At 33.2% G+C, this 57,671-nt stretch carries 53 protein-coding genes, 2 tRNA genes, 1 pseudogene and 1 CRISPR repeat array (2 of these 57 only partly in view); of the genes and pseudogenes, 22 read left to right on the top strand and 34 right to left on the bottom strand.

All coding sequences use genetic code 11. The annotated features are described in order from the left end of the window. Window positions 1-893 carry the 3' end of a DUF5686 and carboxypeptidase regulatory-like domain-containing protein gene (locus K1I41_RS12355; protein WP_309508861.1) on the top strand. Its footprint begins 1,597 nt before the window's first position, so only the last 893 of its 2,490 coding nucleotides appear in the window; its start codon lies beyond the left edge, outside the window; its stop codon occupies window positions 891-893. A 68-nt stretch (window positions 894-961) separates the two neighbouring features. Here the strand turns inward: K1I41_RS12355 and murA are convergent, their stop codons facing one another. The 4 genes from murA to K1I41_RS12335 form a co-directional block, all read right to left on the bottom strand. Beyond that, entirely contained in the window at window positions 962-2,272 is a 1,311-nt protein-coding gene (murA, locus tag K1I41_RS12350; RefSeq protein WP_220640639.1) for a UDP-N-acetylglucosamine 1-carboxyvinyltransferase, read from the bottom strand. A 14-nt stretch (window positions 2,273-2,286) separates the two neighbouring features. Beyond that, window positions 2,287-2,979, bottom strand: a complete 693-nt coding sequence (locus K1I41_RS12345; RefSeq protein ID WP_220640638.1) for a DUF4290 domain-containing protein — start codon at window positions 2,977-2,979, stop codon at window positions 2,287-2,289. A 14-nt stretch (window positions 2,980-2,993) separates the two neighbouring features. After that, window positions 2,994-3,278 carry a DUF493 family protein gene (locus K1I41_RS12340; RefSeq protein ID WP_220640637.1) on the bottom strand — a complete coding sequence of 95 codons (285 nt, stop codon included), beginning with the start codon at window positions 3,276-3,278 and terminating at the stop codon, window positions 2,994-2,996. A gap of 119 nt (window positions 3,279-3,397) precedes the next feature. After that, the gene (locus tag K1I41_RS12335; protein WP_220640636.1) at window positions 3,398-3,706 is read right to left on the bottom strand and encodes a hypothetical protein; all 309 of its coding nucleotides are present in this window, start codon (window positions 3,704-3,706) and stop codon (window positions 3,398-3,400) included. Between the two features lie 248 nt (window positions 3,707-3,954). On the opposite strand from K1I41_RS12335, the gene K1I41_RS12330 reads away from it, so the two are divergent. After that, window positions 3,955-4,254 carry a hypothetical protein gene (locus tag K1I41_RS12330; RefSeq protein ID WP_220640635.1) on the top strand — a complete coding sequence of 100 codons (300 nt, stop codon included), beginning with the start codon at window positions 3,955-3,957 and terminating at the stop codon, window positions 4,252-4,254. An 81-nt stretch (window positions 4,255-4,335) separates the two neighbouring features. Here the strand turns inward: K1I41_RS12330 and K1I41_RS12325 are convergent, their stop codons facing one another. Then, window positions 4,336-4,569 carry an Fjoh_0651 family PID-CTERM protein gene (locus K1I41_RS12325; RefSeq protein ID WP_220640634.1) on the bottom strand — a complete coding sequence of 78 codons (234 nt, stop codon included), beginning with the start codon at window positions 4,567-4,569 and terminating at the stop codon, window positions 4,336-4,338. A gap of 268 nt (window positions 4,570-4,837) precedes the next feature. Between K1I41_RS12325 and K1I41_RS12320 the strand changes: the two genes are divergently transcribed. The 5 genes from K1I41_RS12320 (at window position 4,838) to K1I41_RS12300 (ending at window position 9,364) form a co-directional block, all read left to right on the top strand. Beyond that, the gene (locus tag K1I41_RS12320; protein WP_220640633.1) at window positions 4,838-5,374 is read left to right on the top strand and encodes an AAA family ATPase; all 537 of its coding nucleotides are present in this window, start codon (window positions 4,838-4,840) and stop codon (window positions 5,372-5,374) included. Between the two features lie 6 nt (window positions 5,375-5,380). Then, entirely contained in the window at window positions 5,381-7,273 is a 1,893-nt protein-coding gene (locus K1I41_RS12315) for a RecQ family ATP-dependent DNA helicase (RefSeq protein WP_220640632.1), read from the top strand. Next, window positions 7,273-8,220 carry a methionyl-tRNA formyltransferase gene (gene fmt / locus K1I41_RS12310; RefSeq protein ID WP_220640631.1) on the top strand — a complete coding sequence of 316 codons (948 nt, stop codon included), beginning with the start codon at window positions 7,273-7,275 and terminating at the stop codon, window positions 8,218-8,220. Before K1I41_RS12315 ends, fmt begins: the two co-directional genes overlap by 1 nt. 187 nt (window positions 8,221-8,407) lie before the next feature. Next, entirely contained in the window at window positions 8,408-8,683 is a 276-nt protein-coding gene (locus tag K1I41_RS12305; RefSeq protein WP_220640630.1) for an HU family DNA-binding protein, read from the top strand. A gap of 120 nt (window positions 8,684-8,803) precedes the next feature. Continuing rightward, window positions 8,804-9,364 carry a YqgE/AlgH family protein gene (locus tag K1I41_RS12300; protein WP_220640629.1) on the top strand — a complete coding sequence of 187 codons (561 nt, stop codon included), beginning with the start codon at window positions 8,804-8,806 and terminating at the stop codon, window positions 9,362-9,364. Here K1I41_RS12300 and K1I41_RS12295 read toward each other — a convergent pair. After that, complete coding sequence (locus K1I41_RS12295) at window positions 9,356-10,201, bottom strand: aminotransferase class IV (protein ID WP_220640628.1); 846 nt, start codon at window positions 10,199-10,201, stop codon at window positions 9,356-9,358. The two genes, K1I41_RS12300 and K1I41_RS12295, sit on opposite strands and share 9 nt — an antisense overlap. Before the next feature lie 52 nt (window positions 10,202-10,253). Then, complete coding sequence (locus K1I41_RS12290; protein WP_220640627.1) at window positions 10,254-10,646, bottom strand: START-like domain-containing protein; 393 nt, start codon at window positions 10,644-10,646, stop codon at window positions 10,254-10,256. Window positions 10,647-10,800: 154 nt separating this feature from the next. Here K1I41_RS12290 and K1I41_RS12285 point away from each other — a divergent pair. The 4 genes from K1I41_RS12285 to K1I41_RS12270 all read left to right on the top strand — a co-directional run bounded on the left by K1I41_RS12285 (window position 10,801) and on the right by K1I41_RS12270 (window position 14,027). Next, window positions 10,801-10,874 (top strand) — tRNA-Met (locus K1I41_RS12285). 54 nt (window positions 10,875-10,928) lie between these two features. Further along, a complete protein-coding gene (locus K1I41_RS12280) occupies window positions 10,929-12,302 on the top strand; it encodes a tyrosine-type recombinase/integrase (RefSeq protein ID WP_220640626.1) in 1,374 nt (457 codons plus the stop codon). Window positions 12,303-12,864: 562 nt separating this feature from the next. Further along, window positions 12,865-13,740, top strand: a complete 876-nt coding sequence (locus tag K1I41_RS12275; RefSeq protein ID WP_220640625.1) for a hypothetical protein — start codon at window positions 12,865-12,867, stop codon at window positions 13,738-13,740. 92 nt (window positions 13,741-13,832) lie between these two features. Further along, window positions 13,833-14,027, top strand: coding sequence for a hypothetical protein (locus K1I41_RS12270; RefSeq protein ID WP_220640624.1), 195 nt, complete (start codon window positions 13,833-13,835; stop codon window positions 14,025-14,027). 128 nt (window positions 14,028-14,155) lie between these two features. On the opposite strand, the gene K1I41_RS12265 is transcribed toward K1I41_RS12270, so the two are convergent. Then, a complete protein-coding gene (locus K1I41_RS12265; RefSeq protein ID WP_255566939.1) occupies window positions 14,156-14,401 on the bottom strand; it encodes a type II secretion system F family protein in 246 nt (81 codons plus the stop codon). A 108-nt stretch (window positions 14,402-14,509) separates the two neighbouring features. On the opposite strand from K1I41_RS12265, the gene K1I41_RS12260 reads away from it, so the two are divergent. The 5 genes from K1I41_RS12260 to K1I41_RS12240 all read left to right on the top strand — a co-directional run bounded on the left by K1I41_RS12260 (window position 14,510) and on the right by K1I41_RS12240 (window position 23,608). Beyond that, on the top strand, window positions 14,510-17,248 hold the full coding sequence (locus K1I41_RS12260) for an RHS repeat domain-containing protein (RefSeq protein WP_220640623.1): 2,739 nt from the start codon (window positions 14,510-14,512) through the stop codon (window positions 17,246-17,248). Window positions 17,249-17,254: 6 nt separating this feature from the next. After that, window positions 17,255-22,117: a DUF6443 domain-containing protein gene (locus K1I41_RS12255; RefSeq protein WP_220640622.1), complete on the top strand. Its 4,863-nt coding sequence runs from the start codon at window positions 17,255-17,257 to the stop codon at window positions 22,115-22,117. Between the two features lies 1 nt (window position 22,118). Beyond that, window positions 22,119-22,502, top strand: coding sequence for a hypothetical protein (locus K1I41_RS12250; RefSeq protein WP_220640621.1), 384 nt, complete (start codon window positions 22,119-22,121; stop codon window positions 22,500-22,502). 112 nt (window positions 22,503-22,614) lie between these two features. Continuing rightward, on the top strand, window positions 22,615-22,833 hold the full coding sequence (locus K1I41_RS12245; RefSeq protein ID WP_220640620.1) for a hypothetical protein: 219 nt from the start codon (window positions 22,615-22,617) through the stop codon (window positions 22,831-22,833). Window positions 22,834-22,930: 97 nt separating this feature from the next. Then, window positions 22,931-23,608, top strand: coding sequence for an IS1 family transposase (locus K1I41_RS12240; protein ID WP_220640619.1), 678 nt, complete (start codon window positions 22,931-22,933; stop codon window positions 23,606-23,608). A 192-nt stretch (window positions 23,609-23,800) separates the two neighbouring features. Here K1I41_RS12240 and K1I41_RS12235 read toward each other — a convergent pair whose 3' ends face one another. The 13 genes from K1I41_RS12235 to K1I41_RS12175 form a co-directional block, all read right to left on the bottom strand. Beyond that, complete coding sequence (locus tag K1I41_RS12235; RefSeq protein WP_220640618.1) at window positions 23,801-24,934, bottom strand: type II secretion system F family protein; 1,134 nt, start codon at window positions 24,932-24,934, stop codon at window positions 23,801-23,803. Then, complete coding sequence (locus K1I41_RS12230; protein WP_220640617.1) at window positions 24,924-25,394, bottom strand: PulJ/GspJ family protein; 471 nt, start codon at window positions 25,392-25,394, stop codon at window positions 24,924-24,926. Before K1I41_RS12230 ends, K1I41_RS12235 begins: the two co-directional genes overlap by 11 nt. Then, complete coding sequence (locus K1I41_RS12225) at window positions 25,378-25,719, bottom strand: hypothetical protein (RefSeq protein ID WP_220640616.1); 342 nt, start codon at window positions 25,717-25,719, stop codon at window positions 25,378-25,380. The genes K1I41_RS12230 and K1I41_RS12225 overlap by 17 nt, the downstream gene beginning before the upstream one ends. Next, entirely contained in the window at window positions 25,707-26,951 is a 1,245-nt protein-coding gene (locus K1I41_RS12220) for a bactofilin family protein (RefSeq protein WP_220640615.1), read from the bottom strand. Before K1I41_RS12220 ends, K1I41_RS12225 begins: the two co-directional genes overlap by 13 nt. Window positions 26,952-26,986: 35 nt before the next feature. Next, window positions 26,987-27,457 carry a hypothetical protein gene (locus K1I41_RS12215; RefSeq protein WP_220640614.1) on the bottom strand — a complete coding sequence of 157 codons (471 nt, stop codon included), beginning with the start codon at window positions 27,455-27,457 and terminating at the stop codon, window positions 26,987-26,989. After that, the gene (locus K1I41_RS12210) at window positions 27,457-28,401 is read right to left on the bottom strand and encodes a hypothetical protein (RefSeq protein WP_220640613.1); all 945 of its coding nucleotides are present in this window, start codon (window positions 28,399-28,401) and stop codon (window positions 27,457-27,459) included. Before K1I41_RS12210 ends, K1I41_RS12215 begins: the two co-directional genes overlap by 1 nt. Window positions 28,402-28,406: 5 nt before the next feature. Continuing rightward, on the bottom strand, window positions 28,407-29,144 hold the full coding sequence (locus tag K1I41_RS12205) for a hypothetical protein (protein ID WP_220640612.1): 738 nt from the start codon (window positions 29,142-29,144) through the stop codon (window positions 28,407-28,409). 33 nt (window positions 29,145-29,177) lie between these two features. Continuing rightward, the gene (locus K1I41_RS12200; protein WP_220640611.1) at window positions 29,178-29,714 is read right to left on the bottom strand and encodes a general secretion pathway protein; all 537 of its coding nucleotides are present in this window, start codon (window positions 29,712-29,714) and stop codon (window positions 29,178-29,180) included. Then, entirely contained in the window at window positions 29,711-30,892 is a 1,182-nt protein-coding gene (locus tag K1I41_RS12195) for a PilN family protein (protein WP_220640610.1), read from the bottom strand. The genes K1I41_RS12200 and K1I41_RS12195 overlap by 4 nt, the downstream gene beginning before the upstream one ends. Then, window positions 30,892-32,997, bottom strand: coding sequence for a type II secretion system protein GspD (locus tag K1I41_RS12190; RefSeq protein WP_255566938.1), 2,106 nt, complete (start codon window positions 32,995-32,997; stop codon window positions 30,892-30,894). The genes K1I41_RS12195 and K1I41_RS12190 overlap by 1 nt, the downstream gene beginning before the upstream one ends. A gap of 73 nt (window positions 32,998-33,070) precedes the next feature. Next, window positions 33,071-34,480: a GspE/PulE family protein gene (locus K1I41_RS12185; protein WP_220640609.1), complete on the bottom strand. Its 1,410-nt coding sequence runs from the start codon at window positions 34,478-34,480 to the stop codon at window positions 33,071-33,073. Window positions 34,481-34,483: 3 nt separating this feature from the next. Continuing rightward, a complete protein-coding gene (locus K1I41_RS12180; RefSeq protein WP_220640608.1) occupies window positions 34,484-34,972 on the bottom strand; it encodes a general secretion pathway protein in 489 nt (162 codons plus the stop codon). Beyond that, window positions 34,965-35,372 carry a prepilin-type N-terminal cleavage/methylation domain-containing protein gene (locus K1I41_RS12175; RefSeq protein ID WP_220640607.1) on the bottom strand — a complete coding sequence of 136 codons (408 nt, stop codon included), beginning with the start codon at window positions 35,370-35,372 and terminating at the stop codon, window positions 34,965-34,967. The genes K1I41_RS12180 and K1I41_RS12175 overlap by 8 nt, the downstream gene beginning before the upstream one ends. A gap of 377 nt (window positions 35,373-35,749) precedes the next feature. Between K1I41_RS12175 and K1I41_RS12530 the strand changes: the two are divergent. Continuing rightward, window positions 35,750-36,405: pseudogene (locus K1I41_RS12530) on the top strand (IS1 family transposase). A 273-nt stretch (window positions 36,406-36,678) separates the two neighbouring features. Here K1I41_RS12530 and K1I41_RS12160 read toward each other — a convergent pair. From K1I41_RS12160 to K1I41_RS12125, 8 genes are all read right to left on the bottom strand, one after another. Next, window positions 36,679-37,590 (bottom strand): hypothetical protein, encoded by a 912-nt coding sequence (locus tag K1I41_RS12160; RefSeq protein WP_220640605.1) that lies wholly within the window; start codon window positions 37,588-37,590, stop codon window positions 36,679-36,681. Between the two features lie 4 nt (window positions 37,591-37,594). After that, the gene (locus K1I41_RS12155) at window positions 37,595-38,863 is read right to left on the bottom strand and encodes a DUF4153 domain-containing protein (protein WP_220640604.1); all 1,269 of its coding nucleotides are present in this window, start codon (window positions 38,861-38,863) and stop codon (window positions 37,595-37,597) included. Window positions 38,864-38,867: 4 nt separating this feature from the next. Next, the gene (locus K1I41_RS12150; protein ID WP_255566937.1) at window positions 38,868-39,215 is read right to left on the bottom strand and encodes a hypothetical protein; all 348 of its coding nucleotides are present in this window, start codon (window positions 39,213-39,215) and stop codon (window positions 38,868-38,870) included. Window positions 39,216-39,665: 450 nt separating this feature from the next. Continuing rightward, window positions 39,666-40,061 (bottom strand): SH3 domain-containing protein, encoded by a 396-nt coding sequence (locus tag K1I41_RS12145; protein WP_220640602.1) that lies wholly within the window; start codon window positions 40,059-40,061, stop codon window positions 39,666-39,668. A 90-nt stretch (window positions 40,062-40,151) separates the two neighbouring features. Next, window positions 40,152-40,322 (bottom strand): hypothetical protein, encoded by a 171-nt coding sequence (locus tag K1I41_RS12140; RefSeq protein WP_220640601.1) that lies wholly within the window; start codon window positions 40,320-40,322, stop codon window positions 40,152-40,154. Between the two features lie 166 nt (window positions 40,323-40,488). After that, window positions 40,489-41,154, bottom strand: a complete 666-nt coding sequence (locus K1I41_RS12135; RefSeq protein ID WP_220640600.1) for a response regulator — start codon at window positions 41,152-41,154, stop codon at window positions 40,489-40,491. 3 nt (window positions 41,155-41,157) lie between these two features. Further along, window positions 41,158-42,810 (bottom strand): tetratricopeptide repeat-containing sensor histidine kinase, encoded by a 1,653-nt coding sequence (locus K1I41_RS12130; protein ID WP_220640599.1) that lies wholly within the window; start codon window positions 42,808-42,810, stop codon window positions 41,158-41,160. A 33-nt stretch (window positions 42,811-42,843) separates the two neighbouring features. Further along, complete coding sequence (locus tag K1I41_RS12125; RefSeq protein ID WP_220640598.1) at window positions 42,844-43,035, bottom strand: hypothetical protein; 192 nt, start codon at window positions 43,033-43,035, stop codon at window positions 42,844-42,846. A 348-nt stretch (window positions 43,036-43,383) separates the two neighbouring features. Between K1I41_RS12125 and K1I41_RS12120 the strand changes: the two genes are divergently transcribed. Together K1I41_RS12120 and K1I41_RS12115 are read left to right on the top strand one after the other, a co-directional pair. Then, window positions 43,384-44,106, top strand: coding sequence for a hypothetical protein (locus K1I41_RS12120; RefSeq protein WP_220640597.1), 723 nt, complete (start codon window positions 43,384-43,386; stop codon window positions 44,104-44,106). Window positions 44,107-44,297: 191 nt separating this feature from the next. Then, a tRNA-Met gene (locus tag K1I41_RS12115) sits at window positions 44,298-44,364 on the top strand. A 284-nt stretch (window positions 44,365-44,648) separates the two neighbouring features. Continuing rightward, window positions 44,649-46,057: a CRISPR direct-repeat array (repeat unit 46 nt; unit sequence GTTGTGAATTGCTTTCAAAATTGTATTTTTACTCATGATTCCCAAC). A 114-nt stretch (window positions 46,058-46,171) separates the two neighbouring features. On the opposite strand, the gene cas2 is transcribed toward K1I41_RS12115, so the two are convergent. From cas2 to cas9, 3 genes are read right to left on the bottom strand one after another with little or no spacing between them, the layout of a single operon-like run. Beyond that, a complete protein-coding gene (gene cas2 / locus K1I41_RS12110) occupies window positions 46,172-46,522 on the bottom strand; it encodes a CRISPR-associated endonuclease Cas2 (protein ID WP_220640596.1) in 351 nt (116 codons plus the stop codon). Then, on the bottom strand, window positions 46,515-47,408 hold the full coding sequence (cas1, locus tag K1I41_RS12105) for a type II CRISPR-associated endonuclease Cas1 (protein WP_220640595.1): 894 nt from the start codon (window positions 47,406-47,408) through the stop codon (window positions 46,515-46,517). The genes cas2 and cas1 overlap by 8 nt, the downstream gene beginning before the upstream one ends. Before the next feature lie 11 nt (window positions 47,409-47,419). After that, entirely contained in the window at window positions 47,420-51,469 is a 4,050-nt protein-coding gene (gene cas9, locus K1I41_RS12100) for a type II CRISPR RNA-guided endonuclease Cas9 (protein ID WP_220640594.1), read from the bottom strand. A gap of 850 nt (window positions 51,470-52,319) precedes the next feature. Between cas9 and K1I41_RS12095 the strand changes: the two genes are divergently transcribed. From K1I41_RS12095 to K1I41_RS12085, 3 genes are all read left to right on the top strand, one after another. After that, window positions 52,320-53,327: a helix-turn-helix domain-containing protein gene (locus tag K1I41_RS12095; RefSeq protein ID WP_220640593.1), complete on the top strand. Its 1,008-nt coding sequence runs from the start codon at window positions 52,320-52,322 to the stop codon at window positions 53,325-53,327. 432 nt (window positions 53,328-53,759) lie between these two features. Further along, complete coding sequence (locus K1I41_RS12090; RefSeq protein ID WP_220640592.1) at window positions 53,760-54,776, top strand: glycosyltransferase; 1,017 nt, start codon at window positions 53,760-53,762, stop codon at window positions 54,774-54,776. Window positions 54,777-55,175: 399 nt separating this feature from the next. Next, window positions 55,176-55,442 (top strand): SemiSWEET family sugar transporter, encoded by a 267-nt coding sequence (locus K1I41_RS12085; RefSeq protein ID WP_255566936.1) that lies wholly within the window; start codon window positions 55,176-55,178, stop codon window positions 55,440-55,442. Between the two features lie 18 nt (window positions 55,443-55,460). Here K1I41_RS12085 and K1I41_RS12080 read toward each other — a convergent pair whose 3' ends face one another. Next, entirely contained in the window at window positions 55,461-55,979 is a 519-nt protein-coding gene (locus K1I41_RS12080; protein ID WP_220640591.1) for a DUF421 domain-containing protein, read from the bottom strand. A gap of 85 nt (window positions 55,980-56,064) precedes the next feature. Continuing rightward, window positions 56,065-57,671, bottom strand: the 3' portion of a protein-coding gene (locus K1I41_RS12075; protein ID WP_220640590.1) for an FAD/NAD(P)-binding protein. It continues 172 nt past the right edge of the window; only the last 1,607 of its 1,779 coding nucleotides appear in the window; its start codon lies beyond the right edge, outside the window — the gene reads right to left on this strand; its stop codon occupies window positions 56,065-56,067.

Here is a 57,671-nt window from a genome sequence, read left to right as displayed (position 1 = left end):
CAAAGCTGCAAAATATGGTAAGCTCATTGTTTTTTAAAGATAATTATATGAAGCTGTACGATAATACATTTGCATCGGCACAGTACCAACAACGCGTAGCAACAGGGCTATTTATGATGGGTAATGTACAATATACCCGCCGACGTGCTTTACAAAATAATACCGATTACGTACTTATTAAAAACAAAGATGCTTACCTTTCCAACAACCCGCTGGACCCAACGAATGATGCACTTGCTTTTGAAACCCACAATTTAATGAAAGCAAGTGTTTACGCTCGTATTAATTTTGGTCAGAAATACATAACACGCCCCTATAGTAGGGTTATGGTAAGCGATGCCAACTACCCCACAATACACTTGCAATACCAAAAAGGTTTTGCAGCAAGTGAAAGCGAATATGAATATGATTTTGTTGCTGCACGTGTTTATTATGGTACTACGTTGGGTAACAAGGGTGATTTTGATATTAATTTAAAAGGTGGTAAATTTTTTAATGCCGATGGTATTTCGTTTATCGATTACAAACACTTTAACGGTAATCAAACCCATGTAGGCAGCGGGCAAAGTTATTTAAATGTATTTAACTTACTACCGTATTATACCCATAGTACTAACGACCAGTATTTTGAAATGCATACCGAGCATAACTTTAAAGGGTATATAATGAACAAAGTACCTTTGTTAAATAAGCTGCAGTGGAATTTAGTGCTGGGATATCACCAAATTTCCACACCCGACTACAAGCCGTACAGCGAGTTTACCGCAGGTTTTGATAATATTGGAATTGGCAAATTCAGGATGTTGCGTATAGACTATGTGCGCTCGTATCAGAGTGGTTTTAAAACCGATGGTATTATTTTTGGTCTGAAATTTTTAGATGTTATTGATTAACGGCAATTTTAACCATAACAAAAAAGCACCACTACTAGTGGTGCTTTTTTGTTGTATATAAATAAAACTTAATCTAACCGTTCAATTTTAGCACCTAGTGCCTGTAGCCTTTCGTCAATTCTTTCATACCCACGATCTATCTGTTCGCTATTTTGTATAATACTAGTGCCTTTGGCAGAAAGTGCAGCAATAAGTAACGAAACTCCTGCGCGTATATCGGGTGATGACATCTGGATGCCTTTTAATTGCGATTTAAAGTCGTGACCAATAACAGTAGCCCTGTGTGGGTCGCATAATATTATTTTTGCACCCATATCAATAAGCCTATCGGTAAAGAAAAGGCGGCTTTCAAACATTTTTTGGTGGATGAGTACACTACCTCTAGCTTGTGTAGCTACCACCAATACAATACTCAAAAGGTCGGGCGTAAAGCCTGGCCATGGCGCATCGGATATTGTGAGTATTGAGCCATCTATATAGTTTTGTATCTCATAACCATCGGGGTGTTTGGGTATGTAAATATCATCGCCACGTCTTTCTAACGTAATGCCTAATTTTTTAAACGTATTGGGTATAAGCCCTAAGCTATCCCAGCTAACATCTTTAATAGTTATCTCGCTTTGGGTCATGGCAGCAAGCCCTATCCAGCTTCCTATTTCAATCATATCAGGTAGTATACGGTGCTCACATCCACCTAGCTTGTCTACACCTTCAATTGTTAACAGGTTAGATCCTATACCTGTAATTTTTGCCCCCATGCTATTTAGCATTTTACACAATTGTTGTAGGTAAGGTTCGCAGGCGGCATTGTATATGGTAGTTTTACCTTCGGCAAGTACAGCCGCCATAACAATATTGGCAGTACCCGTTACCGATGCTTCATCTAATAACATATACGTACCCGTTAGTTTTTTGGCTTCTACGCCATAAAAATACTCCTCTCTGTTATAACGAAATTTTGCTCCAAGGCTAATAAAGCCCTCAAAGTGTGTATCTAGCCTACGGCGCCCTATTTTATCGCCTCCAGGTTTTGGTATATACCCTTTACCAAAGCGGGCTAATAGTGGTCCTACTAACATTATAGAGCCTCTTAAAGCTTTTCCTTCTTCCTTAAATGCTTCCGATTCTAGGTAACTCAGGTTTACTTCATCTGCCTGAAAACTGTAAGCACCATGTGCTAACTTCTCTACTTTTACACCAAGATTTTTAAGTAAATTAATGAGTTTATTTACATCAATAATATCGGGTATATTAGTAATAGTTACCTTTTCTGGGGTAAGTAATACGGTACATAAAACCTGTAAAGCTTCGTTTTTTGCACCCTGTGGGGTAATTTCTCCTTTTAGCTGTATTCCTCCTTCAATTTTAAATGTTCCCATGCTGCCGTAAAGAATTAGGATTTTCGGTTTTTGTTATTTTTTCCACCAGAATTAGAGCGGTGCGACTTTTGTTTTGAGTTGTTGTTAAACTGGTGTTTATTACTCATTTTCTTGTTTACCTTCATTAAATCGGATGAGGTAGAGAGTTCTTCCTCTGTTGTAAGTAAGTTTATTTTACCTTCAGATAATTCTAGTAAATGCGAAAAAATAACATCATCCTTAACAGTATCTTTATTCCAACTCAGATACGATTTTTTCATGTGGTTGGCAATTACCATAATTAAGGCATCTTTAAGCTCACCGTCTTCCCATTTGTTCGCAACATCTATCATGTATTTAATATTGTTACCGTAAAAACGATATTTAGGGAAGTTTTGCGGGTAGGCGAGCCTATCAGGCTTTTGCTCCAATAATTCTTTAGAAGGGATAGGGTAAGGAGAGTCGACATCCAAATTGAAGTCCGACATTATAAATAATTGATCCCATAGCTTATGCTGAAAATCGGGTACATCACGCAAGTGCGGGTTTAAGTTACCCATAACCGCTATTATATATTTAGCTGCCTTGTTACGTTCCTCTCTATCCTCTATTGCAGCGGCTTGGTCTATTAGCTTCTGTAAATGCCTTCCGTATTCAGGTATTATTAAGTGAGTTCTTTCAGAGTTATATTCTAATGAATTGACGCCTTCTTGTGAATTATATTGCATATTTTGTTTAAAAATTATAGTGAAATAATACCTTCAACATCAGATAATTCTATGTACTTATCTATTACTGCTTGCGAGCTTTTCATTCGTACATCTATAGATACACTGGTATATTTTCCGTTTTTAGATTTTGTAGTTTTTATTACAGCTCCCATTCCATTAAAAGCATTCTCTATATGCAATATCTTTTCTGTATCCGTTGGTACTATAAATTTAAATAAATATCCTGCTGGCCATATTGTCGATTCCGATAATTTTTGCTTTAACCTATCGTAAAATTCTTTACTTTTCTTGTCCATGACTGTAATTAACTGTAATTATAAGCAAATATACGTTTTACCAGCATAAGTTGCCTAAAAAACCACTTTGCATATTGGTATTGCTTTGCTATAATTGCTATTAGGTTTGTTTGAGAGAATTAAAATGACTTTATTTTTATTATTGCAACTGCGGTTAACGATACTACAGATATGAACCCGAAACTATACTTTACCACTTTATTTAGCACGGATTTATTTCGGAATAGTTTAAATACCAAATATAAGGCTGTACCCATAAATAGGTTTAATACTATCATGGTTGTTAGCATGTTGTTTAATGTGGTATCCATTATACTAAAAAAGTTAACTAACGTTAGTACAACCAATGCTATAAAAACAAGTAGCCATATAAAATAAAAGGCTACAATAATATGAAATGCGATATGCTTGTAATCTAATCTTCCCATAATCTATAGTTGTATCCTACAAAATTAATGCCGTAGGCAAATATTACAAATAATTGTTTTTGTATTATTTTTCTGAATTACGACTTGCATTATAACAATCAAAAAAAAGTTATATATCTACTAAATAAATATTGATAAACAATAAGTTATAAGTTTTTTTTGATAAATAATTATATTAACTATATTTATCCCTTATTATAATGTTAGCTCCCCAGCTACCTATAAAAATTAACTTTATTTATTAGCAGATGAAATTAAAAGATCTCAAATCTTGGGTAAACAAGCTGTCTGAAGATGAGCTTGAAAAAGAATTGCGTTACAACGTAATGGATTACGGAATTTCGGGTAGTATATCTGAAATTATACGTTCTGATGAAAATTTATACTATGTAGGCGATCAGCCTGTGTTAGTACATACCAGCAACGAGTTGAAGCAACGAGGGTACTCTGCTTCTCAAATAGCAGCTCTAGATGTGGAAGTACCGCAAGACTGTTATTATGTTGAACTGAGTAATGAGTACAGTATTTTACAACGTTTTGCCGACTAAGCAAAACCTCCACCATAACCAATAAAAAAGAGAAGTTTATTAAACTTCTCTTTTTTATTACTACTTATTACAAACCAGTTATTAGTTTGACATAAGTTGTTTCTCTTCTTTCTTTTTAGCAAAATAGTAATAAGCAAATGCTACTGCAGCAACAGCAAGTAGTATTATTTTACCATTAATTGGTGCTACGGGGTCATCACCCTCTACACCACCAGGTCCACTACCATCTTCGTCACCAGGTGATTGTGCAAGCATTACATAATCGCTGGCAATCAGGAAAATAAAAACATACAGATTTAAAAATAATTTTCTCATACTTTTGGGATTTAATTCTGGAAGCAAAAATATATATTATTTCCAAAATAAAAAATAAACAAATATTTTTTTTGAGTTAACAATATGTAAACTAATTCATTGGGTGTAAATGCCTGATTATATATACGATACAATGTAATTTTAGGTTTTATTTAATAACAAATAATTGTTAGTATTTACAAAATGAATCATCTTCTGGATGAATCCGCTGCGTATAATGCTTTTATTATAGCACGTCTTTAAGTAAATTTGCACTTTATAAAAAATTGTGGCTAAAGAAATAGTAGTAATTATAGGTGGACCAGGCTCTGGAAAAACGAGCTTAATTGAGCAACTACAGCATAGGGGATATACTTGTTATCCTGAAATTTCTCGTGAGGTTACTTTAGAGGCACGCAAACAAGGTATAGAACAGCTTTTTTTAGAAAAACCACTACTGTTTAGTGAGTTACTATTAGAAGGCAGAAAAAAACAACATGCAGCTGCTGTAGCAGATGATAGTGAAGTTGTTTTTATTGATAGGGGATTGCCCGATGTACTAGCGTACATGCACTATATAGGCGACTCGTACCCTGCTGTTTTTGATGCTGTTTGCAAAGCACACCAATATACCAAAATATTTTTTTTACCACCTTGGAGGGAGATATATACTGCTGATGAAGCACGGTATGAAAGTTACGAGCAGGCAACTTTAATTGCAGACCACTTGCAAGAAACCTACAAAGCTTATGGTTACGATTTGATAGAAGTACCTAAAGATACTGTTGATAACAGAATTCTTTTTATATTGGGTCATCTTTCATAATACCACATGCAACAACCGCTAGAAATCCTCAAAAAATATTGGCAATACGATAATTTTCGTGATCCTCAGGATAAAATAATCCAATCGGTACTGGACGGTAAAGATACTTTTGGATTAATGCCTACAGGAGGAGGAAAGTCAGTATGCTTCCAGATATCTGCTATGCTTTTACCAGGAATTTGTTTGGTAGTGTCACCGCTAATTGCATTAATGAAAGATCAGGTTGCAAATTTAGCCTCAAGAGACATTAAAGCTATTGCATTAGCAGGAGGATTATCTGCTGAAGCTATAAGCGACCAGTTGGACAATTGTAAATTTGGAGATTATAAATTTTTATACATTTCGCCAGAACGATTACAGGCTGATTGGATTGTAGACCGTATAAAAGAATTACCTATAAATAGTATAGCTATTGACGAAGCACATTGTGTATCGCAATGGGGGCACGATTTCAGGCCTGCCTATTTAAAAATAGCCTATTTAAAACAACATTTTCCATCAGTACCATTTTTAGCATTAACAGCATCGGCAACCAAACGCGTACAGGACGACGTTATAAAACAACTTGGATTAGAAAACCCCGCTGTATACAAAAAATCGTTTGCTAGGGAGAATATAGCTTATATGGTTTTTGAAACGGAAGATAAGCTACATAAAATTCAGCAGATACTTACCAAAAATCCAGAACCCTCTATTATATATGTACGCAATCGTAAATCCTGTCATAACGTTTCGCAACAGTTAAATGCGCTTGGTTATAAAGCAACGTATTACCACGGAGGGCTTAAGGAAGGGGAGAAGGCAACCAACATGAAAAATTGGTTGCACGAAAAAGTACAGGTAATAGTAGCCACCAATGCATTTGGAATGGGTATAGACAAACCCAATGTAAAAACAGTACTGCACATACAATTGCCCGAGAATATTGAAAGCTACTATCAGGAAGCGGGTAGGGCAGGGCGAAATGGCGAAAAATCGTTTGCCCTACTCTTACTCAACAAATCTGATATTACTGCTACCGAAAACCAATTTATAGCCGTACTACCCGATAAGAAGTTTTTAAAAAATGTATACGTTCGTTTAAATAACTACCTTCAAATAGCCTACGGCGAGGGGATAGGGCAAACCTTCCCATTTAATATTAATGCATTTTGCAATCAATACAATTTTAATGTTGTTAAAACATACCATGCATTACAGTTTTTAGATAGGCAAGGTATTGTAACACTATCCAAACAATTTTCGGAGCAAATTACGCTCCAGTTCTTAGTTCCTAGTAAAGAGGTACTACGTTATATTAGTTTGAACCCTGCCGATGAAGCGATGCTATTAGCAATACTAAGAAACTATCCTGGGATATTCGATATGGAATCGTCAATTAATTCCGACCTGATTATTAGAAAAACAAAAGCTACCGAAAAAGAGTTATTGGCATTAATGCAACGATTAAAGGAAAAACAGATTATTAACTATACAAGTAAAGGCACAGACAGTACACTTACATTTAACGAAGTTAGAGAGGACGACCATACCATAAACCGTATAGCTGCTTTTTTAGAGCAACAAAATAAAATTAAAGTGCAGCAGTTTAGTGCTATTGAGCACTATGCAACAAACACCGATAGATGTAAGAGCAGACTATTACTCGATTATTTTGGCGAAACAGATAGTACCAATTGTGGTATCTGTTCCTATTGTATACGTAAAAATAACAAACCCAAGAATATAGTTGATGTAGCAAACGATGTACTCAAATTAATATCAGAAGCCCCCTGCACATCACGTAAAATAGAAAGTGAATTAGCACTTACAGCACAAGAAACTATTACTACATTGCGACTACTTTTGGATAACGAAAAAATTAAAATAAATACCAACAACCAATACACACTAAAGTAATGGAACGTTTACGAATTGTTTTTATGGGTACCCCTGAGTTTGCAGTGGGTATTCTGGATGCTATATACCAAAATAACTACGATATAGTAGGAGTTATAACAGCTCCTGACCGACCTGCAGGTAGAGGGCAAAAAGTAAAATACTCTGCCGTTAAGGAATATGCGCTAAAGAAAGACTTACACTTACTGCAACCCACAAACTTAAAAGACGAAACTTTTTTAAAGGAATTAGCAGCATTAAACGCCAATTTGCAAGTAGTAGTAGCTTTTAGGATGTTACCAACGCAGGTATGGCAAATGCCAAAATTGGGTACGTTTAACCTCCATGCATCACTATTACCAAAATACAGAGGAGCAGCACCTATAAATTGGGCTATTATTAATGGAGAACAGGAAACAGGCGTAACAACGTTTTTTATTGACGAAAAAATAGATACAGGTGCTATTATTTTAAAACAACAAATAGCAATAAAACCAGAGGAAACGGCTGGAGAACTCCACGATAGATTAATGTTATTGGGTGTAGATGCTGTTTTACTAACGCTATCTCAAATAGCAAACGGAAGTGCTGAAACAACAATACAACCAACAACTGGTGCTATAAAAACGGCTTACAAGCTGGATAAAGATAATTGTAAGATAGATTGGACAAAATCGGGGAAAACGATTTACAATTTAATACGTGGACTAAGCCCTTACCCTGCTGCTTGGACATTTATTACAGATAAGGACCAAAAGTGGAACGTAAAAATATATAAGGCGCAGTTTATAGAGGAAAATCATGATTTTCCTATAGGTAAAATTATAGCCAATAAAAAAGAAATTAAGGTATGTGTTACTGATGGCTGCTTAGAGTTATTGGAGCTACAATTTCCAGGAAAGAAAAAAATGGAAGCAAGCCAATTACTTAACGGAATGAAGTTCTCGGATAATGCACTTGCAAAATAACCAGTAAATACGCATTGTTACAAGGAATTATAAATTCCAAGCACTATTGTTAACATTTTAGGTAAAGTTATTAACAATTAAATTGAAATAGTTAAAAAACACTTGCATAGTATGTATTTCCTGCTAAATTTGTAGGACGGGATATATAAAAGCATTAATTTTAACAAAACAATTAATAACAATTATTATGAACAAATCAGAATTAATCGACGCAATGGCTGCAGACGCAGGAATTTCTAAAGGTGCAGCAAAAAAAGCATTAGAGTCTTTTATTAGCAATGTGGGCGACTCACTAAACAAAGGTAACAGAGTATCTTTGGTAGGTTTCGGTTCATGGTCTGTAACCAACAGAGCAGCAAGAGAAGGAAGAAACCCACAGACAGGAGCTCCTATACAAATAGCTGCAAAAAATGTTGTTAAATTCAAGCCAGGTGCTGAACTTGACGGTGCGGTTAATAAATAATAGCATAATCATACTACGTATATAAAGCCTTTCATTTGAGAGGCTTTTTTTTGTAAAACTTTCTAAATTTATTTTGGATGTCTGTTTTTTTTAACTAAATTTAGTTCAAATTGCTTATGTATGATTTCACTAAAACCCAAAAAAGGACACCTGCTTATAGCAGAGCCTTCTACCATAGGAGATCTATCTTTTAATAGGTCTGTGGTTTTATTAGCCGATCATAATACAGAAGGTTCCGTAGGGTTTATTTTAAACAAACCACTTGGGTTTACAATACAAGATCTTATGCCAGAAATAAACGGTTCGTTTAAAGTGTATAACGGTGGTCCTGTAGAACAAGACAATTTGTACTTTATTCACAACGTACCCGATTTGATACCGAACAGTATAGAAATATCAAATGGTATTTATTGGGGAGGCGACTTTGAGTCGACCAAAGACCTTATCAACCGAGGTATGATAAAAGCAAACAACATCCGTTTCTTTTTAGGTTATACAGGTTGGGATGCCAATCAGCTTGATGATGAGCTTGAAGAAGACTCTTGGATAGTATCTGAAAACAGTTATGAAAACAAGATTATAGGTAAGCCAAGTGACTCTTTTTGGAAAGAGAAGATAATGGAACTTGGAGGAACTTATTTAATCTGGTCTAACGCTCCCGAAAACCCTACACTAAACTAACCCTAGTCGTAATTGTGTATTCAGCTTTTTAAGTAGGTTTGATGACAAATCGTTACCGTACGTTTTCTTTCTATATTTTGTTATAGGTTGTATACCCATAATTACGTTGGTAATAAACAACTCATCAGCTTTCTGGAGGTCAAACGGCGATATTGAAGCCTCTTCAACCATAATATCTTCATCTTTACCTGTAATTGCTAACAGTTGCTTTCTCATAATACCATTTAAACACCCATCTGATATTGGAGGGGTTGTTAATTTGCCGTCTTTCAGCATAAACAGGTTACCCTGTAGTACTTCTATTACATTTTTATCATCATTTAATAGCAAACAATTATGTAAGCCATTTTCGTTTGCAAAAATACTACCTGTAATTTGTACCATTTTATTGGTCGATTTTAGCGTAGAAAGCAATTGTTTAGTTACGTAAAAATCTTTAAAAAGGTCTACCTCATAAGCATCATCCATAAATTGATATATCGTATTCTCAAGGGCACTAGCTGTTATTATAAATTCAGTAGTATTGTCAGTAGGTAAATAAAAGCCACCAGATTTTCTAAAAAACGTAATTCGCGCACGAGCAGATGCGTTAATCTCTAAACTACTAACGAGTTCCAGTACTTTTTGCTCCATGTATTCCATAGTAAAATCCATGGGAATTTCCATTCGTACAATACGCATAGATGCCATTAATCTAAAATAATGGTCTTCTAAAAATAGTACTCTGCTATCCAGAATTTTAAGTGTTTCAAAAATAGCATCGCCATATAAAAAACCTCTATTTTCCTGTATGGTAATACCCGATTGTGCTACTAAATTTCCGTTATAACTAATCATAAAAAAGCCCTATTATTAATAGGGCAAATATAGTTGTAATAGGTCTTATATCCTAAACTGAGCCTATAACATGTTTAAGGTCGGATATTTGGTTTTCCCAAAGTTGTTTTGCCTCCTCTATATCATCTTCTGGAGCAAAATCAGTTACTACTAACGATACGTCTTTAGTAATTTCATCTACCACTATTTTTAATTCAAAATAGTAATCCCCGTCATTATTATCCTCGTCAACCCATCTAAACTTTATCCGTTCTCCACTTTTTTTAGAGGACATTCTGGCTTTTTCTTCAGAATCGTCCCAGATAAAGGTGTAAAACTCGCCTCTAGAGTTAACGTTATCTGCAAACCATTCTGATAATCCCGATGGTGTAGAAATGTATTGATATAAAAGTTGTGGTGATGAGGTTATAGGGAATTCGAGTTCATATTTCGTTTTTTCGTCCATCGGTCTATAATATTTTCGCGAAATATAGAATAATATACAGTTAAAAAAAAGTATTTTGGTAAAATAATTTTTTGAAAAAAATATATTTGCAGTCGTTAAATAAAGTTATATATTTGCACCCGCATTGCAGGAATAACGATGCATAACCACAAATGGCGAGGTAGCTCAGTTGGTTAGAGCGCAGGATTCATAACCCTGAGGTCACGGGTTCAAATCCCGTCTTCGCTACAAGATAGAAAAATTAGAAAGTCAACGGTTTAGTGTACACTAAACCGTTTTTTTATGTCTAAAATTTTTTTACATTTACTAAAAGTACACGATTTAGTACACGATTCTGACATTAATTCCCCCAAAACTTTGTTACAAAAGAAAAATTTTTCGGTTCCAAAAATCTTTACTGGTGGCGTAAATATATTGTTATGGAGTAAGCTTAGCGAAGCAGAAAAAAGAAAAGCATTATCAAAAAGCTGGTACATATATTATAGTTTTAGAGATATAGAAACGGGTAAACTTAAAAGAATGCCTAATATTAAGGGTAATGCAAATAGGCTGAAAACGAAAAGTGAAAGAATAGCTTATCTAGTTGCAATGCGCGATGCACTTGAATTTTTGTTAGAAAAAGGTTTCAATCCTAATACGGACAACAATATTGAGGAATTATTAAATAATAATAAGGATTCCAATGCTTTAAAAGCGGATGAAAATACCATTGCAATGGTAAAACCAGATACTATTGCAATTTCCAAAAATACCATTGCAACCCCTAAAATACTATCAATTAAAGAAGCTTTTGATTTTGGGTTAAACATAAAAAAGAATACCATTAAAGCCATCTCATATAAAAATTTTGAGTTGCGAATTAGAAAATTTAGAAAATCGTTAGATGAAAGTAAACCCATTACCCATATAACTAAAAAAGTTATAAATGATTATCTAAATGAAATACTTTCAAAATCCAGTGCTAGAAATAGAAACAATACAAGAGCTGACATCAGTACTCTATTTCAAGTTTTAGAAGACAACGAAAAAATTCCAGATAATATCGTCAAACGAATAAATATTTTAAAGTCCAAGCCAGAGCGAAATAAAACCTACACCTCTGAAATGCAGAAAGATATTTACTCTCATTTAGAGAAAAAAGATCCATTACTTTTATTATTCATTAAGTTTGTATCTTACAATTTTTTGCGACCAGTTGAAGTTTGTGAGTTAAAGATTAAAGACATCGACACGGTAGAAAAGAAACTTTATTTGAGAACTAAAAATAAAGCCATAAAAATTAAAATTCTACCTGATATATTGATGTATGATTTGCCCGATCTTTCCCAGTTTGATTCTGATAGTTTTCTCTTTACTCCTGATGGTTTAGGTCAAGCATGGGCAACTGAACCCAACAATAAGAGAGACTATTTTTCTAAGCGATTTAATAGAGTTGTTAAAAAATATTTTAACCTTAGTAAAGATTATGGAATGTATAGCTTTAGACATACTTTCATAACGAAATTGTACAAGGAAATGCGTAAAACGACTTCTCAATTTGAAACTAAGAGCAAGTTAATGCTCATTACAGGACATACTACCATATCTGCATTAGAAAAGTATCTAAGGGATATTGATGCAGAATTGCCAGAAGATTACTCAGATTTGTTACGATAAATCACTTACATATCATATAAAATTAAATTTTTTTGCTATTTTTTTGAATCTCGCTGAGTTTGCAATTGTTGAGACTAAAGTATTGCAATATTAATGCAATGTGCTAAAAGCATATAAATTCAAGAAAACTAAGTGTTATCAGTTAAATTAGTACTATTAATCATACGTTCGATTTAAGTGATCAAGACAGTTTTGTAAACTATCATTGTAAAGGTTGGGTTCAAATTGCAATACATTATGAAAAATATTCATTACTCATCATAGTATTTAAAATAGTCAACTATAACAAATCTAATATTATTGTAAAAATACTTTGCTTGCAATTTTTTTTAACGATAATTCATAAAAATATAGACGAAAAAGATTAATAACGGCAGCATAATGTATTTTGAAAAACTCAAATAAATGTCTAAATTAGATAGCTTACTTTGTTTGATGAAAAAAGCTATCATATATTGCATGAATAGCGCCTTCTACTCACTTTGTTTTTAACAGCTACACAACCATGCCTATGTAGAAGAGATTAACTATAATTATTAATAAATATGATTTTGTAATTAAAATGCCTATTGATTTAAATTCAAAATATCAAAAATTAACCAATGAGATATTTAAAAATTTTGTATTCTATATCCCCCTTTCAATCTTCGATAAAGAAGTTTTCAAAAATTTATCTATTGATCCAAAATTAGTTGAAGACTGGTTTAATCAAATAATTTATATTGATGATAGTTTAAATTTTATTAATGGTAATAATATCACATTTGCAATATGTTTACTAAAATCGGGTGCGTTGCAAAACAATTGTTTTCAATTAATGGAGTATAAAGAAACTTTAAGCGAAAATAGTTTTAATTATTTGGCTGAAAACTATCTAAAACAAGTTGAGACTTACACTTACATATCAAATCAGTTATTGCTTCACTTTGAGAAAAATTCACCTAATAAGGATCTAAATACTAAAGCCATATTTCATTATCAAAATTTCTATTTCAACAATCATTTAGATGAAATTAATAGGATTACAGGTTTGAAACCCCAAATTTTCAATCAAGAAACCATAGTTGAAGAAGTAACAAACAGTAAAATTTACAAAAAATTTTCACCTACTTTTTTTAAAAAAGAAAAATCTTTCAAAGATTTTATTTCTCATGACAGAAACTTAGAAATCGAAACTATTATTTTAAAAAAATATCCAATTATCAAGGGCAAAAAATTGAGATATATTATTGAATTTTTTGTAAAGAAGGGAATCTTGACCATAACTTATGGTACGCAGACTGAACTATATCATGCTATGAAAAAAACATTTGACTGCAATATCGGAACCTATCCATCAATTTTTGGATATAAAGTAAACGAAAGTAAAGATTCTGATTATTTAAGAATAGCAAATGAATTAGAAATAATTCTAAGCGATTACTTCAAAACATTGTAAACTATTTTAAAGTACTTTAATTATACCATTTTCAAACAGTAAGATTGAATTTTTATTTTATAGCACGATAGATTTGTAATAAATCTAAGTAAATGAATGCTAATACAGTATATGAAGTTTTCCTAGCACTTTCTGAAGAAGAAAAGGAAAAATTCTTTGTATTAGTAAAAGCACAAAATACTGGAGCTTTTTCCAAAATGAATAGACAAAAGAGTAAAAAGATTAGGTTTACAAAACAGGATGCAATAGAGTATTTGCTTGCAACAGTTTTTAAGCCTAAAAATTGACACTTAACGTGTAAACTTATAAAATACAAGTAAAATAGCCATTAGGATTTTATCAAAAACTATGTCGCATTTTTATTACTATTCTGAGATTAGAATGATAAGGAAGTTCGGGGTTTCATCTTCTATAACTAAATTTTCCCTATAGCACTACTTAACTGGAACATTGGTAAGTATATTGCCACTAATAAAACAGCAACCAATACACCTACAAACAATATAATAAACGGCTCTAAAACAGTTAATAACACTTTAGATTGTTGCATAGCCTCATTATTATACTGTTCATTCAATTGATTGAATATGTACTCCGTTTGGTTGGTTTCCTCGGCTACCTTTACTAGCGAAATAATTCGATTATCGAAAAGTCTATTCACTAAAATACAATTATTAATATACAGTTAACGTTAGTTAATTATCAAATAGTATTAATTGAGATACTTTTGTGCCGCATAAAAAAAGTTTTCCAAATCAATTATATTTTTATGAAAAAACCAATTTTCACGTTTCTTCTTCAGTGTCTCTTACTTTGCGGATTCACTCTTTATTCTCAAACAGAGGCTCCACAAAGTCCTTCGGTATCAGGCTTGATGGTTTATGGCAGTAATCCTGTAGATTTATATACAGGTATCCCCAATATATCATTTCCACTATATAGTATGCCGACAAGATCCAAAGATATCTCAATTAACTTAAGTCTTAGTTACCATCCATTAAGTGTTGCTGTATTTAGAGAGAAGGAAGGAAATTGTGGTCGTGGCTGGACACTTTCTAAAGGTGGTACAGTATCTTTTGACGATGGTAAGAGTCGTAAATGGAAATCTCTTTACGATTCTCTTCATGATGATGATACAAATGCACCAGTAAACCCTTCAGGACTTCCTGTATCTGGAAACTTTAACTTTATGGGTTATTCGGGGGGATTTACAGTTGAAATGGATTTAACAAATTATGAATTAAAAGGTAAAGTCAGTGAAAATGACAGTGAAATAGTTGAAATGAAGGTTGTTTATATTCCGAGTACTTATAAAATACGAGCCTTTATTTTTTACGATATAAAAGGTTATGCTTATGTTTTTTCTATAAAAGATACTTATGTAAATGTTTTTACAGAAGAGTTAGATGAAATAAATCCGTATACTGGTGAACCTGAAGAAATAGAAAGACGTATTAATACACCTTCTGCTTATCATATGAGTCACATATACGATACTAATGCACTAAATTTTGATCCTTTTCTCAACTTTACTGTATCATCACCTACACCAGGTGAGCCTTTAGCAGTTTTTAATTATACCGACCTCCCAAATCAGCTTAGTTATCATGATACAGATGAGGGTGAAGCCAATCATATAAAAATGTTATCTAGTATAAATGTCCCTGGTGTAGGCTCAGTTACTTTTTCAGGTAACCATGTTGGGCAAAATACTCCAGTAATGACATATACGTACTCCTCTATGTATGTTACAAATGCTTTTGGGCAATACATTAAAGGATACGCTTTTACTACAGAGCTTTTAACTGATCAATTAGCGGGTTCTACTCCCAATATTAGGTTAAAAAGTTTTACAGAAGGTCCTTCAGGAGATAAATATACTTTCTCTTATCATTATACGGGACCTTCTCTTGATGGTTATAGTTGGAATAATTACGGTTATGTAAATGCATCACTTATAAGTGATTTTTCACAGTTCAAATCTAACAATTTAGCAAAGCAAGGCGTATTACAAAAAGTAACATTGCCTACAGGTGGTTGCGTTATTTATGATTATGAACTTAATACTTATTCTTTCAAAAATGGAAAAAGAATTGATTGTGTAGGAGGGGACTCTAATACAAGAGGAAATATTGATGAGAACTTTTTTGAAAACGATAGTTCTGATTTTAATGATCATAATCAAAATCAGGATCCTTTTAATCCTACTCCGATAAAGAAGTGGTATAAGGGTCCAGGTATCCGCATAAAAAGTATAGCTCACTTTGTTACCGATGATGTACCGAAAGAGTATTACGACGATGACCTTTCATCACAATATATTCCTATTAAAGAAATAAATTATGACTATACACTACCTGATGAGCCTGACATGAGTAGTGGATCATTAACAATGAACCATTGGCCTAGTCGCTCAAACTATAACTATAGCCTTTCAAGTTTAGTTAAAAGTTCTAATTCACCTGTGGTTTACAGTAATGTTCGTGTAACTTCTACGGCTGATAACGGGGGGTATATTGATCATTCATTTATTACGAATAACGAAGTGGAAGATTGTCTAACGCCTCATGAAGCTGCAGATGCCAGAAAACCTTCATATAAAATAGGAAAGTTACTAAATAAAAAAGTCTATAATTCAGAAGATGTTTTGCAGCAAGAAACTACATATACTTATGATTTTAATGAGATAGGTACCATTGGTGATGGTCAGTCGTCATTTGGTTACGAGTTGGGATGGGCAGGCATAACCAAAGTAGATAAAAAGTTTTATCATCCTTCGGGTATGGTAAACACAATCGATAACTATACTTATTATCCGAATAGAAAGATAAAAACGCATACTTTTACTGATAGTAAAGGTGATGAGCTAACCACGAAATATTACTATCATGAACTAAATAGTGATAGTAATTTTAAAAATCGTATCCAGCCTGAAAGCGTGGAGGAATACCGAAATAGTGAGTTGTTGAGTATTAGTAGAATCAACCATAATAATAATTGGATAAATTCACAAGGAAATCTAATAAATAATTCCTACCTACCTTCTTCTACGCAAGTAGCAAAAGGTAATGATGCCTTTACCATTACCGTACATTTTGACCGTTATGACGAATACGGGCACCTGCTTGAATTTACGCAAGAAGACGGATTAAAAGTGGCTTACATTTGGGGGTATCAAGACAGTCAAATCATCGCCAAAATAGAGGGAATAAATTCTTACAGTGATATTGATTCGACTTTACTCAGCACAATTAAATCAGAATCTGATACAGGTACAGAAGCACAATTACTTACTGAGCTAGATAATTTGAGAAATCTTCCTGCATTGGCAGATACTGTAATTACCACTTATACTCATATTCCTTTAGTAGGTGTTTCTACTATTACTGATGCTAGAAAACGCCGTACCACTTACATTTACGATACCGAAAATAGGCTTAAACAAGTAGTAGACCACGAAGGAAATATCCTTTCAGAAAACGAGTACCATAACAAAATGCAAAATTAATCAGCTATGAAGAAGCTACTATATATATTACTATTACTACCTGTTTTAGTAATCGCGCAAAGTCAGGATCAAAACTACGTAAAAACTATAACCTACATTAAACCTACTACCGCTGGTATTCTTACAGAAGATGATACTTTAGTTACCGTACAATACTACGATGGTTTGGGTAGACCAATACAAACCATAGCTGCAAGAGCAGGTGGCGACAAACAAGATATTGTAACCCCTATAGTATACGATGCTACAACAGGTAAACAAACTCGCAGCTATCTGCCTTTTGCCCATCAAACGCCGCCTCGTAACAGTGGAACCTTGCCCGATTCGTCGCTTGATTATCGTGATAACAATAGCCTTATCCCTGCGGTTAATACCTTATACCTCAATAAATATCCCGAAGATATTACTACCACTTCACTCAACCCCTATAGCGAAACTTTTTACGAAGCTTCACCATTAAACAGGGTATTAAAGCAAGCAGCACCTGGCGAAGCTTGGAAGGGAAGTACTGTTAATGATAAAGACCACACCATACGTTTTGGTTATGATACTAACCAAACTAACGAGGTACGCAATTTTACTGTTACTTTTCCTGATACTAGTACCGAAAAACCAAAATTAGGAATTGATGGTTATTACGAACCTTGGTCGTTAATAAAAAACACAACTAAAGATGAAAACTGGACTGCTGCTGACGGCAACAATAAAACCACACAAGAGTTTACCGATTTACAAGGGAAAACCATTCTAAAGCGAACTTTTGATGATAATCAAGCTCACGATACGTATTACGTATACGATAAATATGATAACCTAACCTACGTTATCCCGCCACTAGCTTCAGACCAAATTGTTATTGGGAACGACCCTGTAATCTACGCGGGTAGGAATTACCCATGGACGGATTTGGCGGTAGTAGATAGTAAATTAGCAACAGACTATGAAAGGGACTTACAGGCATATGATAACGCTGCTATACTAAATGTCGATTTAATAGATCAATATGGCGGTCAGGGTGGATTCTCACTAATCCCAAACGGTACAGATAGTGTCATCTTAAATCTCAATATGAGTTTTACGAATGATATGGAATTAAAAAACGGTATAATAGCTGATTTGAGAGATTTTGGACAGTTACAAGATAAAGAACTAGGTAGACTGCAAGGTACTGGATATAGTTATATATTTTCTATTCAAAGTAATAGCCTTATGGTAACGGGTAGTGGAAAAATACCATCAACAAACACTAGCTTTATGGGCGATGCAAGACTTGAGTACAACCAAAATTACCCTTGGACATCGCTATGCGATATAGCTCCAGAGGTAGCAGCACTGTATGAAAAAGATATTGCAACATTAGATAACGCCGACATACTTACTACTTATACACCAAATAGCTATGGCGCATCGGGCGGTATAGCCGTAAGCGTAGATACCGATAATGCGCTAACCTTATCGTTAAGTATATCAGCAACACAAGCACTATCGTTACAGCAAGGTATGACTTTTCCGTTAGGTATACAACGCCGATTAACCAATCGTTCCCTAGGAATTATAGAAGGTAACGGTTACAAATACTACGCAGAATTACGCGATAATTACATTTACATTACAGGTAATGGTACTTTTGAGACCATTAACTTTACGGGGGTATTTAACGAAGCACAACCTGACTTAGAAATTGAACAAGCAGCGCTGGAAGGACTCTGTTATATTTACCATTACGATTATCGTAATCGCGTTATCGAAAAAAAGATACCTGGTAAAGGCTGGGAGTACATGGTATACGACAAGTTAAACCGACTGGTTATGGCGCAGGACCAAAACCTGGCACCCGACTCCAAATGGCTATTTACCAAATACGATAAATTCAATCGTCCCGTATACACAGGTCAGGTAACAGAAACCCTTACACGAGCCGATATACAAAACAACATTAACACAGCAACAAACCCCGTACTCAACGAAAGCCGTACCCAAAGTTATTTTTCAGACGGAAGCAGAAAAGTTTGGTACACCGATAACGCTTACCCACAACGCCTACCCAATAACGCTAATAATGTTGAGGTACTTACCATAAATTATTATGATGATTACAATTACGATTCCGTAAGTCAAGGCTCGCTTTTACCCACTACCGTGTTTGATGAAACGGTTACCACCAATACCAAAATGCTACCTACAGGCTCGTACGTACGCGTACTCGATACTAACGACTGGGTATTCTCGTTAGCAGCGTATAACGATAGGGCAGAACCTATATTCAACTACACCAAAGACGATTATTTGGAGTATAACCAATACCTAAGGATGGATCTGGATTTTACAGGAGCACCCGTACAAACCCGAACAGCACACCGCAAAAAAATAGTTACCAATGTAGGCGGTAACAGTTCTACCTTTTGGGAAGTAACTACAATTGACGATTTTTATACCTACGACCATATGCACCGCCTGCTGGCCCATACCCAGCAGGAAGTAAACATGCCCCATGTAGAAATGATAGTATACAATAAGTACGACGAACTAGGGCAACTCATACAAAAAAAGGTAGGTGGCGTAATGGGAGCCAGTTACTATGCTACCCAAGGGCTACAAACCGTAGATTACAGTTTTAACATACGTGGCTGGCTAAAAGGCATAAACGACACTACAACCGATTTAAGCACAAGCGACGACCTGTTTACCTTTGGTATAAATTACAATACCACTGCATTAACAACATCAAAATCTTTATACAATGGCAACATAGCCGAAACCCACTGGAAAACCAAAACCGATAATAAACTACGGAGTTACAGGTACGATTACGATGATATGAACCGCCTAACCGATGCCAATTATACCACCCCTAATGATTATGGTTTGGTAACTAACCCTACAGTATTTGAAAGTTACAACGAAGCAGGTATTAATTACGATAAAAATGGTAACATATTGCATTTAGAACGTTACGGACTAAAAGGAACCGACCAAATAGATATTATTGATGTTTTAACATACAGTTACGAACCTTACAGTAACAAGCTAGAAAGTGTTACAGACAACGGCTATAGCGAGGGCTTTACAGACGGAAATACAAATGGCATCGATTACGAGTACGATGCCAATGGTAACCTAACGTTAGACAGAAACAAAGGCATAGCCAACATACGCTACAACTACCTTAACCTCCCTACCGAGGTAACTATAGATGCCACCCACTACATAAATTACATATACACCGCTACAGGAACCAAACTACAAAAAACAGTAACCGATGGCAGTACCATAACCACTACCCAATACAATAGTGGTTTTGTATACCAACAAGTAAACGATGGTGACACTAACCTACAATTTTTCCCCACCGAAGAGGGTTATGTAACCAACAACCAAGGCAAATTTGCCTACGTGTACCAGTACAAAGACCACTTGGGTAACGTAAGGCTAAGCTACCTCGAAAACCCAACCGAAGTAGCAAGCAGCACCTTTGATACCAGTTATGGCGGATTTGTAGCCAAAGGCGGAGCAACCAAACAACTGCAAAACAGTGCTATGGTAATAACAGGAGGCGTTTTAGCAGGCGTACGTAAAGATATTGCTACCAATGCCATGCCTGGTGATAAATACGAAATAAGTATATTAGTAGACAGAGGTACAAGCAACAAAGTACGTGTATTCATGTCCGAAGCAGATTCAAACACTGGTACATGGACAGAATACCAAATAGCCGATTTGCAAGCAGGATCACAATACCTTAACTTTGTATATACCGTAACAGAAGCAAGCGGACTATCGTTAACAATTGACATAACAGAAACCAGTGTTATAGCTGGGCTAACCACTAATTTTGAAGTGTTAGACTTTGCGATAAAAAAACTAGACATAGAAGTTATAGAAGAAAATAACTATTACGCCTTTGGTATGAAGCACAAAGGCTACAACACTACCTACAACGTACAAGCAGCTAATAGCGTAGCCCAACAATGGAAGTACAATGGTATAGAATACGAAGAAGCCTTAGGCATAAACATGTACGAAATGGACATGAGGCAGTACGACCCAGCCATAGCCCGCTGGGTAGTTATAGACCCTATAGTGCATTATAATTATTCCCCATACAGTGCTTTTGATAATAATCCAGTATATTGGGCAGACCCAAGTGGTGCGAATAGTATTGATGGTATGGACTTTTTCAAAGAAGCCTTTAATAACGCAGGTAGCGGTGTTACTATGTATACAAGTAATGGTTCAGGAGGTTTTTATCAAACAGGTCGTGAGAGCGACCAGGAGCTTATTAGAAGAGGGGTTATAGAAAAGCACGCTGATCTTTCTGGAAGCGGCGGTTCTGGTGGAGGATATACTCCCACTCTTGCCGAAAGATTAATACGAATTGCAAATTATGCTACGCCTCATGGTACAATGATAAACTTGACAAATGATGCGATGGCTTTATTAACAGGACAAGAGAGGCATAAGTACGGACCTGATGCTATTGCAATATCACTATCAGTAGAAGGTGGTATTTCAATGGGGGGAGTTGCAGGAACTGGTGGGTTCCAGATTTTGAGAGGTGATAAAGCAGGACTATATTATTTTAGTGATTATGGCGGTGGATCAACATCTATGTACGTATCGACAGGTCTGTCTTTAGATGTTTTTTATTTTAGTGGTTCAGTAAGTGATATGGGACCTAACACCTTTAAAGGTGATCGAACTAATATTGCGGTGTCAGGTGATCTTCTATTGAGCGCGGGTGTATCAGTTACATATGCACAAGTAGGTAATAATACGGTATATGGACTCGGGGCATCATTCGGTGTTGGCATTTCTGCAACGCTGTTAGACATAAATATAAATTGGGGTGAAACATTAATAATGGATTAAGATGTATAAGAAAAATAAATTATTGTATTTAACTATCGTGGTTATTATAGGTTTAGTTTTCGTTATTCTAATGAATAAAAAAAATCGAGAAGACCTTGTTCACGCTCCAAAAATTAGAAAAGAGTTTGGGCTAAAAAATATAAATGTAAAAAAAATATCTTTTGAAAGAAATGGCTTGTTTCTAAACAACAAACAATATAACTCTGGTGGCATTAGCTGGTATTCCGAGTTTCATTTCAGAGATAGTATTGTGCTTTTTGAAGATATTTCTACTCCATTTACATTGAAAAAAAGAAAAAACAATGATACTTTAAAATTAATTAAAGACGATATTGAGTTTTACCTTTTAATTTCTAAAGAGTTAAGGTACGATAAACTTAATTAGGGTCGTTTATAGTTATTGATCTATAGTAAATTACGATTATTCGCTTTACAATGCTTTTGATAACAACCCAATATACTGGGCAGACCCAAGTGGAGCAGATAGTGTCGATGGTATGGACTTTTTTGGAGAAGCCTTTAATAATGCAGGTAGTGGTGTTACTACGTATACAAGTAATGATTCAGGAGGTTTTTCTCAAGTGGGTCATATAAGTGATCAAGAACTCATCGAGAGAGGAGCAATACAAGGACATGATGACCTTTCTGGAGGTGGAGGTGGAAAGAAGAAGAAGGGTAATGTATCAGACATGTTGATGGCTAATAATTCTATCTAACATATACAGATAATCAGGTATTTATAGTAATATTGCAACTAAACTAAAACAACCTTCGGGTTGTTTTTTTATTTTATAATATTTTAAATTGGAAAAAATGGCTTCAAACCAAACTTGGTGTTACAGATGTGTTGGTGAAATTAGTAACATGATAAAATATGGAAAAACAAGTTCAGGTAACCAGAGATACATTTGTAAATTGTGCAGGAAAACAAGAGTTGAAAATTATGCTTATCAAGCATACAAGCCTGATATTGATAAAAGTATCATTCAACTAACAAAAGAAGGTTTGGGAATAAGAAGCACTGCAAGAGTATTGAAAATTTCAACCACAACATTATTAAAGAGGATAGTATTGATTGCTAAAAACATTCAACAGCCAATAATTAGCAAAGGAAAAACCTATGAAGTTGATGAAATATGTACTTATATTAAACATAAACAGAATTTTATTTGGTTAGTGTATGCTTTGGAGAAAGAATCAAAAAGGATAGTTAGTTTTAGAGTTGGTAAAAGAACCAATAAGACATTAAATTACGTACTTTATGCTTTAAAATTGTCAGAAGCTAAAAAGATATTTACAGACAGATTAAAAAATTACAAGTACTTGATTGATGAAAGACTACATTCTATAAAAAGGTTCGGTACAAATCACATCGAGAGGAAGAATCTAACGCTGAGAACTCATCTTAAAAGATTAAACCGTAGAACAATTTGTTTTAGTAAAAGTATGATAGTTTTAACTTCTATTTTGAAGATTTACTTTTGGATTTGAGTAATAAATTGTAAATTTAATTTTTAATAATAGTACACGAAACGGTACACGATTTTCTGAAAATCAATCTTAAAAAGGGCTAAATTTTGCAATAAATCAGGATTCATAACCCTGAGGTCACGGGTTCAAATCCCGTCTTCGCTACTACAGTATAAAGGCTTTTGGACAAATCCAAAAGCCTTTTTTAGTGTTTTATCCTATAGCACTACTTAATTGGAACATTGGTAAATACATCGCTACAAGCAAAACAGCAACCAATACGCCTACGAATAATATGATAAATGGTTCTAAAACGGTAGATAGAATTTTTGATTTTTGCATAACTTCACTATTATACTGTTCGTTAAGTTGATTGAATATATACTCTGTTTGGTTGGTTTCTTCGGCTACTTTTACAAGCGAAATAATTCTGTTATCAAATAGTTTATTATTTTTTAAACTGTCGCTCAAGCTTTCACCTTTCATAATATTTGCTTCTACCTTAACCAGAGCCTCTTGTAATGGTACAAAACGTATCATTTTAGTAACCATCTGGATGCTGTTTAGTATAGGAACTTTTGATGTAGTAAGTAACGTAACTGCCTGCGTAAATTGTGCTAAGTATATTTTACTTATAAAAGGTCCTAAAATGGGAACTTTAAGCATGAATTTATGGCTGATTTTGCGGTAAGTATAATTATTTTTCAAAAATCTGCTAACAACAAAAAGTAATACTATAGCTATTATTAAAAAGCCTCCATATGATTGTGTTGCTTCAGACAACTTAACAATGAGCTGGGTTAGATAGGGCAGCTCCATATTATTCTGCTTAAAGATGTCCTGAAACATGGGTACTACGTAACTAAGCATAAAAATAACTACTAAAATTGCTGTAGATAATACTATGGCTGGATAAGTTAACGCTGCCACTACAATACGTTTTTGTTCGTTTTTACGTTCGTAAAAAATGCCCAACTCCTTACATACCCTATCTGTAGTGCCTGTTTCTTCACCTATCTTTATAGAAAAGTATTCGTATTCAGAGAATTGCTTAGTATCGTATAACGCCTCGGAGAATGGTTTTCCGTTGATTACTTGTTGTAATATACCGTTGAGTAACTCCTTGTCTTTTTCCTTTTTAAATGATTCTATCAGTAATGTTAGTGCTTCTTTTATAGTGATGCCTGCTTTTAAAAGCACAGATAACTCTAAGTAGAAAGCTTGCTTTTTCTTATTAGAAAATCCACCACCAAAAAGTGTAATCTCTGTTTTGAGTAACTTTTCGATATCGCTCATTCCTGATTTTTCGGAATTGGATTTTGGTATATTATCTAATTTAAATGCCATCGTTATTCATATAATGTGTTGCATCATACTGCGTTGATACAAATAGAGTGTGATTTGGAATTTCGTTCTCTGCCGAGATGCTAACAGCATCGATAAATCCAGATTTTACTTCCTTGCCAAGGTAATAAAATTTGTCAATTGCAAGTTTTACATTTATAGTATCGGTATTTCGTAAAACATAATTTTGACTAAAATTGTATATAACCGTATCTGTAACCGATGTTAATATGATTTTATTGTTGGTAGTCACTATTTTGTTGTGCTGATTATAATCTTGCCATATACGCTGCTCAAAAAGGCTTATTTCAGTCGTTTTCTGGAAATTTCGTTCTACAGTTATAATTTGCTTTTGTACTAACCTAAGTACGCTAAAAGCAATACCCACTACTATGGCAGTAATAATCATTACAACCAGCATTTCAGATAGTGTAAACGATTTTATTTTAGCGGGCTGTACCATATATACTGCTTTTACTTACTTCTTTTTTATTTAGCTTGTTTTTTGCATCTGCATATAGCCATATTTTTTCATTGTCTTTTTCTATTTTTAACTCAATTTCCCAGTTATTAAATGTTTCTTGATACGGTAATTGAATATTATCATTTTTGACCTGATATTCAAGCTCATAAATTCTAGTTTCGATATCATGTGTTCTTTTTGAAAAAGAGTTGAATAAAAGGTTATTGAGTATTAAACTGGCAACTATAAAAACAATTACAATAAGTACGGTTGCCACTAGGGTTTCCATCAACGTAGCCGATTTTACTTTTTTTAATAAAGCCATTGTACCGTTGTTTTATTTTCATTTTCAAAAAGTAACCCTCCAAAAACCTCGGGTAATGCCTCACTCGAAATAGTGCCGTTATACAGGTGGTTTACAAATATGGTTGCATCTTCGGTAGCGATAAACTGATTGGTATATACTGTACCAATAACCCTGCCCTTTAACTCCAAATTACCATCACAATATAATTCTCCTTTAACTGTAGCACCCGAACCGATATAGGTATTTACGTTATAGTCGCTTTCTTTTGAGCGTCCTATAAAACATATGCTACCCTTTACAGTTGCACCACCATTTATGTGAATTCTATTTCTTAATTTATCGTATTCCTGATTTGGGGTTATAGGTTCTTCTAATACTATAAGTGCAGATGGGTAGTTTAATTTGCATTGCTTACCAATTTTTATGGTAGTTGTAGCTATACCCTGGAAATTTCCAACAAAGCCATCTTCAACCTCTATAGTGGGCGCAGCCAGTATTACATCGTTTAGCGTTGTGGTATTACGAACTATAATTTTATTGGCTGAACGTATTATTACGTTACCTGTAATAGTTATATTATCTAGTACAATATTTTGCTGAGAGGCTATGCCTTTAGTGGGTTTATTAAAGGAGTTAGTAATAGTGGTGCCTGGGGGTAGCGCAATAGTGTTTTCTTGTTTTGGTACATAGTCGTTAATATAATAACTCAAGATATTTTTGTAGTTGTACTTAAATTTAGGAAGTTCTGAATCACTCTCTTCAACCGTTCCATATATTAATTTATTGCCGTAATAACTATGCCCTTTTATACTGCCTGTTTTAACTCCTTTTTGGGGTAGCATTACTTTACCTTCTATTTTAGTATTACCCACAACTACTAAAGGTCTGAACATGTTTTTTAGGTAGAGTGACAAACGGTTGTTACTGGGTATTGATGTACCTAACAATGCACATTTAGTAAATTCTTTTTTTCGATGCTTGCTCTTTACCCACGCTTTTTCGTAAATGCCCCAATGTGATAGATGCGTGTATATTGATTGATTAATTTCGTTATCTGGAATGCTGAGTTGTAACGTATCGGTATCCGTGCTTTGCTGTTCTAACAATAGTGTAATACCAGAGTTGGATAATTGTATGTTTTGTATTGAAGATTTTGATTGTTCTAAGAAAAATCGGTGTGTGTAAAATAAAATAACAGCAGCAGCTAGTAATAATGCTATAACAACAGCTATAAACAGTGTAAACTGCAAAGCGCCTGAAGTTAGCTTATGCCTCCATTTAAATATCACTGTTGTATTGGTATTTTATTTTTTTGCTTTTTGTATATAACCTCTACGTACTCTCTGTTACCTGTTTTCAGGGTAACGTCAAGCTCGGTATCATTTTCTTTCATTAAAAACGTTTGTCCGTTTATAATTACCATGAATACTTTTACCTCGTTTTTATTGTCTGACACAATCCCTTTATATACTATTCGAGGGAATATGATTGGAGTTGTAACTTTTGGTTTTGGTTTTTTGGTGTTTTTTTTTGCTTTGTTAGGCAAATACATTTTACCCAAAAATGGGTCGCGGTAGTTCACATCTATGGTAAACGTATCTCTTTTAGGTACTGCTATGGGTTTTACAGCATAGTTTGTACTGGTTACAGTATTAGGTAAGTCGGGGCTTGAAAACGAAAAAAACTGATATATAACCATAGCCCATATTAATAGTACTACGGGTAAGAGTATGTATATCGATTTTTTCTTTTTCATTACTGAATCGTAAACTGGTAAGTATCACTTTGTAACCCTTCGTTACCTGCTTCATCAAACGACTGAACATACCAATAATAGGTATTGCCACTTATTAATGCAGATGCATCATACTCGTAAGGGCTTTCTTCTTCACTTTCATGTATTGGCGACCCTGTTAACCCGCTGTTATTATAAATATAAATAACATCTGTTTCGATACTACCCTCAATAGTAGTTCTGGTCCAAGTAAATGTTATATCTTCATTATCGGGTATTTCCGTTGATGACGCGGGTGTGTTGAGTATAGGCTTGTTAGGTTCGGTAGTATCTACTAGTAAATTTCTTGATGAATACAATGTGTTTTGGTCGCCATTACTAGCTCTAACGCGCCACTGGTAATTTCCATCAGGAAAAGCATAACTAAACGTGGTTATTGTTACTTCTTGCTCCTCTACTAAAGCATTACTGCTGGTGTTAAAAATTTGCACATCGTAATTTACAGTACCCAATATGGGTTGCCATACCAAATTTTGAGTAGTAGTATTAGTAATTAAATTATCGGTTGGTGATGTTAATACAACCGTATTACTCTGAAAATCCTCATTGCTTACTACAGTTAACGAGCGTGTAGTAAACGGAGTTTCGTAACTGCTATTAACGCCTTGTACCCGCCACTCGTACTCGCCAATTGCAAGTTGAGTAGTAAATGAAGTGGTATTAATAACAGCATCAGTTACTATTTGTAGTGGATTATTAAAGTTTGGTCGGGCAATTTGTATCCGATACTCTTCAACATACTCAACAGCATCCCAAGTAAATGTAATTCCTGTAGAAAAAAACTGCGCGTTATTTGCAGGGGCTAGTAATACTACTGTTTTATCAGATATATCGTCTTCCAATACAATTTCCTCGCACGATAGTATGAGGAGTAGGGGTAATACGTATAACACTATCTTCTTCATAACCATTACATTTTAAATAAACGCTTTTGTTCTTCTTTTTTTATCTTGGCTTTGGTGTTGCCTTCACAGCCTTTGTTATCTTTAACAATATCGGCAATGTACCACTTATTTCTATCGTTAATTGCCCAACAGAATTTACCAAGTGTATAACCTAAAACAGTAGCTGTAGTTATATCTATTTCGCTCGTTTTTTTGCCTAATTTATATAAGCTAATAACATACTTTTTATCTTGGTTGTTGGTAAGGTAATAGGCATCGGCCATTTTTATGTTTGCTATCAACTCTTTGGGTAATGTAACTACAAGCCCTGTAACTACAGCATTATCTTCAGTATCTTTTAAATAGGTTACAACATTAGTATTGTAGCTACTATTAATTTCGCCAATATAACCTTTTACATCCAATATACTAATGGTTACCAATTCGGGTTTCGTAGCAATACTATCTATGTACTGTAATTGTTGCTTTTTCTGTGTTGCTTTATTCTTATCTTGGTACACATTGTACAACTTTTGGTTAAACGGGTGTACTTGTACATTCAGCCTAACTTTATTTTGAAGTATAGGGAAAGAGTGCGTACTAAAATCATTATCTAATTTAAATAGCGATTTTGCACGACCTATACTCCCTAGCTCGGTAGTAGCCGAAGACACGTTGTATTTAACATCGTTGATTTTAGCGGTTTGGCAGCTTGTTAGGAGCACTAATGCTATTAGGAACGTGTACTTTATACTATTTTTCATTATTGTAAAAATAAACATTTAAGAGCTAAAATTTTAATCTGTACCCTCTTTAACGGTTTCATTTTTTTGCATAATTATTTGTCCCGTTAAATAATTGGTATTGTATTTATAATTTTTCTTTTTCTGGAATGCAACGTGTTTTATAGCACCCAGCGTAACATCGTTTTCTATTGCATTTATTAACAAAAGCATACCATTATAACTTCCTTGCAATGTAAATATGTAACTGGATGTTTTAACCCCATTCTCTGTAATACTATGTGGTTCTTTAAAATCGGTAATTTTTAAATCGTTACGGTTGCTTAGTACTGTTATCTTTTTCAGTAATTCATTCTGGAACGACTCCTTTTCTATAATCGAATACTGTTTTAAAATGGTATCGAGTTGTTTTTCTTTAATAACAAGTTTTTTTACAATATTGGGGTTGTTTATAGCACTTTGTACTAAGGTGTTTTTATCGTTATACGCTTTATAGTATTTAATAGTGTTAGCAAATGCAAAAACATAGCAAATGTATAGGGTAACAACCAACCCTAACAGTAATAATTTATTATTTCTGTTTAGTTTCATTTTGTTGCTATACTTACCGAGAATGTTGTTTTTTTATTCTCTTTACCAAAAGCAGTAATAGTTACATTACTAACTTCATTTAATCGTTCAATATCCGATACCCAATCGGTAAACTCCTGATTGCTTAATAGACTACCCGAAACCGTAATAATGCTGTCTTGAGGCTGTATTGTTTTGCCTTCTTTTATGCGCCTCTCTATGGGGTGATAAATAAATTCGTTTAACGATATTGAAGCGGGTAAACTAGATGTAATTTTATTGATGAGTAATGAACTCCTTGAGGCTGTATTGCCTGCAAAACTTTGCAGTTTATCCTCTTTATTTTTAATCCGTTTTTTTAACTGGTTTATTTTTTCAATTTCAACTTTATTGGCAGAAAGCACTACATCGGCATTATTTGCTTTTTTAAAGTAATGACTAAAAAGCAAAAAATTAATTAACAGTAAACCCAATATAAGTCCAATTCCGTATTGGAGTGTTTTCTCGAAAAAGGCTTTTTGCTTAAAGCTTTCGTTAACGGTATTCCTTAAATCGGTTATACTACCCGATGTTTTATTGCCTAGTATAATTCCTAAAACACTTCCAAAAGATACTATCCAACTGCTTTCTACTGCCAGACCGTTTACATTGTAAACTACGTTTTCGGTACTCGTTAGTGGTAGTAAGCTATTTTCTGTTTCGGATGTATTTACTTGGTGTGTATTGGTTATAATGGAGGGTGTATTGATAAAACCTGAAACGGTACTAAGCGAACATACTCCTAAACTAATACCCGTTATCCTAAAGTATTTACCGAGTATGTTTATTTGCTCATCTACATAACTCCTACGGCATACTGCAATTACAGACGATGTTTCTCTGCGCCATATTTCGTAATAAAAATCGTCCAATTTTATGTTCGGAAAACTTTTATGAACTAATTTTTTATCATTACTATCGGTACTCATTACCTCTTTTTGCAATACGTAACTATTGTTAATTATAAGTACTGCAGGGAGCTTGCTTTTTACTGTTGCTAACGCATCTGTATTTTTAAAAATATCTTTTTCTGCTGTCTCTAAACTTCCTTTTTTACGATTTACTTGTAAAAAAGCATACTGCTCCTCGTTGTTTACCGAAAAACATTCGATACCAACATAGTTATTTCCTAAGAGAATATTTTGCAGATAGGATGCCATTAATAAATAACAGTAGGTTTTATAAGTACAGTTAGCTTTTTGTTAGAGTCCTCTCTTTTTCGTGAGCTAAAAAACCATTTTAAAATAGGGATTCTTGACAAAAGCGGTACTCCAGAGCCAGAATCGTTTTTTACTTTCTCGTCAAGTCCTCCCAACACAATTAAATCTTGGTCCCTAACACGTATTATAGAGGTAAACTCTCTTGAGTTAATTCCTGGAGGCGCGTCGTCTTCAATACGCTCGCTATTAAAACTTGATTGTATAACGCGTATATCTAAAGTTATTTGTCCGTCTCCTGATACCAATGGCTTTATGGATATTGAGAGTTCAGCATCTATGGGTTGGTAATTTCGTATCTCGGATGTTTGCGGTATTTGTGAACCGTAAAAGTTCTGATTGGTTACTACATAGTACGTTGTTTCGCCAATAGATAGTTGTGCTCTGTGCCCATTTAGCGTAGAAAGTCTAGGAGTAGAGCGTATTTTTATATTGCCATTGGCCTCTAAAGCTTTTAGGCTTAAATAAAAATTAGGGATTACATTGCCTACGTTTAATGAACCAAAACCATCAAAACGATTGATTATTTTGTTTATTGTTTGTGCACCGAGTGTTATATCAGCAGACGGGAAAACACTACCCGAGGTGGTTACAGGCTTATCGCCAATACCTGCATCAATACCTGTTTCTATAAGCGAACTCCTGTTTACCTCTAAAATCATTACCTCTATTAGTATTACGGGTACAGGCTTGTCAATATATTTTATAAACGACTCAAAACGCTTAATAGCTTCGGCAGGACCATTAACAATAAAGCTGTTTAACTCTTTATCTATTTTAATATCAAGGTCTGCTTTAACCTCATCAGGAATAATTGTTAGTATTGATTCTGTGTCTCTGCTGTTTTCGTTGTTTCTTTGGTTCTGGTTGTTTTGTCCTGTATTGCTAAGGTTGTTGTTAAAAGAACCATTGAAACTCGTAAATGTAGATTGTGATGTTCTCCCTATAGTTCGCGATGTATCGGGGTCGCCCAATAATTCTATAGAGCGGTGCATTAGTGATACCGATTTTACATTGCGCACCGTTAATTGTGTTTTTGTACCAAAATAATATATGTCGTCCTCCTTTAAAAAAGTATATGCTTCGTTACCCACTCCTTGTAAATTAGAGTTACCATTATTAATTGGCTGACGGGATTGTTGCGCTGTTGGTTGTGCTTGTAAACCCGACTCGAATATTTTTATCAGTAACTCATCAAAAGTTATATTTTTTGCCTTTACTGTTGCATTGCCTGCATTTTCCAACGGGCTGGCTACAAAAAAATCAATCTCTAGTTCAGTACCAATATCGTAAACAATGCTGGCTATGGCTGTATCCTCAAAATCTACTTCTAATAGTTTTCTTTCTTTATCTAATACATTAAAAAAGAAGTTCGATCTGCGTTGTCTTTGTGGTCGGCTTTCACTTATTGTTGTACTACCACTAGGTGCTGGGCCATCCAACTTATCAAACAAATAAAAGTTATCTCTGGATTTTGTTACATACAAATTATTGGCGTATGCTAACTTGTTTAAAGCGGCATCAAAAGGCATATTTTTTATATATACTGTAAGTAACTGGTTTTCCATACCAGGAGTAAAAACAAGGTTTTTACCACTCTCATCCATTATTTTTTTGAAAGAATCGTATAGTTTGTCATCCTTAAGGTTTAATGAAAGTAAGCCGTTATCGTAATCGTAATTTACATCAATTTCCTTTGTTTCGGGTATTGGTGTGGGTTCTGTATAAGGTTTAATTGCCAATATATTCCCTGTAAAATTAATACTGAGTTTATATTGTTTACACAGAAACACTAGCAAGTCGGCTACTGTTACATCGGTAAAATTATTTACAATATTTATTTGTTTAAGTGCAGGGTCTACACTAATATTTACCTTATGAACCTCAGAAACAGCAAGCAGGAAATCGGATAGTGCTGCTTGTTTAATATTAATATTAACTTTTTCTGCTAACCCAGGTGTATCGGGCACAATTACTTCAATATTATTCCTAATTTGTGCTATACGATTATCTTCCTGCCCATAAATAAGGGTAAAAGTGAATAGCATACAGCAAAATAAAAGTTTCCTTATCATATCTTTATATTCCAATATTGGGTAATAGTTGGCAAATTTAAACGTTTTATTCCATCAACAAGGCAAAAACCTCTTCAACTGATGTAACTCCGCTTTTTACCAAGTCAATAGCATTTTTTTTCAAAGTATAAATATTCTTTTCATCTATATACTCATCAATACTTAACGTGTTGGTTTTAATTAAATCCATTAACGTTTTATCTATAGGTAATATTTCATATACTGCTTTTCTTCCTTGGTATCCTGTTTGGTAGCAATGTTCGCAACCCATAGCGGTATAATGCGTGGTAAGGGTAGTAGGAATAATAAACCCCGATGGGAATATAGCATTTTGTATAGGCTGCTCTAATTTGCAATGGTTGCAAAGTTTTCTAACCAATCGTTGTGCAATACTAACATTTAATGTACTAGCAATAAGAAAGGGTGGGACTCCCATATCAATTAATCTGGAAATGGTAGCCCATGCTGAATTAGTGTGTATGGTAGATAGCACTAAGTGACCTGTTAGTGCTGCACGTATAGCCATGTTAGCAGTATCAACATCTCTAATTTCACCCACCATAATTATATCAGGATCTTGTCGTAAAAAAGTTCGTAGGGTCGCTGCAAAATCAAGCCCGATATTCTCTTTTAACTGTACTTGGTTAATACCCTCAAGGGTATACTCAATAGGATCTTCTACAGTAAGTATGTTGGTATTGGACTGGTTTAATTTTTTTAATGTAGCATATAGTGTTGTTGTTTTTCCCGAACCTGTTGGTCCTGATATAAGTACTATACCATTTGGCTTTTTAATTCCTTCTAGGTAGGTTGTAAGTTCGCTTTCGGTAAAACCAACAGAAGCCAAATCGATGTGGCTTGTGTCTTTACTCAAAATCCTTAATACTACTTTTTCTCCGTGTAATGTGGGCAGTACCGAAACACGAATGTCGAAATCTTCGTAATCTGTAGCAACCGTAATACGTCCGTCTTGTGGTAATCGCTTTTCTGATATGTCCAGTTGCGCACGTATTTTTATTTTGTTTACAATAATTGGGTATTCATCGTTATCTATAAAAAACTGTTCTTTTAATTTACCGTCTAACCTAAAACGAACACGCGCTTTGAGTTCATAAGGTTCAAAATGAATATCGCTACTGCCTACTTCTTTAGCACTTACTAATATTTTTTCGAGAAAATCGTTGGAATAATGTATTTCGGATACTCTATCTGATGATGACTTTCGGTAATTTGTAGATAGGTATTTGTTTATGTTTTCAGGAGTTTCCTCGGTTAGGGTTACATTTAACCCAAGTAGTATTAAAAGCTCTGATTTTAATTGCAGAAAATTGGTGTTGTCGGTGAGTAATACCAATTCATCATTAGTATTATTTACTGGTATAATACGATAATGGTATGCCTGCTCTGCATTTATAAGCTGTTGCACTTCTGTAGGGATGGTAAAATTTTGACTCATGATTTAATAAGAGAATAGAAGTTTAGGCACAATGAAAAAAGAAGCTCCGTATACACTTGCAAAAAATAAAGCCATATAACCTGCTAAAGGAACTGTATTAAAAGTGGATTTATTTTTTAAAATTAAATGCATTAGTAACGAAAATATGAGTGAGAAAACCAATAATATGCTATAGCTAACCGTTGCAAATGTAGCAGATAAGAATAGAAACATTAAAATATCCCCCATCCCAATTGCTGCATTTAGGAACTTCTTTTTTAGAATAATGTCTGAATATATTTTTGCAACAATAAGTACAGTTAATGCTATAATTGTATTAATAGCAGTATTTATACTAGCTATGATTAAGTTGGTATTTATGGTGTTAATTGTAAAAGCTATAATACCTAAAACAGGATATAAAAACCAATACACCTGTCTGTCCTTTACATCTTGATAAAAAATTATCAAAAAAATTAAGATAATGAAAACTTTAAGCGTAGCGTCAATCATTAACCACCTGCTTTGGATTTCCGTCTTGGTCAATTTCCCACACATTAAAGATTCCGTTACCATTAAAGTCTGTAACAGCGGTAGCACGTGCTTTAAACTCGCTATTGGTAGCTTGTATTATCTCATAAGTATAATTGGCAGTACCGTTTTCTTGCACTGTTTTAGGAGCTTCAAAATCTATCTCGCTAAACTCCATACTGTATTTAGAGTACATGAAATAATATTGCTTTTCGGCATTATATATAGCTTTTAGCTGTGTTTGTGCTTCTACACTTTTAGCTTTCGTAATGAGTGGCATTAGGTTAGGTAATGCAATTAATAATAGTATGCCTATTATAGCCAGTACAATAAGCATTTCTTGTAAATTGAAAGAAGGTAGTTTTTTTATCTGCTTATCCATTGCCATTCTTCATTTTTAAAAATTTCGTAAACATAGTGAAAAATAGTTACTAATATCAACTTGTAGAAAAAGTCTATTCACTAAAATACAATTATTAATATACAGTTAACGTTAGTTAATTATCAAATAGTATTAATTGAGATACTTTTGTGCCGCATAAAAAAGCTTTTCCAAATCAATTATATTTTTAGGTAATAGGTCAAATTAGTTGATGGTCAATAAATATTATTTATTTTTTTGAAAATCAGTAAACTAAAAAGTAAATAGAATTTGAAAGAGGTGTACTTAATTGTGCATCTTTCTTATCTTAAATGGAATTAAGCGCTTTAAAATGTATTTTTTCGATCTTCGTGGTTTAAATTAGTTGACAGAAAACTATGAAATGTACATCCTGTAAAATCTCAGCTGTAAAAAATGGAAAACAACCCAGTGGAAAACAACGATATTACTGTAAAAATTGTAAAAAAGTTTTCAAAGTACATACCAGTATAAAGCATATCGACTAGGAACAAACGCATTAATAAAAAGACTGTTAGAAGAAGATTGCGGTATACGAAGTATCTCAAGAATCCTGAAAATATCCAAAACAACCGTACTTTCAAGAATGTTAAAAATAAGTACGAAAGTAAAACCTGTAAGTTTCATCACACTTGGCTATAAATTTGAAATTCATAAACTGTGAAGTTTCATAGGTATTAAAACCCGTGTAATATAGATAACCTATGCCATAGAACGAACCACTAAAAAAGTAATTGTATTTCATATTAGTAATAAGATAAAAGAAAATGTCAAACCTTTAGTTAATACCGTATTATCATTAAATCCCAGTAGTATTTATACTAACAGATTGAATATCTATCCAGGTTTGATTTCGAAAGCAATTCGTAAACGATTTCAATATTGTACCAATATCATTGAAAGAACAAATCTTACTTTAAGGATACACATTAAAAGATCAAGCAAAAAAACGATATGTTTTTCAAAAAGTATAATCCATATAGAAATATACTTGAAAATTTATTTTTGGGAATAATTTATATCAATATAAACCGAAGAGACAATTTATAGAATTAGCGATTCTGCTAATTCTCATTGAAAAGAATAAAGTAAATATTTTATAGTAAAATGCTCTAAAAAATAATAGAAGAAAAATGAATGGAGTGAGTATAAAAACTAGATGCTTTATTTTATTCTAACGCGATTTTATATATTGAAAAATTTACAATAGCCTTTGGGATTCAAAGATTGAGATTTTATACTTTGTCTCAGTTTGCTGATTAGAAATTGAAATACTTAACTAACTATATCAATTTTTTAAAATAAATTCTTTTATGACCTGATTCGTATTTGATGGTAGAGCTGTAGTTTCTACTTTATATTTTTTGACCTTCATGCTTTTAAACCAGTTTTCCCAGTAATATCGTATTACGTCTTCCTCATATGGGTTTATATTATTTGGATTAATCCCAAGAACAAGTATTTCTAAGTTTGTTAAACTATCAGTTGCTGTTATAAAACCATAGTTTTCCTTCTCAATTTTGGTTCTCCAATTTTCATCATTCAATTTTAAATGTTTAATTAATTTAGGGGTTAAAAAAGTAGTCTTATTTCCCTGAGTAATTTTTGAGTTTTCATGAAAAATATAACCATCCGTTAAAATCACTAAAATATTTCTATGGTTTTCACGAATACAATAATCTTTAATGTTAGTTTTAAAAAACCGCCAAGTATCCGAGCCTACATAATCATTATCTTTTATTGCAGCTTTATAAATTTCTAAAGGTTTCTTAGAGTAAAATGTGTCTATTTTATCCAATAATTTTAACGTTACATTTTTCTGATTTACATGAAATTTTAAATCATTAGATAGTTTGTTTATATTCTTGCTTTTCGGTATAGGGTCAAAATATAATTGCATTCTATCATTCATATTCTTGACTTTTTTGCTCTTTAAATGAATAGTGAACGCTTTTGCTACTGATTTAATGTAAGCGACATCCCTTAAATAATATTCCATAGATTCGTTTGGGTGCTTTTCAGGGTCAATCCTATCAGAAAGGTCTAAAAGAAAACTTATATTTAACTTCTCATCTGATTTAACTTTTTCTTGTTCTTCTGTAGTTTCTTGTATATTGTAATTAGTTTCATCATTGCTTTTACATGAAGGTGAAACAGAAATAATCAGTATTACAAAAATTTTAAATAGTGTAAATTTCATAATTTTAGTTTTTAGTGTAAACCAAGTGTTGGTAATCCATTTCTTCTTTTAAACTCAACTGGGAAAGATGTTTTTCAGATATTTCATCACACCTACTCATCAATTCATTTTTTTCTTTGATGGGAAGCGCTAATTCAGCATTTATAGCTTGATACCAACCCTCTTTATATTGATAATGGTAATGTAAATATTCTTTAATAGGAAAAATAAAACCCTCAATCTTAGATTGCAATTCAGATATTTTACCATTAATAGATACTATTTCCTGCTTTACATTTTCTATTTTAGATATAATATTATTCTTCTTAACAGATTCATTACTCAGCTCTTCATTTTTATATCGAATGAATTCCTTTATTTTGTCCATATTCTCATGTTCTTTCATTACAAAATCAAATACTGCCCCCCATATAATATAAACCAAAAAGCCTGCGAATATTATTCCCCAAAAATTTGCACTGGTTATTGCAATTATGATAGAAAACTCGTCTCCCAAAACTCTATCAAAATTGTGAATTTTGTTTTCAATTATGTAGGCAAGTATTACATCAAAAACAAATGTAAGTGCTACAATCATATAAAGTTTAAAATTTAGCTTTCGGCTACCTTTTGTTTTTTGGAACATATGTATTAAATAGCCCATCCCCATAAACACAAAGGGTATTGTACCCACAAATATAACTTCCAACCATCCGTCGCGTGCTGCTTTGCCCAATGCATCTGCATCAAAAATTGCTGCGGTTAAGCTATCCGTTTCAAAATCCTTGAAAAATGCGGAGTATGATGCGGATATGTAAAATACAAATAGGTATATAGTTATGGGTAAAAGGATTAACAAGCCTATGTAAAATTGTGCTTTGGGTCGCTTACTAATATCAACACCATACTTTTCGGGAGTTTGTTTTACATTAACAATTTCAAATTTTAACCCCTCAATATTATTGTTGATTTCGTCTTTCTGCTCTTCATATATTGCTAAAGCTGTTTCTCGCTTTTTTAGTTCAGTTCTTTGTTCTTCCTGCTCTTCTTTATAAGGTTGCTTAAGCATTCCCTGTTCATTTACCTGTTTCCTGCATAGGTCTTCAAAAGCGAAATAAAGGTTTCTTAAACAAACTCCAAATGTAACCGCTCCTCCACTTGCTTTTATAGAAGCACCATACCCACTTTGGTAATAGGTAATTCTTGCCTGCTCTCTAGCATTTTCAGTGTTATCTCCTTCAGTAATAGGCTCGGAACTATGCTTTAGTTTAAATAAGTTTTTAATTGAATCCATTTTATTATTGGTTTATTTCATTGATTATATCTTCTTTTTTTAAACCCTTTTTAGCACAATCCAGTAAATAATCTGCTAAGGCTGTAATGTTCTCGTCAAGGAATTCAAACTTCTTGCAGTATTTTTTAAGTGTTATGTATTCATCATCTGTTACTTTTTTATCTGCCCAAATCATTACTGCCAAATCATACAGATATTCTATTCTTTGTTCTAACGATTCTGGTATTGAAGAATCGTGTGATGGATTTAATAAAATATCGTTTAATTGTTCTCTTGTCAGTCCTCTTTCCTCAGCAAACCTGTATAGCATCTGCATTTCTAAAACATCAAAATTGTCATCTGAAAATGCCATTTGATATAGTCTTAGAAAATGACTTTTTAACTCAGTAGAAATCATAATTGTATGGTGGTTAGTATTAATAATGATATACTTATAACTAAAAAAAATAGGAATACTCCGAGACACCCCTTATTGGATGACTTAGAAAAAGTTTTTTTATAAGTTACACTTGGAATACCTGACCTGACAGAATAACCTTTTGAGCTAATTGTACCTCTTTTTGTTCTATAACTTGGATATATTCCAGATTTGCTAATATTAAGACCTAATCCTTTACTAAGTTTTATTCTTTTTTGAAATCGTAATCCCATGTAGTTTTATTTTGGAGGTTGCCTTCTATGAGGTTTAACAGGTACTGTTTTAGGACCTGGTTTAGGTTTATTTGGATTGGGTCTGGGTACAGGTGAAGGCGTTGACCTTTTATGAGGCTTAACGGGTACTGTTTTTCTTGTCATAATAAGTTTATTTAGGTTTTCTTCTTGTATGCGGACGCACGTATGTACCATCTTTTCTATAATATCCCTTAACGTGTACTCTATTACCTGAACTTTGTCGTTTTAAAGACTTTTTCTTTAGTACCTTAAAGCTTCCATAATAATCATACTCTTTTTTATTTTTTAGTAATGGTATGTAAGCCCAGCCAATAGTGTCGTTGTACTTTATTTTTTGATATTTGGAGGTAGACTTACCTCTGATAATAACTTTTTTGTCTTTTGGGATTATAGTAATTTGTTCGCTATTAATAGATTTTTTAAAATAGAGTGGTGTTGCGCTATCAGTTTCGCATATATAGTACTTTGAGCAGCAAGAACTCAATATAAATAGTATTAGTAAAAAGGATATCAGTTTTACTTTCATAGTTTCAGTATTTTGTTGCGTCAAACTTAAATCTATTACATAGTAAAGCCTTACGGAAAACCGTAAGGCTTTGGAGATTTGTTGAAGATTTTAAGCGTATTGAATTAATTTCCAAGTAACTGCTTTATCTCTGTATGGAGGTATTTTTTCCCCTTCACTTATGGGGGCTGTTGTTGAAGGGGTACCAACTACTTCCCAAACTCCTGATTCAGGGCATTTTTCCCCTGTCTTTGCTGTTGTACCTAATGGTTTTTTAGCCATATTGATTTTAATTTAAAGATTAATAATACCCCAAAGTTAAAGTCAATACTTGCCTAAACATTACGGCAAACCTCATTCTAAAAATTATTTACCTTGATTATCCTAAAAGCCAGTGTAGGAATTTTTCTAAATCCTTAATATTTAAGCTATAATGGTGCTAAACCAATTATATTAAACCTATATCTTTTACTATAATAACAAGATGTGTTGTATTAATAGCCTGAAATTGATCTCTTAGCTTATTTGCTTTCTTTTCTATAGAACTTACGCTAGAAGGGGATACTTTTTGTTCTTTAAATAAAATGCTAATCTGTTCATAGGACATCCCTTTAGATAATTCCGTCATTATTCGTATATCGTAATCAGAAATCTCCAAATCGAGTTTTTCACTTAATGCATTTTTAACAGAGGGGGAGAGGTATTGCTTTTCAGCATAATTGTCTTTAATTGCCATTGCTAATTCATCCAAACCCTTACGCCCTTTACAAACATAAGCGTTAATGTTAAAATTAAGGAAAAGGCTTCTTACTTTTTGCAATCGATCATCAATTGAGTATGCAATTATATTAATATCTATTGAATCATTTCTAAGTGCCTCAATTAATGCTTCGCCAGAGGTTAATTTTTGTTCTCTATGATCTTTTTTAAAAGATAAATCAGTTATAATAAGTTTGTATGGCTCATTAATCATAATCGCTTTTTTAATCTTTAAATAAGCATCATCACAATACTGAACCTGTTCTATATCCTGTATTCCTAAACTAGTTAATACACTTATTACTCCCTGATTTATACTACCTAAATCATCTGCAATTATCACTTTTGAAAACATAAATTACATTTTTATACTGGCTTGGAAACCATTGTTTATTGTAGAGTCAAATATAATAGTCCCATTTATTGTTTTTATACGGTTTTCCATATTAAGCAAACCTCCAGTTTTTTTCAGCGTACAACCCTTACCATTATCTTTATAGTATATTGCTAATTTGTTACCTTCCTTGTTGAATTTAAGTACTACATGGGTTGCATTACTGTGCTTTTTCATATTTATCATTAACTCTTGCAACACTCTGTAAATAGTATTTTTTTTAATTTCGGATAACTGCTTCCAATTTACTTTATTAAAATTCTGAGTAATTACTACAGTGTTATCATTCCTGAAGCTTAATAACATATCATATAAGCAATCATTAAAATTTTCTTTTAAATCGATGGTATTATTTTCTCTGGAAATATCTCTTGTTTTATTATAAATACTTTCTAAGTTATCTAAAATATTATAATCTTCTGATTGTATTTTTGAGATAACATGATACATATCATTAGCGACTTCATCATGAATTTTTTTTGATATTCTTGTTTCCGTATTATAAACCTGTAACAGTTTTTCTCTTTTGTGCCTCGCTCTTAGGTACAAAATTAATAGTGTTCCTAATAAGAAAGTTGAAATACCTAACAGTAAAAATATTTGAGCTCTCCTTTTCTCTTTTTCACTTAAAAGCTCATTTTTATCTGCTCTACGCTTTTCTTTAACAAAGTTATATTTCATCGAAACATACCTGTTTTGTATCTTGTTTTTACTTCCTGTAATGCTATCTTTTAGCTTTACATATTGTACAATTGTTTCATCATCATGAAGTTCTAATAAGCGAGATAGTGCATCTTCAATAAAACTACTACTATTAATCTCCTGTGCTATTTTATAAGCTCTTTCTGCATATGTAATTGCTAAAGGTTTATTTTTTTGTATCTTATAATAATCTGAAAGATGTTTTAAACTAGCATATAAGCCTTTGGTATCACCTATTTCTAATCTAGAACTTAATGCTTTTTCTAGATTTATTATACCCTCAGGAATAGCCATTTTTGATTGTGCAAAACCTAAATTATCTAAAGCCCTAGCTATTAAAATAGTGTCCTGCAGTTTTAAACCTTTTTGATATGATTTAGAAAAATAATCAATGGCTTTGTTATACTTATTTAAGTCACTATAAATGTTTCCTTTATTGTTATATAATATAAGGCTATCCTTAAGTTTTGTAGAAAAAGATAATGCTTTATCATAATAATAAAGTGCAGTGTTTTGATTATCTAAACCTCTATATATTTTACCTAATTGATTATAAAACCCCACTTTAGCCGCTCTAGATTCAGGAGTATCTTTTAAGTTATCAAGTAACTTTAACCCCGATACAGAAGTCTTCTCACTATTCTCTAATAGCCCTAAGTCATACTCAATAATTGCGAGCATTCTTATACTTTGTATTACAGATAAAGTATCATGCTTTTTTAATGACTGCTCTATATCATCTTTATAGAACAAGTAAGAATTCGCTAAATCTTTATTATTAGTTGGATTAAGTGCTTTGTTATAGTGGTACCATGAACTATCAATTGCTTGCTGTGCACACAAGTGTTTAGGTATTATACAACAACCTAACATTACTAGATAAAAAAAGAGGGATAATAGCTTTATTGCTTTCATCCCTCTAAATTAATTAATCTTTTTGTATATCAGTTACTTTTTCAATCCCGTATCTATAGGAGGTGGTGGCGGAGGAGGAGGAGGAGGCAAATCGCCATCTTCACCACAACATAAGGTGGTTGCCTCGGCTGCATTACTTTTTGAGTTCGGTAGGTCATCCGTAGAACACGAAGAAAATGTTATATTGAGGAAAACCATAAGCAATAATAAATTTATTTTATTCATTTTGAATTATTTAAAATTAAACATGGGTGTAGCTGTCCGAGTTTAGTATTCGGATATTATTACACATTGAAAAATGGGAGGACGTCTCTCCTTAGTTGAGAAGTAGGATCTAATAAGTAAAGAGGTATAATTACTTCTCGGGTGTTACACAGCTTTACCTTATAGCTCCAACAGAATTGATTTTCGCAAACCTTATTGCGTGTAAGGCCATAATCAATTCTGAAGCAAATGAAGTGATTCTTCTATTTAGGTAATGGAAATACGGTTGAAAAGAAGCGGAAAATTTTAAGAATTTTATTTTCGATAAAATTTCTATTAAATTAATAACCAGTAAATTATATTTGAATTATGCACAGGAATTTGATAATTAGTGCTTTTCAAGAAGTAAAAGCAAGAGAGAAGGATAAAAATGGTACAACGACCTCAGATACCGCTGCTGCCAAAGTGTTGTCTGATTTTATCGGTGAAAATCAGAAATTCCCTTTTGGAGAAAGAAGCCTTACTAAATACTATAAATCGGCATTAAATCAAAATGAAGATGAATTGCTAATTAACAGGTCAGAAGTAGTACAAGCACTTTGTAGCTATTTGGGTTATGATAACTTTGAAAGTTTTAAAGAAGCTAATAAAATTAGAAATTCTGCAGGGGAATACTCTCCTAAAAAATTAAATAGCACATTAACAAGTTTGAAGAGTAATAAGGTACTCCTTATAATAAGTAGTACAATTTGTATGGCTGTAATTTTATTAATTCTCCATTTTTCCAACAATGAGCGTTGGATGATATGGGAGAATGATAGATATATTGAAGTAAGCTTTGATTTGGAAAAATATAATCTTTCGCAATTAAAACTATATAGTGAAGATCGGGTTGACAATCTTAGAAAGATATCTGTTGATTGTGATACTGAGTTTTTTGACCCAACAGGGAAAGTTAAAATTTGGTATGGAAAGAATGCAAGAAAGGAGTTGGAGTTTTTTACCTCAGTAGGGTTACACCCAGGAACAGGTAAAACATTAAAACCAATAACTAATTATATGATTAATAAGTATGTGTGTCTCGATATGTAGTTTGGTAATATTTTTCTTTTTGTCTTAAACACTATTTCCAATATCGCATCTAAATCGTAATTTCAATAGCACATAACTAGAAGTGAAATATCCGAAAAAACATGTCAAGATAATAGAAAATATAATTATTTTGCACTTTAATAACAGTACACGAAACAGTACACGATTTTCTGAAAATCAATCTTAAAAAGCGCTAAATTTTGCAATAAATCAGGATTCATAACCCTGAGGTCACGGGTTCAAACCCCGTCTTCGCTACAAGTAAAATAAGGGCTTTCCGAGAAATCGGAAAGCCTTTTTTATTTTTAAGGGTTAAACAATGGTTAAACAAATAGGGGGCTTTTATACCTTAAAATGATTCCTTTTGATATAAAAAAGAGGTGGTTTATCCATATTAAATCATATGACTTTATAAAGCTTGCTCTTGATCTTAGAGGACTGATAAGGTTATTAGATTCCGTATTAAGTTTCTTGCTGTTATTTTGGTTAGCCAGATTATCAGGACTCATAGAGGGATGTCACGGTCTTAACATGCGGAGGGGAGGGTGAATTGCTTTCAAAATTGTATTTTTATTCATGATTCCCAACTAATGGATAAAATGTAGCATAAAATCTATGTTGTGAATTGCTTTCAAAATTGTATTTTTACTCATGATTCCCAACTATTTTTGCTCAAATGTTCGCTCAATTGTCGTTGTGAATTGCTTTCAAAATTGTATTTTTACTCATGATTCCCAACGACTCATACGTAAAATAAATAAGGTTCTTGTTGTGAATTGCTTTCAAAATTGTATTTTTACTCATGATTCCCAACACCATAAAATAGACAAAGCTAACCTTTACAGTTGTGAATTGCTTTCAAAATTGTATTTTTACTCATGATTCCCAACGAGATTAATGAGATTGATGATTATTTATTTGTTGTGAATTGCTTTCAAAATTGTATTTTTACTCATGATTCCCAACTAGATATATGTTTTTGTAGTTTATAGTACTGTTGTGAATTGCTTTCAAAATTGTATTTTTACTCATGATTCCCAACCGAAGGTATTACTGTGTTAGGTATCATTGAGTTGTGAATTGCTTTCAAAATTGTATTTTTACTCATGATTCCCAACTATATTCAAAATGGAAAAACTAATTGACTGTTGTGAATTGCTTTCAAAATTGTATTTTTACTCATGATTCCCAACTGCATCTATTGTCTTGCCTGCTATCATTCCGTTGTGAATTGCTTTCAAAATTGTATTTTTACTCATGATTCCCAACTTTCGGCTGCCGTTCCTGCGCCTGCCTCCGTTGTGAATTGCTTTCAAAATTGTATTTTTACTCATGATTCCCAACGGGTTGGGTTCGATTCCCTAACAAGGTACGTTGTGAATTGCTTTCAAAATTGTATTTTTACTCATGATTCCCAACTTAGTGGATAAAATATTCAATGACGAGATTGTTGTGAATTGCTTTCAAAATTGTATTTTTACTCATGATTCCCAACGTGGAAGCCTGGTTCTTACATTGTAAAAGAGTTGTGAATTGCTTTCAAAATTGTATTTTTACTCATGATTCCCAACGAGTTTAAGGTTATCCGCTTCGCCCGTCGTGTTGTGAATTGCTTTCAAAATTGTATTTTTACTCATGATTCCCAACATTACATACTGTAGCATTACCGGAGGTTATGTTGTGAATTGCTTTCAAAATTGTATTTTTACTCATGATTCCCAACATTTATGAAAAGTATTAGAAATATAATTGAGTTGTGAATTGCTTTCAAAATTGTATTTTTACTCATGATTCCCAACCACGCCGATGAAATTAAAAAGGACGTGCTGGTTGTGAATTGCTTTCAAAATTGTATTTTTACTCATGATTCCCAACAAAATTCGTACTTTTATCGTTATCTTTAAAGTTGTGAATTGCTTTCAAAATTGTATTTTTACTCATGATTCCCAACATACCTATATTTAAATAACTGGTATGTTGGTAATTATGATAAAGTTTTGAATATGAAAATATAGAGGCAACCTCTATGTGTTCTTTTAGTACTATAAATTTTTCCAATCCTGAATTAAAACAATTCTAATTGCTGTGAAGGTTTTTCAGGATCAATAGATTTCTTACCATGGAAAATTTCTATCATCCCAAATTGTTTATCTGTTATTTGCATAACACCCACTTTACCATGATGAGGTAAGTTATTACGTACTCGTTTTGTATGCACTTCAGCATTTTCTCTACTGGCACAAAAGCGCATATAGATAGAAAATTGAAACATAGAAAAACCATCATCTAAGAGTTTTTTTCTGAATGACGTAGCTATCTTTCTATCTTTTCTTGTTTCTGTCGGTAAATCAAAAAATACTAATACCCACAAACTTCTATATTGATTTAAACGTGTGTAATAACAATCATCATACATATACAGGATATAAAATTTTTCTTGAAGTCCCCTCAAAGCACTCGTATAATGAATTCGTTGTACGGCTCATAGCTACCATAAGAGGGCTTTTTTTGCCATCTATAGTGACATCAATAGCAGCAATACTTAACAAATGTTTTTTAATATCAATAGTTAATTCCTCACAATCATCTTCGTTATCTAAAACATGACAAACAATAAGATCTACAAATGGTCGATATGGTTCCATAATATCATCAGCAAGACAATAAGCATTATATTTATTCCTATGAAATATCCCTAAGGTTGGTAACATTCCGGAACTAACTAAAGCTCTCGCTGTAATACCTCTTAATATAGCATAACCATAATTTAGTAAATTATTTGGCGGAGCTCCGTTTTGATGTCTCGTAAAACTTTCTATATCAAATAAATTCTGCCAATAATAAACTGCAGCTCTTGCCTCATGGTTAAGCGTATCGCCCGAAGTAACGTCTCTTGCCCAATGCTGCATTTTCCTAACTGGTGTGCCACGCTCTTGTAGTAACCCTGCCTGATTCAAAATTTTTGCTGATACTGTTTGTTGCCATAAATTCTTTTTTAGAGGCAAAGAAGCATTGATTTGACTTTTGAAACGTTCTGATTGCTCCGTATGACCGCTGAGCGGCATTAAAAGCCCTATTGGCATATGTTGCTGATTACAATTAATAATAGCAGCTTTATTATAAACCAACTTTTCAAGAAGACCGTTAGTTATAGTAATTTGCTGATTTTCCAGTACGAGCATACCAATGTCTTCTATAGGAACAGTTTTAGTTTCTTCTTTATCAGGATAGGCAACTACAAGCTGTTCATTTTTAGTACTTAAATAAGCAGGGTTGCCAAAAAACAGAGTACGCTTTATCATATCTTGATAGATTAATATTCTCCGACTTGTACTATATGTCCTAAATGATTGACTCTTACTTTTATGATAGGTTCAATAGGTTTAAGGCTTTGTATTGGTTTATAGGTAATATTTTTCAGCTCTTTTTTATCTTCAACTGTGGTTTCAAGATGATGTCTGAAATAATAATTTTTTGTCGCTATTTTTTGCACTCTAAATAAATTAGGGCTAATTAGTTCCCTGTTTTTAGGATCAAGTAAATCAATAGTTTCAGGGTCAAAACCAGTTTCAGTATTTGGGAAAACAAAAAACTCATTTTGTTTCATGGTAAATAAAAACTCCCACCCATTTTTATGATTTTTATCAATAATAGGAAGCCCTAAATTTTTGCGTATTACAGCCTCGTAAAAAGAAACAACCTCTTCTTGTAAGTTGCCTCTGTCATCCCTGTAAATGGCTACATGATGGTTATTACCAGTACTCACAAAATCAGTAGGAATAGGTTTACCTTTGTTATCCAAAATTTCGTTGCCATTATGGTCTTTTTTGGTATGCAATGCTTCTACATTACTAACACCACTTATAGTAACTCGTTTTACAGTTATATTTTCTTCTCTATTTAAACAAATAGGGTTTTCAGTAAGATTTGAAAAAGCTTTTTTAGCATCGCCATATTCCCTTAGTCGGTTTAAAAGCAATTCTCTTACTTTAGCGTCAATAACTTTATTGATGCTTCTCTCATCTTTAAAGTTATCAGGAGTAACCTCTTTTCGTATCGTATACACCTCTATGGGGGACGATATTTCTACTTTATCAGGAACAACCTGAGTATTATTATTTAAGTAAACGGGGTTTTTGGTTAGTGAGTTTTTACCTGTAAATGCCTTTTTAGGATCGCCGTCATTAGCTTCCAAACGCGTTAACAAAGCATCTTTATATGCTGCATTAACTACCTGCTTAATAACATCGGCAGTAAAGCCTGCATTTACTTTTACCTGTTTTTTATTATACTGTACTATTTTACCATATACTGTTTCCTTATGTAGTTGCCCACGTGGTGTAAGTTGTATTTTACTATTGGTACCTTTAGCTGTTTTAGTAATATTCTTATTCTTAGTAACTACTTTATTCTTCGCCTTATACGAAACAATAATGTTTTCTAAATGTTTTTTCGCTTCTTCTCTAAAATTTGGAATGGGTGATTTGAATTTTAGTTTACCCTTTTTATACTCTAAGTATTTTTCTTCGATACCTAATATACTATTAATCTTTTTACCATCTCTATCTCTAGCATTAAGGTTATTTAAATAATTAATATATTGTGGTTTTGTAAAAGCTACCGTTAGAGCATCCATAGCGTGGTGGCGGTGGTCGTTACGTTTCGTCCAGTCATTAATTTTTCGTAAACGCTCACCGCCTTTACCCGTTTCTTCTCTGGTAAGTCCCAGTTTATGGTACTTGTCCCAGTTAAGTTCTTTCATTACTTCAATCAATTCCCAGTCTTCACGTAGCCTATCGGTAATACTTCCAATAGTAGGAGTTACATTTCTTGAAACTTCCTGTAACAATTCTTTAGCTTTTTTGGCAATATACTGTGACTCTCTTAACTGCCTTTCAATAAACCCTTCTGGGATTTCATTGTCAGCCATTAAGAGCTTTTTGTATTTAGTATATTTTATCTTACCAGATGTAAACAATTCATTAACACGTTTTTGATATTGTTCGAACTCAAATTCGCTATGTTTCTCTTGACAGATTGAGAATGCAGTACGGTTGGCTTTATCAATATTAAATTGCCTTTCGCAAAGCGTTTTATTAGAAAAACTATCATCAAACAATCGTGATTTGGGTATTATATGTTCAATATCGTATTCTTTAGTAAATAGTTTAGATGCCTCTATGCACTTACCTGTATATATAGATATACCATTCGTTTCTTTCCATAGTTTATAGCGTATAATATCATTTCGTGTTACTCTTGGTATGCCAAATTCCGATTTTAGTAATTTTCTTATCTCTTCATGTTCTTTCGTAGCTTTATTTATTGCCCTAGTCATTTCCCCACGCTGTTCACTGTTCGCCTTAAGTTCACGAGCTAATTCTACGCGTATGTCATTAGGCGTTCCCATTGTAGGGTCGGCAATAATAGCATTAACCAGATTTATCATTTGATTAAGTATTTTCTCAACCACAGGATTACGAAGACTATTCTTTTTTAGAAGTTCCAATTTTTCTTTTAGAGGTCTGTTCTCATTCTCTTCTTTTGTTAATGATGAAGAATGATTGTAGCCCGCCATATCGCATGCTTTATCATACATATGCCCATCTTTTAACTCAGGGAGTATCTTTTTTATCGCTTTAGCACTCAAGTTACCATAATCAGCTTGCAGGTCTACATTAGCAATATGGTGCGTGTGTTCTGGCTTAAAGCCAAATTTTTCCTGTAATGTATCTTTTAGTTTAGCATCATCTTCTGCCGAATAGAGTAGGTGCCATAACTGGTAATATGGTTGTTTGTCAAAGTCATTACCTTGTAGCTCAGCATTAAAATCTATAATATGGGTATCAATATTCAGGTCCTTAAATAATAATGCTGTTGTACTCTTTATATCCTCAGCATCCATTTTAGAGAAGTCAAGGGCATCCTGTCCTTCCTGTCGTAAAATAGCTTCAAAAGCCTTATACAATGCTGTATTGGTTCTGTTACCTTCAATTTTTTTAAAGTTAACCTCATGCACTCGTTTATCCAGATTAAAGAATTTAAGAAGCTGTAAATCGGTTAAATTATCTTTAAAGTTTAGTGCCTCACTAAGGCTATCTTTAGCATCTTCATCTAAAAGCAAGGTTTCTTTTGTTTCAGTATTTTTAATAACAATAGCATTAATGTTTTGCCATATCCTGAACTCCTGAAATAGGGGAGATGATTTTGGGATAACCCTATGCTGTTTTTCAAATTCGCAGTGGCTTATCAGGTGTTTTTGCGATTTTAAACGCCTTTGGTAAAAAATAGTAATATCTCTAACTTCTTTTCTAAGTGCTTCGGTGAGTTCTTTATGATGCTTTGATTGTATTTTCCATATTTTATCAAACTCGTCCATATAATCCTGACGGTAAAACACTTGGTTTTTCAGGCTATTATGTGAATTTTCTTTAAGTTGTTGATACAGATATTGCCCTACGGTAAGGCTATCAAAATACAATTCTTTACTGCGGTCGCTAATAGCGCCTAAATAACCACTTGAGTTATTAATCTGCTTCTTAATCTCCGTTAGTATATAAGCAGTTTCTTGTGGGGTTAATTCCTGCTTTACAGCATTAGCCCGCCATTCATATTGTTGTAATCTTTTTTCCTGATAATTACCTTTATTTTCGGCAAGCTCTATATGTAATGTCTTGAAATAATCGGAAACTTTGGATTTCTCAACTTTTATAACTTCCAACAGTTTATCATTAAAAATTTCAGGATAAAACTGATTCTGGAAGCGTACAATTTTTTCAAATTCGCTAATAAGGTCAGAACGGTAAAAGTCAGGAATGTACTTTCCGCCTTCGGATAGGCTGGTATATACCCACTGCCCAGGAGTGATATTTTTAGTATATAGCTCTTTGGCTATCGCCATACCGTCAATTGCCTGCCCTTCTTCTTCCGATTTTGCTTTACGGCTGCTTTTATAGCCCCGTTTTTTATTAATCATTAGCAGTACTTTGACTAACTCTTCTTTCGAAATCATCTCGGTTGCTGCTTTAGCCCTTAATTCGTAAGTAGAAAAAGTAGTATTCTCTCCATCTTCGGCATAATGATAATCCTGTGGTATAAATCCAGCTTCTTTAAAAATTTCAAGTAAAGCCTCACGCCTTAGTTTAAAACGTTGTAAGTTTCTCCTTGCTCCACGTTTCAGTGTTCTGTCGGCATTAATAGAAATGGTATTTCCTTTTTTAAAGTCCGATTCCTCTTCTGTAGTTAGTGGTACAATACGAACTCCAGTATTTATAATTTCAGATTTTTTGTCTATATCATCTTCATGTACGAATGCCCAGCCTATAGAGGCAGAGCCTAAATCAAGTCCTAATATTTTTTTCATGTTTAGTAAATTATTTTTTAGGGGGTAATATATTATCTAAATTTTAACTACGATAAAATTATAAAAGTAGCTCGTAAGTTTTATCCCCAATAATGGGTATTTTTTCCAAATTAAGCAAAAAATGAAGTTAGTATTAAAAATATATTTTGTATAATTGTGCTACAATTTTGAAAACAATTCGCAATAAGGATTATTCCGTTGTGAAAACATTTAACGCGGTCTTCGGATCGCGTTTTTCGTTTTTAAAAAACTGTACTGCCTAATTTTGTAAATAACAATTTTGAAATCAATTCACAACTCACGCTACGCATAATTAAAATGCTTAATAGTGATTTAATTATTAAACGTGTCTAGCTTAGACAGTACAGTTAAATGACATAAGAAGCGCACTTCAAAAATACTTATGAGGTATTCAAAGTTCTTCAACTCTAATGTGGTCTGAATGATATGTTTTATCCATTATGTCTGTTGCAAATATATGCATAATAATTATAGCGTAGCGTGATAATTTATTTAATTTTGATTATATTTTTTAAACAATTGATTTACAGTAATTTATTTTTCAATAAATAATGATAACTTTCTTGTGAAAATATTTAATCTGGTCTTTGGGACGTATTTTTCGTTTAAAAAGATAGCTACGATTCGGATTGGTTGATGTTAGGATTACATAATTTATTTTTTCTTTAAAGTATTGGGTTCTGCTTCCCAGCATCAAATCTGGTAGACGATTCTAACAAATAAATTTGCTATTATTAACATATTGCTATCTGATAGTGTTTGATAAAAATGTAAATTTGGATTATTCGAACCCGTAAATAAAGTGATTAATACTTTAAATGAAAGTCAAATGAAAATTTGTAAAGTAAGTTCTTTGCCCCTAAAAGATGTTATAAAAAACTTAGCTAGCTGCTTAAATGTTGAGTATAAAGAAAATTGTAACGAGTATTATTTGGATATTCCTGCATTTATAGGCGAAGGACAAATTAGGGGGGTAAATTTTGATAATGGTTTAGGAATAATCATTTATAAATGCAAATTCAATAAAGATGTACGTGTTGATTTTTCAGTAAATGATGTGCATCCCATTAAATATATTTATTCCGTTGAAGGTCCTGTAGAACATAGTTTTAGCAACGAGTCGACCGTTCACCTCATAGAGCAGTATAAATGTGCCATTGTTGCGAGCGAGCGTAATAATGGTCATGTACTATCATTCCCTAAAGATAAAAAAGTTGAGATTGTAAGCTTAGAAATTGATAGGCGAAAGTTTCTGGTAAATACTACTTGTGAATTGGGAGATTCTACCTCAAAATTGCAAAAATTGTTTAAAGATATTGATGCTGCTGAAACCTTTTACCACGATGGTTTTTATGGAATAGAGTTTAAAAATTTACTTCAGGATATATCCAAATACGAAAATCAAAAGTTAATCAGGAAATTTTATCTGGAAAGTATGGGTTTACAAATTTTTGTAAAACAGCTAGAACAGTTTGAAGATGACTTATTAAATAATAATGACCGTTCAATATTACGCGTTAACGAACTTAATAGGGTAGAAGATATTTCGATATATATAAAAGAAAATCCCACTGAAGATTTATCAATCGTTAGCCTGTCACGAATAACAGGTTTAAATCCAAGCAAACTGCAAACAGGTTTTAAACATCTTTTTAATACTACGGTTAACGAATATGTTACTAACACTAGGTTGGAAAAAGCATTGGTACTTTTAAAACAATCCGATTTAAACGTATCAGACGTAGCGAGTGGGGTAGGTTTCTCAAGTAACAGCTATTTTTCAAAAATTTTCAAGAAAAAATATAAAATGAGTCCTACTGATTATAAGAAAATTTAATCAAAAGTTACAAAGTCTGACTTTATAGTAACAACAAATTAGTCTTTGCATACCTAATTTTGATGTCAATTTTACTGTAGTAGTATTGATTATCAATCTTTTTTAAAAGTATGTTTTTAATAGCTAATCCGTTGGTAGTACTAATATGTTTTATTCCATGTTTAAATCTATTAACAATCCCGATACTTGGTGCTCTGAGGATATTTTTTGTTAAAAACTTCTACGCTCCTAAAATCGCTATTTTAAATTCCAAAGAGTGGGATTCTTTTCGGTATCTATCAACCAGAAACTTTTACGGAGGCACTAACAAAATTGCATACTATTAATAAACCCAGACATTGCCGTAATAGGGCAGAGCGGTTTTGCTTATAATGTTATGAACCAGTACAAAAATTTATATGATACTATAGTAATTAAAACCAACAACTTGATATGATTGCATACTATGCACACAACCATGGTTACGAACACAGCAATGCTGCACAACAGTTTGCCAAAATTTTTGGGAAAAAGTCATTGATTATTACTGCTTCAGATTTCGAGTTTGATGATGGTATTAAAGTTCTAAAAATAGAAAAGGAAGATACAGCTTACGCAAGCTACGCACCTACAACACATAACCTACCCCGATATGCACATTATCTGCCAAAATCGTTAGATGCTATATTACATCGTAATTTTCATATTATAGAGTATTGTATACTCCACAATATAAAGTTTGCGATTATAGATGTAAGTGTAGAAACTGCTATACAGTTTAGAATTGCCGGCATTCCTTATGCCTACCATAAAATGGCAGGCTACAGAAACGATGAAGCACATGAGATTGCGTTTGAAGCTTCGGAGTTTTTGTATGCCTACTACCCCAAACTATTGGATATTGGAGAAGAGCAAGCAATTGTTGATAAAACGCATTATCTTGGATTTATATCTCGTTTCGAATTTCGAAGAAACATCAATAGCTATAGGAGTGATATTAGTAAACAATATAAAATTTTAATTATTACAGGAAAAGGAGATACAAAACTTACCGATAACAACATCGAAAAAATTTGTACTCAGCTTGAAGATGCAAGTTTTACGGTATTTGGTAGAAAAAGTACATACAACGGGATAAAGAATTTAACTTCTGTTCCTTTTACGAGTGAATTGGAGGAACTTATTTTACGACACGACATTGTTATATCATCGTGTGGTTTAAATTTAACGTCAGAAATACTAGCACTAAAAAACAAGTTTATTGCCGTGCCAGAAGACCGCCCTTATGCTGAGCAGAAAGCAATATGTAAGGCGTTGGTAGCAAATAATTTAGCAGTAGAGCTGGATGTTGAAAACATAGAGCACTGTATAACATTATACGATGCTTTGCCCATAAATATTGATTTGGAATCTTATTTTGGACGGATGGAAGACTTTAAAACGATTACTGAATTAAAACCGTTTTTATGAAACTAGATTAAATTGCTGTTATAATTATATTTTATGGTAGGCATGATCGTCGATTGCGTTCCGTCTTACGATTTATTGCAAATATTAAAAATCTTAAAATTTTGCCCCATGCACTACACATGGGGCAACCCGTGTATAATACAAAAGATGTAATCAATGCTCAAACATTTCAGTTTACTAAAAATGCCATCGTACCCCCCTTACACACCTGTAGCCGTTTTTATTTTAAATAGGGTATTTGGGCTGTGGCAAACCATTTTGAAAAGTTTAGCCACTCTGGATATATTACTTGGAATAAGGAACAAAGTAAACCTATTTCATTAATTTGCTAACCAGAACACGAGGCTATAGAAAAGGCTTTGATAATTGATAACCCATTTTGACTAAAACTAAGAAATTATGAATATTAGTATTGATGAAGTAGTGGGCACATTAGCTGGAATATTTACAACTATTGCCGTAATACCACAAATTTATAAAGCTATAAAAACTAGAAGAGTAAGCGATGTAAGCCCGTTTATGTTTATAATTTTGTGCTTAGGCGTTGGTTTCTGGACAATATACGGGTTTTTAAAGCACGATTGGCCTATAATTATTACCAATGGTATTTCGTTAATTTTAAATAGTGTAATGTTAGTTATACTACTTACACAAAACAAAGAATAACTATACTTTTAAGTAAAATCAGATATCTATGTCCTGAGTATTTACATTGCTCAGTAATTTTGGTGCAATAGCCTTGTTTTCGCTATTGTGTATAACAGAAACATCGCCTGTGCTTTCAAAAACTACTGCTTTTACCTCGTCAAAACTATGTATATTAGCTTCCCTTAACTTGGCAATTAAATCGTCCTCGCCAATATTACATTGTTTGAGTTTTTTATAAAGAATTTCACCATTCCACATTATAATTTGTGGCTTATTCGTGAAGATTTCTTTGAATAGATTATTTTTTCTGACCAGATATGAAAATAGGGTTTGGAATCCAATAATTGCTGCTAATACAATGGCACCTTTTGTTAAGGAGTAATTGCTGTTGAGGATGATAGCTGCCAAAACAGACCCTACGGCTATTGTTGATGCAAAATCGAAACTAGACATTTTTGCAAATGTTCTTAAACCAAATATTCGGGTTATAATTATAATGGTACTAAATATACCAAGCACAGATAAAACCAGCCAAATAGCATTCTCTAAAGTCATAATTTAATATATATTAATTTAAAGGTATTTTACCACATTAATCAGTAATGTAAAGCATCAAATACCAACAAATACAAGTTTTATATTATACAGTTGGTTCAGGTTTATCCCCAACAACCTCGGTAACATTGTTTAAGCGTTTAACCACACCCTTTGCCCAATTATCAGAGCGTTGGTTAAAACATTCTAAAATAGCATCAACCCCAAATAGCGTCCCTTTTGCTAATCGCCCTAAAAGTGCCAACGGAATTTTTTTATCCGTGTCAGATAGTGCAACTATTCCATCTACATAAGTTTCTATCCCTAGTTCAGAGTGTATTGGCTTTATATAATCGTCGTTTAGCAATTGAGTAACAAGATTCGATTTAACTTCCAAAACTTTCGGCGGATCAAGCACTGTATTAATCATAGTTGTAACTACAGCAGTATCATCCTCAGAGTCCAAATGCCATCCCTTTTCAGTACACAAAATATCAGGATCATCTACAATTTTTAAGTTCATAACACCCGATTCAATCATGGCGAGTAATTGCTGTATACTTGCCAAAGGAGGTCCAAATGTTAGCCTTTTTAGTTTATTATCTAGTCCTATTATCTTGCTCATCACATCTTCTGAAAATTCTTTGTAAGATAGCTGTTTGTATAATGTTGGATGACAGTGACGCCATACCTGACCAATACAATAATCTAAACTTATTGGTAACGTGTTGGTTGCCATACCAGCATATTCAGTCATAATCGCTACAGGGTTCAAATTTTCAGACAGGCAAATTTCTGAGCTGGATGTTCCCTCGCTAATCCACGATTTGGTTATAGCAAGAATCTCTTCCGAATTATACGAATGTTTTACTGTTTTATCTTTGAGACCTATAAATACACTGGTAATTACTTGTGCCATCACATCAATCAAAAAACTTTCTGATTGTATCTGCTTGGCATTTAAAGTCGCAGACTCTAAATTAGCTTTAAGTATATTAAAGTGTTGTGTAGTTGGCAAAAATAAGTCGTCTACCTTTTTATTTATCGGTTTTGGAGCCATTGGTAAACCATTTAACGAAAATGGAAATATTTTGTAAAAACTATTTTTACTTGGATGAAACTTCATTTTCTGGGTAAATTCATCTATAATTTCAAAATGTCCTCCAAAATAATGTGCTATACTTCTTGATAAATCAATCATAGCCAATCCAAAACCTCTAAGTCCTATTTCGTTATTATCTTGAGGTATGCTTTCTAGGGTTGATTCTATAGGATAGGTTTCCGTTATTAAACTCAGATTTGAATTTTGGCTTACAAAATTTTTCCACTTGTTAATTTGTGCTGAATTGTAGGTTGGCTGATGCCCTATGGTTAATACTACCTCATCTGCTGTGAACGAATCATCTTCATCTGAAATCAGTTCAAATTTGGAATTGGAATATTTTAAACTGGTTATTAAAGATGTGTAGGTTTCTATGGAGCCGTTATTTTCAATTACTGTTTTTATAGATTGAAAACGCTCATTTAAATAGTTTCCTAAAGTTGCCCTCTGCGGAAAAACGTCAATACTCTTATCCGACGTATGTTCGTATTTTGCCCACGTTTGAAATGATGGAAAACCATCTATATTTATATCATCAACTACAATTGCTTCTCTTTCTGGAATAGTAAGCCCCCTTTCCGATAGGTTCAACCAGTTATACGAGGTCTGAT

This window comes from Flavobacterium litorale (genome assembly GCF_019613795.1).
GTDB classification, from domain to species: domain Bacteria; phylum Bacteroidota; class Bacteroidia; order Flavobacteriales; family Flavobacteriaceae; genus Flavobacterium; species Flavobacterium litorale.
Note: the sequence above shows the minus strand (reverse complement) of the source record. Positions and strands in the feature narration are given on the sequence as shown.

What these genes read in the sequence shown, in the direction of transcription:
- murA (WP_220640639.1), bottom strand. Translation starts at nt 2,272, where the DNA reads ATGGGAACATTTAAAATTGAAGGAGGAATACAGCTAAAAGGAGAAATT.
- K1I41_RS12345 (WP_220640638.1), bottom strand. Translation starts at nt 2,979, where the DNA reads ATGCAATATAATTCACAAGAAGGCGTCAATTCATTAGAATATAACTCT.
- K1I41_RS12340 (WP_220640637.1), bottom strand. Translation starts at nt 3,278, where the DNA reads ATGGACAAGAAAAGTAAAGAATTTTACGATAGGTTAAAGCAAAAATTA.
- K1I41_RS12335 (WP_220640636.1), bottom strand. Translation starts at nt 3,706, where the DNA reads ATGGGAAGATTAGATTACAAGCATATCGCATTTCATATTATTGTAGCC.
- K1I41_RS12330 (WP_220640635.1), top strand. Translation starts at nt 3,955, where the DNA reads ATGAAATTAAAAGATCTCAAATCTTGGGTAAACAAGCTGTCTGAAGAT.
- K1I41_RS12325 (WP_220640634.1), bottom strand. Translation starts at nt 4,569, where the DNA reads ATGAGAAAATTATTTTTAAATCTGTATGTTTTTATTTTCCTGATTGCC.
- K1I41_RS12315 (WP_220640632.1), top strand. Translation starts at nt 5,381, where the DNA reads ATGCAACAACCGCTAGAAATCCTCAAAAAATATTGGCAATACGATAAT.
- fmt (WP_220640631.1), top strand. Translation starts at nt 7,273, where the DNA reads ATGGAACGTTTACGAATTGTTTTTATGGGTACCCCTGAGTTTGCAGTG.
- K1I41_RS12305 (WP_220640630.1), top strand. Translation starts at nt 8,408, where the DNA reads ATGAACAAATCAGAATTAATCGACGCAATGGCTGCAGACGCAGGAATT.
- K1I41_RS12300 (WP_220640629.1), top strand. Translation starts at nt 8,804, where the DNA reads ATGATTTCACTAAAACCCAAAAAAGGACACCTGCTTATAGCAGAGCCT.
- K1I41_RS12295 (WP_220640628.1), bottom strand. Translation starts at nt 10,201, where the DNA reads ATGATTAGTTATAACGGAAATTTAGTAGCACAATCGGGTATTACCATA.
- K1I41_RS12290 (WP_220640627.1), bottom strand. Translation starts at nt 10,646, where the DNA reads ATGGACGAAAAAACGAAATATGAACTCGAATTCCCTATAACCTCATCA.
- K1I41_RS12280 (WP_220640626.1), top strand. Translation starts at nt 10,929, where the DNA reads ATGTCTAAAATTTTTTTACATTTACTAAAAGTACACGATTTAGTACAC.
- K1I41_RS12275 (WP_220640625.1), top strand. Translation starts at nt 12,865, where the DNA reads ATGCCTATTGATTTAAATTCAAAATATCAAAAATTAACCAATGAGATA.
- K1I41_RS12270 (WP_220640624.1), top strand. Translation starts at nt 13,833, where the DNA reads ATGAATGCTAATACAGTATATGAAGTTTTCCTAGCACTTTCTGAAGAA.
- K1I41_RS12260 (WP_220640623.1), top strand. Translation starts at nt 14,510, where the DNA reads ATGAAAAAACCAATTTTCACGTTTCTTCTTCAGTGTCTCTTACTTTGC.
- K1I41_RS12255 (WP_220640622.1), top strand. Translation starts at nt 17,255, where the DNA reads ATGAAGAAGCTACTATATATATTACTATTACTACCTGTTTTAGTAATC.
- K1I41_RS12250 (WP_220640621.1), top strand. Translation starts at nt 22,119, where the DNA reads ATGTATAAGAAAAATAAATTATTGTATTTAACTATCGTGGTTATTATA.
- K1I41_RS12245 (WP_220640620.1), top strand. Translation starts at nt 22,615, where the DNA reads ATGGACTTTTTTGGAGAAGCCTTTAATAATGCAGGTAGTGGTGTTACT.
- K1I41_RS12240 (WP_220640619.1), top strand. Translation starts at nt 22,931, where the DNA reads ATGGCTTCAAACCAAACTTGGTGTTACAGATGTGTTGGTGAAATTAGT.
- K1I41_RS12235 (WP_220640618.1), bottom strand. Translation starts at nt 24,934, where the DNA reads ATGGCATTTAAATTAGATAATATACCAAAATCCAATTCCGAAAAATCA.
- K1I41_RS12230 (WP_220640617.1), bottom strand. Translation starts at nt 25,394, where the DNA reads ATGGTACAGCCCGCTAAAATAAAATCGTTTACACTATCTGAAATGCTG.
- K1I41_RS12225 (WP_220640616.1), bottom strand. Translation starts at nt 25,719, where the DNA reads ATGGCTTTATTAAAAAAAGTAAAATCGGCTACGTTGATGGAAACCCTA.
- K1I41_RS12215 (WP_220640614.1), bottom strand. Translation starts at nt 27,457, where the DNA reads ATGAAAAAGAAAAAATCGATATACATACTCTTACCCGTAGTACTATTA.
- K1I41_RS12210 (WP_220640613.1), bottom strand. Translation starts at nt 28,401, where the DNA reads ATGAAGAAGATAGTGTTATACGTATTACCCCTACTCCTCATACTATCG.
- K1I41_RS12205 (WP_220640612.1), bottom strand. Translation starts at nt 29,144, where the DNA reads ATGAAAAATAGTATAAAGTACACGTTCCTAATAGCATTAGTGCTCCTA.
- K1I41_RS12200 (WP_220640611.1), bottom strand. Translation starts at nt 29,714, where the DNA reads ATGAAACTAAACAGAAATAATAAATTATTACTGTTAGGGTTGGTTGTT.
- K1I41_RS12195 (WP_220640610.1), bottom strand. Translation starts at nt 30,892, where the DNA reads ATGGCATCCTATCTGCAAAATATTCTCTTAGGAAATAACTATGTTGGT.
- K1I41_RS12190 (WP_255566938.1), bottom strand. Translation starts at nt 32,997, where the DNA reads ATGCTATTCACTTTTACCCTTATTTATGGGCAGGAAGATAATCGTATA.
- K1I41_RS12185 (WP_220640609.1), bottom strand. Translation starts at nt 34,480, where the DNA reads ATGAGTCAAAATTTTACCATCCCTACAGAAGTGCAACAGCTTATAAAT.
- K1I41_RS12180 (WP_220640608.1), bottom strand. Translation starts at nt 34,972, where the DNA reads ATGATTGACGCTACGCTTAAAGTTTTCATTATCTTAATTTTTTTGATA.
- K1I41_RS12175 (WP_220640607.1), bottom strand. Translation starts at nt 35,372, where the DNA reads ATGGATAAGCAGATAAAAAAACTACCTTCTTTCAATTTACAAGAAATG.
- K1I41_RS12160 (WP_220640605.1), bottom strand. Translation starts at nt 37,590, where the DNA reads ATGAAATTTACACTATTTAAAATTTTTGTAATACTGATTATTTCTGTT.
- K1I41_RS12155 (WP_220640604.1), bottom strand. Translation starts at nt 38,863, where the DNA reads ATGGATTCAATTAAAAACTTATTTAAACTAAAGCATAGTTCCGAGCCT.
- K1I41_RS12150 (WP_255566937.1), bottom strand. Translation starts at nt 39,215, where the DNA reads ATGGCATTTTCAGATGACAATTTTGATGTTTTAGAAATGCAGATGCTA.
- K1I41_RS12145 (WP_220640602.1), bottom strand. Translation starts at nt 40,061, where the DNA reads ATGAAAGTAAAACTGATATCCTTTTTACTAATACTATTTATATTGAGT.
- K1I41_RS12140 (WP_220640601.1), bottom strand. Translation starts at nt 40,322, where the DNA reads ATGGCTAAAAAACCATTAGGTACAACAGCAAAGACAGGGGAAAAATGC.
- K1I41_RS12135 (WP_220640600.1), bottom strand. Translation starts at nt 41,154, where the DNA reads ATGTTTTCAAAAGTGATAATTGCAGATGATTTAGGTAGTATAAATCAG.
- K1I41_RS12130 (WP_220640599.1), bottom strand. Translation starts at nt 42,810, where the DNA reads ATGAAAGCAATAAAGCTATTATCCCTCTTTTTTTATCTAGTAATGTTA.
- K1I41_RS12125 (WP_220640598.1), bottom strand. Translation starts at nt 43,035, where the DNA reads ATGAATAAAATAAATTTATTATTGCTTATGGTTTTCCTCAATATAACA.
- K1I41_RS12120 (WP_220640597.1), top strand. Translation starts at nt 43,384, where the DNA reads ATGCACAGGAATTTGATAATTAGTGCTTTTCAAGAAGTAAAAGCAAGA.
- cas2 (WP_220640596.1), bottom strand. Translation starts at nt 46,522, where the DNA reads ATGTATGATGATTGTTATTACACACGTTTAAATCAATATAGAAGTTTG.
- cas1 (WP_220640595.1), bottom strand. Translation starts at nt 47,408, where the DNA reads ATGATAAAGCGTACTCTGTTTTTTGGCAACCCTGCTTATTTAAGTACT.
- cas9 (WP_220640594.1), bottom strand. Translation starts at nt 51,469, where the DNA reads ATGAAAAAAATATTAGGACTTGATTTAGGCTCTGCCTCTATAGGCTGG.
- K1I41_RS12095 (WP_220640593.1), top strand. Translation starts at nt 52,320, where the DNA reads ATGAAAATTTGTAAAGTAAGTTCTTTGCCCCTAAAAGATGTTATAAAA.
- K1I41_RS12090 (WP_220640592.1), top strand. Translation starts at nt 53,760, where the DNA reads ATGATTGCATACTATGCACACAACCATGGTTACGAACACAGCAATGCT.
- K1I41_RS12085 (WP_255566936.1), top strand. Translation starts at nt 55,176, where the DNA reads ATGAATATTAGTATTGATGAAGTAGTGGGCACATTAGCTGGAATATTT.
- K1I41_RS12080 (WP_220640591.1), bottom strand. Translation starts at nt 55,979, where the DNA reads ATGACTTTAGAGAATGCTATTTGGCTGGTTTTATCTGTGCTTGGTATA.